The sequence below is a fragment of the Comamonas sp. HJ-2 genome (assembly GCF_053615495.1).
In genome coordinates this window covers 1-46,347 of record NZ_JBSIFD010000031.1, presented here as the reverse complement: position 1 = coordinate 46,347, position 46,347 = coordinate 1, and the positions used below count along the sequence as shown (strand labels likewise).

54 protein-coding genes, 1 tRNA gene and 1 pseudogene are annotated in these 46,347 nt (G+C 60.3%); 24 read left to right on the top strand and 32 right to left on the bottom strand.

Annotated features, from left to right (window positions below; translation table 11 throughout):
- Positions 1-69: 69 nt before the first annotated feature.
- A pseudogene (locus ACWGXF_RS21385) lies at positions 70-1,668 on the top strand (methyl-accepting chemotaxis protein); the annotation flags it as partial.
- Between the two features lie 59 nt (positions 1,669-1,727).
- Here the strand turns inward: ACWGXF_RS21385 and ACWGXF_RS21380 are convergent.
- On the bottom strand, positions 1,728-3,044 hold the full coding sequence (locus tag ACWGXF_RS21380) for a GNAT family N-acetyltransferase (RefSeq protein WP_256630130.1): 1,317 nt from the start codon (positions 3,042-3,044) through the stop codon (positions 1,728-1,730).
- On the opposite strand from ACWGXF_RS21380, the gene ACWGXF_RS21375 reads away from it, so the two are divergent.
- Together ACWGXF_RS21375 and ACWGXF_RS21370 are read left to right on the top strand one after the other, a co-directional pair.
- Positions 3,043-4,689 carry an NAD+ synthase gene (locus ACWGXF_RS21375; RefSeq protein WP_256630131.1) on the top strand — a complete coding sequence of 549 codons (1,647 nt, stop codon included), beginning with the start codon at positions 3,043-3,045 and terminating at the stop codon, positions 4,687-4,689. The two genes, ACWGXF_RS21380 and ACWGXF_RS21375, sit on opposite strands and share 2 nt — an antisense overlap.
- 51 nt (positions 4,690-4,740) lie before the next feature.
- Complete coding sequence (locus ACWGXF_RS21370) at positions 4,741-5,079, top strand: P-II family nitrogen regulator (RefSeq protein WP_003056652.1); 339 nt, start codon at positions 4,741-4,743, stop codon at positions 5,077-5,079.
- A 143-nt stretch (positions 5,080-5,222) separates the two neighbouring features.
- Here the strand turns inward: ACWGXF_RS21370 and ACWGXF_RS21365 are convergent, their stop codons facing one another.
- From ACWGXF_RS21365 to ACWGXF_RS21350, 4 genes are read right to left on the bottom strand one after another with little or no spacing between them, the layout of a single operon-like run.
- Positions 5,223-5,816 (bottom strand): LOG family protein, encoded by a 594-nt coding sequence (locus tag ACWGXF_RS21365; RefSeq protein ID WP_034356985.1) that lies wholly within the window; start codon positions 5,814-5,816, stop codon positions 5,223-5,225.
- Positions 5,813-6,211, bottom strand: coding sequence for a diacylglycerol kinase (locus ACWGXF_RS21360; RefSeq protein ID WP_034356988.1), 399 nt, complete (start codon positions 6,209-6,211; stop codon positions 5,813-5,815). The genes ACWGXF_RS21365 and ACWGXF_RS21360 overlap by 4 nt, the downstream gene beginning before the upstream one ends.
- 11 nt (positions 6,212-6,222) lie before the next feature.
- Positions 6,223-6,756, bottom strand: coding sequence for an RDD family protein (locus ACWGXF_RS21355; RefSeq protein ID WP_256630132.1), 534 nt, complete (start codon positions 6,754-6,756; stop codon positions 6,223-6,225).
- Positions 6,757-6,815: 59 nt separating this feature from the next.
- Complete coding sequence (locus tag ACWGXF_RS21350) at positions 6,816-7,469, bottom strand: DUF3106 domain-containing protein (protein WP_231905701.1); 654 nt, start codon at positions 7,467-7,469, stop codon at positions 6,816-6,818.
- Between ACWGXF_RS21350 and ACWGXF_RS21345 the strand changes: the two genes are divergently transcribed.
- Complete coding sequence (locus tag ACWGXF_RS21345) at positions 7,468-7,665, top strand: hypothetical protein (protein ID WP_012837807.1); 198 nt, start codon at positions 7,468-7,470, stop codon at positions 7,663-7,665. The genes ACWGXF_RS21350 and ACWGXF_RS21345 overlap by 2 nt on opposite strands.
- Here ACWGXF_RS21345 and ACWGXF_RS21340 read toward each other — a convergent pair.
- Positions 7,654-8,109 carry a DUF3619 family protein gene (locus ACWGXF_RS21340; RefSeq protein ID WP_087864541.1) on the bottom strand — a complete coding sequence of 152 codons (456 nt, stop codon included), beginning with the start codon at positions 8,107-8,109 and terminating at the stop codon, positions 7,654-7,656. The two genes, ACWGXF_RS21345 and ACWGXF_RS21340, sit on opposite strands and share 12 nt — an antisense overlap.
- The gene (locus ACWGXF_RS21335; protein ID WP_003066234.1) at positions 8,106-8,675 is read right to left on the bottom strand and encodes an RNA polymerase sigma factor; all 570 of its coding nucleotides are present in this window, start codon (positions 8,673-8,675) and stop codon (positions 8,106-8,108) included. The genes ACWGXF_RS21340 and ACWGXF_RS21335 overlap by 4 nt, the downstream gene beginning before the upstream one ends.
- A gap of 265 nt (positions 8,676-8,940) precedes the next feature.
- Here ACWGXF_RS21335 and ACWGXF_RS21330 point away from each other — a divergent pair, with 265 nt between their 5' ends.
- The 7 genes from ACWGXF_RS21330 (at position 8,941) to pbpG (ending at position 18,407) form a co-directional block, all read left to right on the top strand.
- Positions 8,941-10,728: an acetolactate synthase 3 catalytic subunit gene (locus tag ACWGXF_RS21330; protein WP_003066236.1), complete on the top strand. Its 1,788-nt coding sequence runs from the start codon at positions 8,941-8,943 to the stop codon at positions 10,726-10,728.
- Between the two features lie 154 nt (positions 10,729-10,882).
- Entirely contained in the window at positions 10,883-11,374 is a 492-nt protein-coding gene (gene ilvN, locus ACWGXF_RS21325; RefSeq protein ID WP_003056638.1) for an acetolactate synthase small subunit, read from the top strand.
- A gap of 73 nt (positions 11,375-11,447) precedes the next feature.
- Entirely contained in the window at positions 11,448-12,464 is a 1,017-nt protein-coding gene (gene ilvC / locus ACWGXF_RS21320) for a ketol-acid reductoisomerase (RefSeq protein ID WP_003056637.1), read from the top strand.
- Between the two features lie 199 nt (positions 12,465-12,663).
- Entirely contained in the window at positions 12,664-13,533 is an 870-nt protein-coding gene (gene pssA / locus ACWGXF_RS21315; protein WP_003056635.1) for a CDP-diacylglycerol--serine O-phosphatidyltransferase, read from the top strand.
- A gap of 231 nt (positions 13,534-13,764) precedes the next feature.
- Positions 13,765-15,438 carry a 2-isopropylmalate synthase gene (gene leuA, locus ACWGXF_RS21310; RefSeq protein WP_003066243.1) on the top strand — a complete coding sequence of 558 codons (1,674 nt, stop codon included), beginning with the start codon at positions 13,765-13,767 and terminating at the stop codon, positions 15,436-15,438.
- A 103-nt stretch (positions 15,439-15,541) separates the two neighbouring features.
- Positions 15,542-17,080: a 2-isopropylmalate synthase gene (locus ACWGXF_RS21305; protein WP_256630133.1), complete on the top strand. Its 1,539-nt coding sequence runs from the start codon at positions 15,542-15,544 to the stop codon at positions 17,078-17,080.
- Positions 17,081-17,192: 112 nt separating this feature from the next.
- Positions 17,193-18,407 (top strand): D-alanyl-D-alanine endopeptidase, encoded by a 1,215-nt coding sequence (gene pbpG / locus ACWGXF_RS21300; protein WP_256630134.1) that lies wholly within the window; start codon positions 17,193-17,195, stop codon positions 18,405-18,407.
- Between the two features lie 142 nt (positions 18,408-18,549).
- On the opposite strand, the gene ACWGXF_RS21295 is transcribed toward pbpG, so the two are convergent.
- From ACWGXF_RS21295 to ACWGXF_RS21270, 6 genes are all read right to left on the bottom strand, one after another.
- Entirely contained in the window at positions 18,550-19,383 is an 834-nt protein-coding gene (locus ACWGXF_RS21295; RefSeq protein WP_003066249.1) for an IclR family transcriptional regulator, read from the bottom strand.
- 98 nt (positions 19,384-19,481) lie between these two features.
- Positions 19,482-20,252, bottom strand: coding sequence for an arginyltransferase (locus ACWGXF_RS21290; protein WP_034393186.1), 771 nt, complete (start codon positions 20,250-20,252; stop codon positions 19,482-19,484).
- A 28-nt stretch (positions 20,253-20,280) separates the two neighbouring features.
- Positions 20,281-21,030 (bottom strand): leucyl/phenylalanyl-tRNA--protein transferase, encoded by a 750-nt coding sequence (gene aat, locus ACWGXF_RS21285; RefSeq protein WP_012837812.1) that lies wholly within the window; start codon positions 21,028-21,030, stop codon positions 20,281-20,283.
- A 169-nt stretch (positions 21,031-21,199) separates the two neighbouring features.
- Positions 21,200-21,754: an elongation factor P gene (efp, locus tag ACWGXF_RS21280; RefSeq protein WP_003056627.1), complete on the bottom strand. Its 555-nt coding sequence runs from the start codon at positions 21,752-21,754 to the stop codon at positions 21,200-21,202.
- 194 nt (positions 21,755-21,948) lie between these two features.
- Complete coding sequence (earP, locus tag ACWGXF_RS21275; protein ID WP_452102470.1) at positions 21,949-23,070, bottom strand: elongation factor P maturation arginine rhamnosyltransferase EarP; 1,122 nt, start codon at positions 23,068-23,070, stop codon at positions 21,949-21,951.
- A 4-nt stretch (positions 23,071-23,074) separates the two neighbouring features.
- Positions 23,075-23,989: a LysR family transcriptional regulator gene (locus ACWGXF_RS21270; RefSeq protein WP_256630137.1), complete on the bottom strand. Its 915-nt coding sequence runs from the start codon at positions 23,987-23,989 to the stop codon at positions 23,075-23,077.
- 164 nt (positions 23,990-24,153) lie between these two features.
- Here ACWGXF_RS21270 and ACWGXF_RS21265 point away from each other — a divergent pair, with 164 nt between their 5' ends.
- The 8 genes from ACWGXF_RS21265 (at position 24,154) to ACWGXF_RS21230 (ending at position 32,278) form a co-directional block, all read left to right on the top strand.
- Positions 24,154-25,386, top strand: a complete 1,233-nt coding sequence (locus ACWGXF_RS21265; RefSeq protein WP_452102469.1) for a CaiB/BaiF CoA transferase family protein — start codon at positions 24,154-24,156, stop codon at positions 25,384-25,386.
- Entirely contained in the window at positions 25,383-26,375 is a 993-nt protein-coding gene (locus tag ACWGXF_RS21260) for a hydroxymethylglutaryl-CoA lyase (RefSeq protein ID WP_452102468.1), read from the top strand. The genes ACWGXF_RS21265 and ACWGXF_RS21260 overlap by 4 nt, the downstream gene beginning before the upstream one ends.
- A 79-nt stretch (positions 26,376-26,454) precedes the next feature.
- A complete protein-coding gene (locus tag ACWGXF_RS21255) occupies positions 26,455-27,441 on the top strand; it encodes a Bug family tripartite tricarboxylate transporter substrate binding protein (protein WP_452102467.1) in 987 nt (328 codons plus the stop codon).
- Positions 27,442-27,647: 206 nt separating this feature from the next.
- Positions 27,648-29,600, top strand: a complete 1,953-nt coding sequence (uvrC, locus tag ACWGXF_RS21250; protein ID WP_452102466.1) for an excinuclease ABC subunit UvrC — start codon at positions 27,648-27,650, stop codon at positions 29,598-29,600.
- Positions 29,601-29,660: 60 nt separating this feature from the next.
- A complete protein-coding gene (gene pgsA, locus ACWGXF_RS21245; protein ID WP_003066269.1) occupies positions 29,661-30,224 on the top strand; it encodes a CDP-diacylglycerol--glycerol-3-phosphate 3-phosphatidyltransferase in 564 nt (187 codons plus the stop codon).
- A gap of 406 nt (positions 30,225-30,630) precedes the next feature.
- Positions 30,631-30,903, top strand: a complete 273-nt coding sequence (locus ACWGXF_RS21240; protein WP_003056615.1) for an HU family DNA-binding protein — start codon at positions 30,631-30,633, stop codon at positions 30,901-30,903.
- 14 nt (positions 30,904-30,917) lie between these two features.
- A tRNA-Val gene (locus tag ACWGXF_RS21235) sits at positions 30,918-30,993 on the top strand.
- A 160-nt stretch (positions 30,994-31,153) separates the two neighbouring features.
- A complete protein-coding gene (locus tag ACWGXF_RS21230; protein ID WP_452102465.1) occupies positions 31,154-32,278 on the top strand; it encodes a site-specific integrase in 1,125 nt (374 codons plus the stop codon).
- Here ACWGXF_RS21230 and ACWGXF_RS21225 read toward each other — a convergent pair.
- The 10 genes from ACWGXF_RS21225 to ACWGXF_RS21180 all read right to left on the bottom strand — a co-directional run bounded on the left by ACWGXF_RS21225 (position 32,226) and on the right by ACWGXF_RS21180 (position 39,196).
- Entirely contained in the window at positions 32,226-32,477 is a 252-nt protein-coding gene (locus ACWGXF_RS21225; RefSeq protein ID WP_045839636.1) for a helix-turn-helix domain-containing protein, read from the bottom strand. The genes ACWGXF_RS21230 and ACWGXF_RS21225 overlap by 53 nt on opposite strands.
- Before the next feature lie 234 nt (positions 32,478-32,711).
- Complete coding sequence (locus tag ACWGXF_RS21220; protein WP_041743989.1) at positions 32,712-33,107, bottom strand: hypothetical protein; 396 nt, start codon at positions 33,105-33,107, stop codon at positions 32,712-32,714.
- A gap of 105 nt (positions 33,108-33,212) precedes the next feature.
- Entirely contained in the window at positions 33,213-33,455 is a 243-nt protein-coding gene (locus ACWGXF_RS21215) for a hypothetical protein (RefSeq protein ID WP_452102464.1), read from the bottom strand.
- Positions 33,456-33,585: 130 nt separating this feature from the next.
- The gene (locus ACWGXF_RS21210; protein WP_452102463.1) at positions 33,586-33,867 is read right to left on the bottom strand and encodes a hypothetical protein; all 282 of its coding nucleotides are present in this window, start codon (positions 33,865-33,867) and stop codon (positions 33,586-33,588) included.
- A complete protein-coding gene (locus ACWGXF_RS21205; protein WP_452102462.1) occupies positions 33,864-34,610 on the bottom strand; it encodes a hypothetical protein in 747 nt (248 codons plus the stop codon). The genes ACWGXF_RS21210 and ACWGXF_RS21205 overlap by 4 nt, the downstream gene beginning before the upstream one ends.
- Positions 34,611-34,613: 3 nt before the next feature.
- Positions 34,614-35,864, bottom strand: coding sequence for a hypothetical protein (locus ACWGXF_RS21200; RefSeq protein WP_452102461.1), 1,251 nt, complete (start codon positions 35,862-35,864; stop codon positions 34,614-34,616).
- Between the two features lie 52 nt (positions 35,865-35,916).
- On the bottom strand, positions 35,917-36,609 hold the full coding sequence (locus tag ACWGXF_RS21195) for a hypothetical protein (RefSeq protein WP_452102460.1): 693 nt from the start codon (positions 36,607-36,609) through the stop codon (positions 35,917-35,919).
- Positions 36,610-36,661: 52 nt separating this feature from the next.
- Positions 36,662-38,455: a DNA cytosine methyltransferase gene (locus ACWGXF_RS21190; RefSeq protein ID WP_452102459.1), complete on the bottom strand. Its 1,794-nt coding sequence runs from the start codon at positions 38,453-38,455 to the stop codon at positions 36,662-36,664.
- A 55-nt stretch (positions 38,456-38,510) separates the two neighbouring features.
- Entirely contained in the window at positions 38,511-38,744 is a 234-nt protein-coding gene (locus ACWGXF_RS21185; RefSeq protein WP_054074941.1) for a hypothetical protein, read from the bottom strand.
- A 53-nt stretch (positions 38,745-38,797) separates the two neighbouring features.
- Positions 38,798-39,196, bottom strand: coding sequence for a hypothetical protein (locus tag ACWGXF_RS21180; RefSeq protein WP_452102458.1), 399 nt, complete (start codon positions 39,194-39,196; stop codon positions 38,798-38,800).
- 125 nt (positions 39,197-39,321) lie between these two features.
- On the opposite strand from ACWGXF_RS21180, the gene ACWGXF_RS21175 reads away from it, so the two are divergent.
- Positions 39,322-39,564 carry a hypothetical protein gene (locus tag ACWGXF_RS21175; protein WP_054074942.1) on the top strand — a complete coding sequence of 81 codons (243 nt, stop codon included), beginning with the start codon at positions 39,322-39,324 and terminating at the stop codon, positions 39,562-39,564.
- A 3-nt stretch (positions 39,565-39,567) separates the two neighbouring features.
- On the opposite strand, the gene ACWGXF_RS21170 is transcribed toward ACWGXF_RS21175, so the two are convergent.
- From ACWGXF_RS21170 to ACWGXF_RS21155, 4 genes are all read right to left on the bottom strand, one after another.
- Positions 39,568-40,503: a recombination-associated protein RdgC gene (locus ACWGXF_RS21170; RefSeq protein ID WP_452102457.1), complete on the bottom strand. Its 936-nt coding sequence runs from the start codon at positions 40,501-40,503 to the stop codon at positions 39,568-39,570.
- 411 nt (positions 40,504-40,914) lie between these two features.
- On the bottom strand, positions 40,915-41,115 hold the full coding sequence (locus tag ACWGXF_RS21165; protein WP_012838677.1) for a hypothetical protein: 201 nt from the start codon (positions 41,113-41,115) through the stop codon (positions 40,915-40,917).
- Between the two features lie 33 nt (positions 41,116-41,148).
- Positions 41,149-41,286 carry a hypothetical protein gene (locus tag ACWGXF_RS21160; protein ID WP_165572379.1) on the bottom strand — a complete coding sequence of 46 codons (138 nt, stop codon included), beginning with the start codon at positions 41,284-41,286 and terminating at the stop codon, positions 41,149-41,151.
- A 407-nt stretch (positions 41,287-41,693) separates the two neighbouring features.
- Positions 41,694-42,008 (bottom strand): hypothetical protein, encoded by a 315-nt coding sequence (locus tag ACWGXF_RS21155; RefSeq protein ID WP_452102456.1) that lies wholly within the window; start codon positions 42,006-42,008, stop codon positions 41,694-41,696.
- 503 nt (positions 42,009-42,511) lie between these two features.
- Here ACWGXF_RS21155 and ACWGXF_RS21150 point away from each other — a divergent pair.
- The gene (locus ACWGXF_RS21150) at positions 42,512-42,874 is read left to right on the top strand and encodes a hypothetical protein (RefSeq protein WP_041744174.1); all 363 of its coding nucleotides are present in this window, start codon (positions 42,512-42,514) and stop codon (positions 42,872-42,874) included.
- Here the strand turns inward: ACWGXF_RS21150 and ACWGXF_RS21145 are convergent.
- The 4 genes from ACWGXF_RS21145 to ACWGXF_RS21130 form a co-directional block, all read right to left on the bottom strand.
- Positions 42,852-43,139, bottom strand: coding sequence for a DUF3892 domain-containing protein (locus ACWGXF_RS21145; RefSeq protein ID WP_452102455.1), 288 nt, complete (start codon positions 43,137-43,139; stop codon positions 42,852-42,854). The two genes, ACWGXF_RS21150 and ACWGXF_RS21145, sit on opposite strands and share 23 nt — an antisense overlap.
- 78 nt (positions 43,140-43,217) lie before the next feature.
- On the bottom strand, positions 43,218-43,406 hold the full coding sequence (locus tag ACWGXF_RS21140; protein ID WP_012838676.1) for a hypothetical protein: 189 nt from the start codon (positions 43,404-43,406) through the stop codon (positions 43,218-43,220).
- The gene (locus tag ACWGXF_RS21135; protein WP_080692949.1) at positions 43,407-43,775 is read right to left on the bottom strand and encodes a hypothetical protein; all 369 of its coding nucleotides are present in this window, start codon (positions 43,773-43,775) and stop codon (positions 43,407-43,409) included. It lies immediately after the preceding gene.
- A gap of 73 nt (positions 43,776-43,848) precedes the next feature.
- Positions 43,849-44,607 carry a LexA family protein gene (locus ACWGXF_RS21130; RefSeq protein ID WP_229228405.1) on the bottom strand — a complete coding sequence of 253 codons (759 nt, stop codon included), beginning with the start codon at positions 44,605-44,607 and terminating at the stop codon, positions 43,849-43,851.
- Positions 44,608-44,631: 24 nt separating this feature from the next.
- Between ACWGXF_RS21130 and ACWGXF_RS21125 the strand changes: the two genes are divergently transcribed.
- A complete protein-coding gene (locus tag ACWGXF_RS21125; protein WP_080692948.1) occupies positions 44,632-44,889 on the top strand; it encodes a transcriptional regulator in 258 nt (85 codons plus the stop codon).
- A 128-nt stretch (positions 44,890-45,017) separates the two neighbouring features.
- On the opposite strand, the gene ACWGXF_RS21120 is transcribed toward ACWGXF_RS21125, so the two are convergent.
- A complete protein-coding gene (locus ACWGXF_RS21120; protein ID WP_012838674.1) occupies positions 45,018-45,332 on the bottom strand; it encodes a hypothetical protein in 315 nt (104 codons plus the stop codon).
- Between the two features lie 338 nt (positions 45,333-45,670).
- On the opposite strand from ACWGXF_RS21120, the gene ACWGXF_RS21115 reads away from it, so the two are divergent.
- Together ACWGXF_RS21115 and ACWGXF_RS21110 are read left to right on the top strand one after the other, a co-directional pair.
- Complete coding sequence (locus ACWGXF_RS21115) at positions 45,671-45,994, top strand: hypothetical protein (protein ID WP_452102454.1); 324 nt, start codon at positions 45,671-45,673, stop codon at positions 45,992-45,994.
- Positions 45,991-46,278 (top strand): Rha family transcriptional regulator, encoded by a 288-nt coding sequence (locus ACWGXF_RS21110; RefSeq protein WP_452102453.1) that lies wholly within the window; start codon positions 45,991-45,993, stop codon positions 46,276-46,278. The genes ACWGXF_RS21115 and ACWGXF_RS21110 overlap by 4 nt, the downstream gene beginning before the upstream one ends.
- Positions 46,279-46,347: the final 69 nt, after the last annotated feature.

The window sequence follows — 46,347 nt, the reverse complement described above, 5'->3', positions numbered from 1 at the left end:
ACTTAACCCGACCCCAGCTCGTCTCTCTCATCTCCCGAGCCTACCTCAGCTGCGACCGGCATTTGTGCAACAACGCCGGCGCGTACCCGCTTGCTCGAGTTGCGGCATGTCAATAATGAGGAGCCCGGCTATATGGCTCAGGTGGAAGCTCAATTCGAGCAATTGCAGAAACACCTGGCGGAGGCAAAAAAGCTCTATGAACCTTTGATTGTCACTGCCGAGGAGCGCGAGCTCTACACGCAGTTCCTGCGCGAACGGGAGCGCTACGTCGAGTTGAACAAGCAACTGTTCGAAATTTCGCGTCGAGGCGATAAAGAGCAGGCCAAACAATTGCTGGGAGGCGAATCTCTCAAGCTCTATGACCAGTCTTCGGCGACTCTGCAAAAGCTGATCAAGTTCAACGGCGATGTGGCAAGGGGCGAGACTCTGGCTTCGGAGAAGGTTTACGACCGGGCTGTGAGCATGCTTGCCTTGGCTGCCTTGATTGCGGTGCTGGTGGCTGCAGGGGCAGGCATCTGGCTGGTGCGTTCCATCCGTGCGCCGCTGGAGCAGGCGGTGCAGGCCGCGGACCGTGTGGCCAATGGGGATCTGAGCGGCGTCATCCGCGTGGAGCGAGAGGACGAAACAGGCCGCTTGCTCGGTGCCCTGGAGCGTATGCAAAGCAGTCTGGTGCAGACCGTGCGCTCGGTACGCCAGAACGCGGAAGGCGTGGCCTCGGCCAGTTCGCAGATTGCCTCGGGAAATGCTGATCTCTCCGGTCGCACCGAGGAGCAGGCCAGTGCGCTGGAGGAAACCGCGGCCTCCATGGAGCAACTGGGCTCTACCGTGCGCCAGAACGCCGACAACGCCCGTGCCGCCAATCAAATGGCGATGAATGCCTCCCAGGTGGCAGCGCAGGGCGGTGCCGTGGTGGCCGAAGTGGTGGAAACCATGAAGGGCATCAACAACAGCAGCCAGCAGATTGCCGACATCATCACTGTCATCGACTCCATCGCCTTCCAGACCAATATCCTGGCGCTGAATGCGGCCGTGGAAGCAGCGCGCGCCGGTGAGCAGGGCCGTGGTTTTGCTGTGGTGGCGGGCGAGGTGCGTACCCTGGCCCAGCGCAGTGCCGAGGCAGCCAAGGAAATCAAGGCCTTGATCAGCACCAGCGTGCAGCGGGTGGAGCAGGGCACGCAACTGGTGGACAAGGCCGGTGCCACCATGGCCGACATCGTGTCGGCGATCAGCCGGGTGACGGATTTGATGGCCGAGATCAGTGCCGCCAGCCAGGAGCAGAGCCAGGGTGTGGCCCAGGTTGGCGAGGCGGTGACGCAGATGGATCAGACGACGCAGCAAAACGCGGCGCTGGTGGAGGAAAGTGCTGCTGCCGCCGGTGCGCTGCGCAAGCAGGCGCAGGATCTGGTTCAGGCTGTGGCGGTCTTCCAGTTGCCTGCCAGTGCGCTTTATGACCAGGCACCCAAGGCTGCAGCCCGTGCTGCGGCGCCGGCCGTGGTCGCCGCTGCCGCCCCGGCGCGTCAGGCACCTGTCCGTCGTGTGGCTGCCCGTCCTGCCCCCATGCCGGCAGCCCCGCGCTCTTTGATGGGGGGCGCGGTTGCTGGCGAATCCGCTACTGCCCGTAATGTGCAAAAGTCCTCGCTGGATGAGGATGACTGGGAAACCTTCTGAATGTCTCCTGGAGACTGAGCTTCAAGGCCGCTGCAAAGCGGCCTTTTTTGTCTCAGCCTTCAGGCCTTGCGCAGCGGACTATGGGATTGCAGCTCTTCCACATATTGAGCCATGCCTTCGCTCTCGCGCAGCAGGAAGCGCTCGATGGCATCGGCAAAAGCGGGATGGGCCACCCAGTGGGCGCTCGGTGTTTCCACGGGCAGCAGCGCGCGGGCCATCTTGTGCTCGCCCTGGGCACCGCCTTCGAAGCGGGTAAAGCCGTTGGCGATGCACCATTCGATGGGCTGGTAGTAGCAGGCTTCGAAATGCAGGCTGTCGACCCGTTCCAGAGCGCCCCAGTAGCGACCATAGGCCGCCTTGTTATTAATAGCTGCTTGCGCTTGTTCATCCTCAAAAAACAAAGGTTTTGATGCTGAAGTCATTGACTGCAAAGCGGTAATAGCTATCAAACTTGAGGCGACAGGCTGTCCGTTGCGCTCGGCGATGAACATCACCCAGTTCTCGGGCATGGCCGAGGCCATGGAGGCAAAGAACTCCGGTTTCAGATACGGCGGGTTGCCATGCTCCAGGTAGGTGCGCTCATAGCAGCGGTAGAAGAAGGACCAGTCCTGCGCACCGATGTCGCTACCCTGCATGGCTTTGAAGCTCACGCCGGCTTCGCGTATCTTGCGTCGCTCCTGGCGGATTTTTTTGCGCTTTTCCTGGTTCAGCGAGCCCAGAAAGTCGTCGAAGTCCTTCCAGCGGGACGGTGCTGTCGCAGTGCCGGCGCAGGTCTGCATGCTGGCGGGCGGCGTGTTCGTCCAGTGAAACTGCACTGTGCTGCGCTGCATCCAGCCGGCTGCGGCGCAGGCAGCAAGATCGTCGGCATCGCCAAACAGCAGGTGCAGCGATGACAGCTGCTGCTCGGCTGCCCAGGCCTGGACGGCATGCACCAGCGCCACGCGCAGCGCCTGGCTGCGTGCCAGCAGGCGGGAGCCTGGCACGGGCGTGAAGGGGACGGCCAGCAATCCCTTGGGGTAGTAAGGCAGGCCATGCTGCTGATAGGCGCGCGCCCAGGCCCAGTCAAACACATATTCGCCGTAGGAGTGGGTCTTGATATAGAGGGGGCAGGCCGCCAGCAACTCATCGCCGTCCCAGACGGTGATGACCCGGGCGATCCAGCCGGTATCGGGCGTGGCGCTGCCGCTTTGTTCCATGGCTGCCAGGTATTCGTGGCGCATGAAGGGCGTGGGCGTGGATTGAGAGGCCAGCAGCACATTCCAGGTTTGTGCGTCCAGCTGCTGCACGCTGGCAAGCACGCGAGTGATAATCTTGTTTTCGGCCATGCCCTGATTGTCGCGGGGGCTGGTGGCCTCACCGCCTAGCTTGCTTTTCATGACGCTTTCCATTTGCTGTGCCCAACGCAATTTTGTTGTGGGAGACCTCTCTGGCAATGTCCAGAAAATCATCGCCGCTGCTGCTGAAGCTTATGCCAACGGTGCCCGCCTGCTGCTCACGCCCGAGCTTGCCCTGTGTGGCTACGCGGCTGAGGACCTGTATCTGCGTCCGGCATTTTTGGAAGCCTGCGATGCGGCCCTGCAGCAGTTGCAGCAAGCCAGTACCCAATGGCCGGGGCTGGCGCTGGTCATCGGTCACCCGCAGCGCGATGAGCAAGGTGAGAAACTGTTCAACGCTGCCAGCGTGCTGCGCGATGGTCAGCAGATTGCGCGCTATTTCAAGCAACTGCTGCCCAACTTTGGCGTGTTCGACGAACAGCGCTACTTTGCGGCCGGTGAGGAAAGCTGTGTCTTCGAGCTGGACGGCATCCGGATCGGACTGCTGATTTGCGAAGACGCCTGGCATGCTGGCCCTGCGCGGGCGGCCGTGGCCGCAGGCGCCCAGTTGCTGGCCGTCATCAATGCCTCGCCGTTCCATAGCGACAAACCCTCCGAGCGCGAGGCGGTGATTGCGCAGCGCGCCATGGAAAATGCGGTTCCCCTGGTCTATGCCCATCTGGTGGGCGGCCAGGACGAGGTCGTGTTCGACGGCTGCTCGTTTGCGGTGGACGCCAGCGGTCAGGTGTCGGCGCGTGCGGCGGCCTTCGAGGAAGAGCTGCCCATGATGGCTGCGCAGCTGGTGGATGGGCGCGTGACGCTGATGGGGCAAGTCAAGCCCCAGCTGAACCACCATCATGCGCTTTGGTCGGCGCTGGTGCTGTCCGTGCGCGACTATGTGGGCAAGAACCGTTTTCCGGGTGCGCTCATCGGCCTGTCGGGCGGCATGGATTCGGCCTTGGTGCTGGCCATCGCCGTGGACGCACTGGGTGCGGACAAGGTGCGCACGGTCATGATGCCTTCGCCCTATACAGCCGATATCAGCTGGCTGGATGCGCGCGAAATGTCCGAGCGCGTGGGCGTGCAGCACGAAGAGATCGATATCGCGCCGCAGTTCGAAGCCTTCAAGGCAGCGCTGGCTGGCACTTTTGCCGGACGCGCCGAAGACACGACCGAGGAAAACCTGCAGGCCCGTATTCGCGGCACCCTGCTGATGGCCATGAGCAACAAGTTTGGCTCCATCGTGCTGACCACGGGCAACAAGAGCGAGATGTCCACCGGCTACTGCACGCTGTACGGCGACATGGCCGGCGGTTTTGCCGTCATCAAGGATGTGTTCAAGACCGAGGTGTTTGCGCTGGCACGCTGGCGCAATGCCAACGATCCCTTCGGCACGGGGCTCGACCCCATTCCCGAGCGCATCATCACGCGTCCGCCCAGCGCCGAGCTGCGCCCCGATCAGAAGGATCAGGACAGCCTGCCGGACTACGAGGTGCTGGATGCCATCGTGTCCCGTTACATGGAAAACAACGAGAGCATAAGCTCCATCGTCGCTGAGGGTTTTGCGCCTGCGGATGTGGAGCGGGTCACGCGTCTGATACAAATCAACGAGTACAAGCGTCGCCAGGCGCCGGTCGGTCCACGTCTGACAATGCGCAGCTTTGGCAAGGACTGGCGCTACCCCATCATCAACAAATTTCGCGCCTGAGGTTCTGCCTCCGGTGTTTTGCCGATTTCAATCCATTGAGGAACCAGCCCCATGAAAATGATTACCGCCGTCATCAAGCCCTTCAAGCTCGAGGAAGTGCGCGAGGCCCTGGCCGAGTGTGGGGTGAATGGTCTGACCGTGACCGAAGTCAAGGGTTTTGGCCGCCAGAAAGGCCATACCGAGCTCTATCGTGGCGCGGAGTATGTGGTGGATTTTCTGCCCAAGGTGAAGATCGAAGTCGTGGTGCGAGATGAAGACGTGGACCGCTGCGTGGATGCCGTCGTCAACGTCGCGCGCACCGGCAAGATTGGTGACGGCAAGATCTTCATCACCCCCGTGGAGCGCGTGGTGCGCATCCGTACGGGTGAGCTTGACGACACTGCTGTCTAAGTCGCCATGTCGCGCCCCAGTCATGCGCCCTATGAAAAAAGCCAGACCTTGAGTCTGGCTTTTTTCATGGTCCGGAGCTGGGTGTGTGCACTGCAGGCAGCGCTACGGGTCGGCGGATGCCTCCCTGCAGTGTTTTTCAGGGCTCAGATTACCGAGCGCAGAGGCGGTGTATCCAGCTGGCTGCCGGCATTCTGGACGAGATTTTGCAGCAGGGCCGAGGTGTCGCTGCTGCTTTCGACCAGGCCCATCTGCCACTCGCCCATGAAGCCGTTGCCCACACAGGACTGAAGAAACTGCAGCATGGCGTCGTAATAGCCATCCACATTGAGAATGCCGACGGGCTTGTCGTGGTAGCCCAGCTGGCGCCAGGTCCAGACTTCGAACAGCTCTTCAAAAGTACCGATGCCGCCGGGCAGGGCCACGAAGGCATCACTGCGCTCGGCCATCATGGCCTTGCGTTCGTGCATGTTCTTGACGATGTGCAGTTCGTCGCAGGCCTGGTTGGCCAGCTCCTTGTCGACCAGTGCCTGAGGGATGATGCCGACGACACGGCCGCCAGCTTGTTGCGTGGCTTCGGCCACCACGCCCATCAGGCCGCTGCGTCCACCGCCATAGACCAGCTGGCCGCCGCGCGAGCCTATCCATTGGCCCACGGCCTTGGCGACTTCGGTGAATTGAGGGTTGGTGCCGGGGCGTGAGCCGCAGTACACGCAAATGGAAAAAGCGGGTTGAGTCATACGATGAAACGGTGATAAAGAGCGGCAGCCCAGACGGCTCCGCAAAGGCACAGGGCCAGAAATACAGCAGCGCTGCCCATGTCCTTGGCTTTCTTGGACAGTTCGTGCCATTCGGGCCCAATACGGTCTATGGCTGCCTCTATGCCGGTATTGAGCAATTCCACAATGAGCACCAGGATGACGGTGCCGGCCAGCAGCGCTGTCTGCTCCCAGCTCTGGCCCAGCCAGAGCGCCAGAGGAATCATGACGGCAGCACAGATTGCTTCTTGCTGGAATGCTTTTTCATGCCAGCCGGCCTTGAGGCCAGCCAGTGAGTAGCCGCCGGCATGCAGCACCCGGGACAGTCCGGTACGGCTTTTTTGCGGGTTGACGGGGTCGGGTGAGGAGGTGCTCATGGAGGGGCGGGTCAGCGGATGCGTTTGGGAGTGGGGGCCTGATGCACCAGCTGGGTGCCGGCCCAGGCGTCGTGCCAGAACTGCTTTCTGGGGTGAAAGCGGCTCAGCAGCGCCCAGATCAGAATCCAGCCCATGAGCAGCACCAGAACCTCCAGTGGCGGCAGGCCCAGCGGGTAGAGCAGGGCCAGCGGTGGCAGCCACCACATCCAGCTGGCTGCGTAACGCAGCAGGGCGCGGGTTTGCGTCAGGGGGCGGCCTTGGGTATCGACCACGCGGATATGCCAGGTCTTCATGGCCAGCGTCTGGCCCTTGCTCCAGAACCAGACAAAGTAGATCCCCAGCACCACCAGCATGAAGGCCTGCAGCAGATGCCGATTGTCGAGTGCATTGCGCGTCTGCGACAGCGTTCCGAACAAATAGCCGGCGATGAACACCACGCCAAACAAAAGCATGCCTTCATAAAGCCAGCAAGCCATGCGGCGACGCAGGCTTGGTGCTATGAAGTCAGGAGTCGATGGGGCTGCCGGCCGGGTGTTTTGCTGCATGAAGGCATTGTAGGGCTCAGCTCAGCCGGCCAGGGTTTGGGCCTGCAGCATCGGCTCTGTCATTGATGCGCGTCTTGACCTGGCGCATCCAGCGGCGGCAGCGTGATGGGCGTGGCGCGAGGAATGTCCACGGGAGCCGTCTCCACAATCACCGAGGGCGTACGGATGGGGTGCGTCTCCACCATGGCTGGTGTTGCGGGCACGGGCGGTGGTGGGTGATGAATGGTTGCGGGTGGAATCTTGGGCAGATTGGGGACCGTATTGGGGGAGGCCGTGGCAGCAGGAATGCGCGCCAGCTTCTTGGAAGGCACGGGCTTGATGGCCGGTGCGGCGCTTACCACCTTGGGAGTGGCGCGGGCCGCCAGCAGTCGCTTTTCTTCATCGCTCAGAGCCTGGTAGGCCTCCCACTGGGCCTGCTTGTCAGTCGCGAGCTTGTTGGTAATGGCGAAATTCAGCCGGGCCTGATTGCGCTGGGCAGCACTCAGGCCGGACCAGGCTTCCATGCGGTCATGAAGCTTTTGCTGTTCGCGCTCGCTGAGTTTGTCAAAACCATCCGCCAGGGCAATCCAGCGGCGCTTCTGCACCGAGCCGATCATGGCCCAGCGCTCTTGCAGCGGCTGCAGAATCTCGCGCTGGTGGCTGCTGAGTTCGCCCCAGCGTGGACCCGAGGCCTGCGCCGAGGCTCTCTGGCGCGTGGACGGGTCTGCATGCATGGATCTGGATGCAGCTACCGTGGCGGGGGGGACGGAGCTGGGCGCCAGCCTGACTTGCTGTACGACATTCCATCCTGTCCAGCTCAAGGCCACCAACAACAGCGCCGCCATGATGGCGGCGGTGTTGTCGGGTTTCAGGAGGGAGCGCTTCTCAGTGGGCATCAAGGCAGAGGTGGCAGGCTGTTTAGTGTTCTGATGGGGTGGCTGCCGAGGTCTTGAGGTACTGGATGAAACCAGGGTCAGAGTAGGCAGCAGGGGGCAGATCATCGGTCAGCAAGGCGGTATCGACCTCGGTGACTTCGCTTAGCATACTTTGTTCGGTGTCGGAGTTGTAGATTACCAGGCCCGCAATGAGTGCAAAAACGGGGATGGCCGAGACCAGAGTGCGCCACCAGCCGCTACCCTCGTCGGGGCTGCCCAGTGTCAGGGTGCTGCCCTGGGCGGATGTTGCAGTACTGGTCTGAACGCGCAGCACAGACGCTTCGCGGCGACGTACAGACACGGCTTGCTCGCGGGAGGCGCGCAGGCGCTCGGTGATTTCGTAAGGGAGCAAGGCTTCGCCCTCGCTCAGTCGGGCAGTGATTTGACGGGCGATGCGGTCGGCGGTCTGTTCTTGCCGGAGGGTGGGCGCGGATTTCATAACTCGATTCCTTTGGCCTTGAGTGCCTTGCTCAATGTTTGAATGGCGCGGAAGCAATGGGTTTTGACACTGCCTTCAGAGCAACCCATGGCGGCAGCAGTCTCTGCGACATCCATCTCTTCCCAGTAACGCATGAGAAAGGCCTCGCGTTGACGCGCAGGCAGCTCCTGTATCTCTTTTTCTATGCTTTGCAGCGTCTGCTTGCGTTCGGTCAGGCTTTCGGCGTTGCTGGCGGCGGATTCGTCGCTGTTGGTGGCATAGGTTTCCAGCCAGTCGAAGTCGCTGTCCCCGTCTACGGAAGACTCCAGGTCGCTGAAGTGAGTGAAAACGGCTTTCTGGGTCTTCTGGCGGCGAAACCAGTCCAGCGTGCTGTTCGACAGAATGCGCTGGAACAGCATGGGCAGTTCATTGACCGGTTTGTCCCCATAGTGCTGGGCCAGTTTGAGCATGCTGTCCTGCACGATATCCAGGGCGGCCTCCTCGTCGCGGACATGGAAAACGCTGCGTTTGAAGGCGCGCTTTTCAACGTCTTTGAGGAATGCAGACAGTTCTTGTTCTGTGGCCAAGAGAGAGTAACCCTGGAGAAAGCGGGAGTTAGGTAGTGGCGAAAGCGGCAGATTATCGCATCCGATGATGTTTTTTTGTGTACTGCATTTGAAGGTCTTGTTGCAGTGCGATAATGATCTTCAACTTAAAGAAGCAAACGGATCACGGTCCGGCGTACACACAAACGTCCATGGCATGTGGTCTTAAGTCCTAAACCGGCCTCACAAGGGCTTCAGGCTAAGGGCACCGAAGGTTTTTCGTTAGAGAAATTCACAAAGGTTGATCATGGAAATCTCCAAAGCCGAGCTGGCCTCTGCAGCCGCCGCATCGTCCCCCAAGGGCGCCCAGGAACTGATGGGCTCCGAAATCCTCATCAAGTCTCTTCAGGCTGAAGGTGTCAAGCACCTGTGGGGTTACCCTGGCGGGGCAGTTCTCTATATTTACGACGCGCTCTACAAGCAGGACAGCATTCAGCATGTGCTGGTGCGCCACGAGCAGGCGGCCGTGCATGCAGCCGACGGTTTTGCGCGTGCCACCGGTGAAGTGGGCGTGGCGCTGGTGACATCCGGCCCCGGTCTGACCAATGCGGTGACGGGCATTGCCACCGCCTATACCGACTCCATCCCCATGGTGGTGATCGCGGGACAGACATCGACCAATTACATCGGTACCGACGCATTTCAAGAGTGCGATACCGTGGGCATCACTCGTCCCATCGTCAAGCACAACTTCCTGGTCAAGGATGTGCGCGAGCTGGCCGAGACCATGAAAAAGGCTTTCCACATCGCCCGCACCGGCCGTCCCGGCCCCGTGGTGGTGGATATTCCCAAGGACGTGTCCTTCAAGAAGGCGCTGTACACGGGCTATCCTGAAAAAGTGGAAATGCGCTCGTACAACCCCGTCAAAAAGGGACATGCGGGCCAGATCCGCAAGGCTCTGCAGTTGCTGCTGACGGCCAAGCGCCCCTACATCTATACCGGCGGCGGCGTGCTGCTGGGCAATGCCTGCAACGAACTGCGCCAGCTGGTGGACATGCTGGGCTACCCGGTCACGAATACGCTGATGGGCCTGGGCGCCTACCCGGCCAGTGACAAGAAGTTCCTGGGCATGCTGGGCATGCACGGCACCATCGAAGCCAACAATGCCATGCAGAACTGCGATGTGCTGCTGGCCGTGGGTGCGCGCTTTGACGATCGCGTGATCGGCAATCCCAAGCATTTCATGTCGGTGGAGCGCAAGATCATCCATATCGATATCGATCCTTCCTCCATCTCCAAGCGCGTGAAGGTGGATGTGCCCATCGTGGGCGATGTCAAGGACGTGCTCAATGAGCTGATCGCCATGCTGCGCGAGTCGGCACAGCGCCCTGATGAGGCGGCTTTGGGCCAATGGTGGAACACCATCGAAGGCTGGCGCAGCCGCGACTGCCTGAGCTACGACAAGTCCAACACCGAAGTCATCAAGCCCCAGTACGTGGTCGACACACTGTGGAACATGACCAAGGATGCCGACGCCTACATCACCTCCGATGTGGGTCAGCACCAGATGTGGGCTGCCCAGTATTACCGCTTTGATGAACCCCGTCGCTGGATCAACTCCGGCGGTCTGGGCACCATGGGGGTGGGCCTGCCTTACGCCATGGGCATCAAGCTGGCCAAGCCGGACTCCGAAGTCTTCTGCATCACGGGCGAAGGCTCGATCCAGATGAATATCCAGGAACTGGCCACCTGCAAGCAGTACAACACCCCGGTGGTCATCTGTGCGCTGAACAACCGCTTCCTGGGCATGGTGCGCCAGTGGCAGGAAATTGAATACTCGGGTCGCTACTCGAGCAGCTACATGGATTCGCTGCCCGACTTCGTGAAGCTGGCAGAGGCCTTTGGCCATCGTGGCCTGCTGATCGAAAAGCCTGCCGATGTCGAGGCTGCGCTGCGCGAGGCGCGCCGTATCGTGCGCGAGGAAAGCAAGACGGTTTTCCTGGACTTCCGCACCGATCCGACCGAGAACGTGTTCCCCATGGTGCAAGCCGGCCGTGGCATCACGGAAATGCTGCTGGGTGCCGACGATCTGTGATGCCGGGTAGCCGGTTTTGAAAGAAATCGGCTTCAAGCACTTACATATCAAGCACAAGCAGCTATATTTTAAATAGCGTTTTGACGAATCTATTGTCCGTCGAGCCTGGCACTTACCGGTGTCAGGGGAGGGCGGCGAAAAGAGGAATCTCCCAATGAAACACATTATTGCCGTGCTGCTCGAGAACGAGCCTGGAGCACTGTCGCGCGTCGTGGGCCTATTTTCCGCCCGTGGCTACAACATCGAATCCCTGACTGTCGCACCGACCGAGGATCCCTCGCTGTCGCGCATGACCATCCTGACCACGGGCTCGGACGATGTGATTGAGCAAATCACAAAGCACCTGAACCGACTGATTGAAGTGGTTAAAGTGGTGGACCTGACCGAAGGTGCCTACACCGAGCGCGAGCTGATGATGGTCAAGGTGCGTGCCGTGGGCAAGGAACGCGAGGAAATGAAGCGCATGGCGGACATCTTCCGCGGCCGCATCATCGACGTGACCGAGAAGAGCTACACCGTGGAGCTGACCGGCGACCAGTCCAAGAACGACGCCTTCCTGCAAGCCATTGATCGCACTGCCATCCTTGAGACCGTTCGCACAGGCGCCTCGGGTATTGGTCGTGGCGAACGCATTCTGCGTGTCTAATGGCTGCGTTGCACCACTTTTGAATCTGAACAAACCTTTTTAACCCCCTCAAGATAAGAGACCTGGAGCCATCATGAAAGTTTTCTACGACAAGGACTGTGACCTGAGCCTGATCAAGGGCAAGACTGTTGCCATCATCGGCTACGGCAGCCAAGGCCACGCACATGCTCAAAACCTGAACGACAGCGGCGTGAAGGTTGTGGTCGGTCTGCGCAAGGGCGGCTCTTCCTGGGACAAGGTCGGCAAGGCCGGTCTGACCGTGATGGAAGTGAACGACGCGGTGAAGGCTGCCGACGTGGTCATGATCCTGCTGCCCGACGAGAACATCCCCGAGGTGTACAAGAACAACGTCGAGCCCAACATCAAGTCCGGCGCTACCCTGGCTTTCGCTCACGGCTTCAACGTGCACTACAACCAGGTCGTGCCCCGCGCCGATCTGGACGTGATCATGGTCGCCCCCAAGGGCCCCGGCCATACCGTGCGCTCCGAATACCTGAAGGGCGGCGGCGTGCCTTCCCTGATCGCCATCTACCAGGACAAGTCCGGCAAGGCCCGTGACGTGGCCCTGTCCTATGCTTCCGCCAACGGCGGCGGCAAGGGCGGCATCATCGAAACCAACTTCAAGGAAGAAACCGAGACCGACCTGTTCGGCGAGCAGGCCGTGCTGTGCGGCGGTGCCGTGGAACTGGTGAAGATGGGCTTCGAGACGCTGACCGAAGCTGGCTACGCTCCCGAAATGGCTTACTTCGAGTGCCTGCACGAGCTCAAGCTGATCGTTGACCTGATGTATGAAGGCGGCATCGCCAACATGAACTACTCCATCTCCAACAACGCGGAGTATGGCGAGTACGTGACCGGCCCCGAAGTCATCAACGAAGAATCCCGCAAGGCCATGCGCAACGCCCTCAAGCGCATCCAGAGCGGTGAGTACGCCAAGATGTTCATCAGCGAAGGCCGTCTGAACTATCCTTCGATGACTGCCCGTCGTCGCCAGAACGCCGACCATGCCATCGAGCAAGTGGGCGGCCAGCTGCGCTCCATGATGCCCTGGATCTCCAAGAACAAGCTGGTCGACCAGACCCGCAACTGATGCAGGCAAGTCATTCGGCGCGAGCCGGATGACTGCGCTTGGGCAAGAGGCCACCTTCGAGGTGGCCTTTTTTCATTCCGGAGGCGATCTGTGTGGCGGGTACACTGGTGGCAGGGACATGGTCATGATGGCCGTGCTTGAAATACTATCGTTTTAATAGCTGCATGCATTTGACATGCAAGCACTGGAGGTCTGTTTGATGCAAAACAGCAATGATTCTGCCGATCTGAGTGGAATGCCGCGCAAGCCGCGCAAAGGCATTTATGTGCTGCCCAATCTGTTCACGCTGGCAGCGCTGTTTGGCGGTTTCTACGCCATCGTCATGGCCATGAACAACAAGTTCGAGCTGGCGGCCGTGGGCGTTTTCTGCGCCATGGTGCTCGACAGTCTGGACGGTCGCGTGGCGCGCATGACGCACACGCAAAGCGCGTTCGGCGAGCAGATGGATTCGCTCTCCGACATGGTGTCCTTTGGTGCCGCGCCTGCGCTGATTGCCTATGAATGGGCCTTGCGTCCCCTGGGTCGCTGGGGCTGGATTGCCGCCTTTGTGTATTGCGCCTGCGCAGCGCTGCGCCTGGCGCGCTTCAACGTGAATACGGCCGTGGTGGACAAGCGCTATTTCCAGGGCATGCCTTCGCCTGCGGCTGCGGCCCTGGTGGCGGGCTTTATCTGGCTGACCAGTGCCCTGATGGTTTCCCACCGCGATGTGCCCATCTTCGGCGATGTGATTTCCTGGTTCGGCGGCTATCCCACGGACAGAGCCGATCTGTCCTGGATCATGTTCGCCATCACGCTGTTCGCGGGCCTGACCATGGTCACCAATATTCCCTATTACAGCTTCAAGGACATCGGCGGTGCCAAGAGCATGCCGTTCGTCTCGCTGGTGGTGGTGGCCCTGCTGATGGCCGTGGTCAGCATCGAGCCTGCAACCATGCTCTTCTTGGTGTTTGTCGGCTACTCGGTCTCGGGCTATGTGATCTATGTCTGGCGCCGTGCCAAGGGCGAGCAGGTCAGCATTGTGGCGACCTCCAAGGACGAGCCCGATGAGCGTGGTCTGCACGACGATTGAAGTTCGGTTCCAAAAAATCCTGGCCCTGTCAACTTTTCTTGTGTTAAAGTGAGCCGCATGCAAAACCTGTCGCTAGCTCTACTACTAATGTCCAACGGGCAGAGAAAGTAGCGCGCGCGTACAAACACACCCTACTTGGCGGCCCGTAGCATCAGCGACGGGCCGTTTTTGCTTTTGGGCGTCGCTGGAGCTGGGTTCAATTTCCTCTAATTTCGACTAAAGAGACTCACCATGTTGCAAAACCCTTCCACCAAATACCGCGCTTTCGCCCCCGTGCGTCTGACCGATCGCACCTGGCCCGACGCGGTCATCACCAAGCCTCCGGTCTGGTGCAGCGTGGATCTGCGTGACGGCAACCAGGCCCTGATCGAGCCCATGGATATCGAGCGCAAGGTGCGCATGTTCGAGCAACTGGTGAAGATCGGTTTCAAGGAAATCGAAGTCGGCTTTCCTTCGGCCTCGCAGATCGAGTTTGACTTCATGCGCAAGCTCATCGAGGAAAACCGCATTCCCGACGACGTGACCGTGCAGGTGCTGACCCAGGCGCGTGAGCATCTGATTCGCCGCACCTTCGAAGCGCTCGAAGGCGTGCCCCGCGCCATCGTCCATCTCTACAACGCCACGGCTCCCGTGATGCGCCGTGTGGTGCTGAATATGAGTGAAGACGAGATCGTTGAGCTGGCGGTGACCAATGCCCAGATGTTCAAGGACATCGCGGCCCAGCACCCCAACACCAAATGGACCTTCCAGTACTCGCCCGAAATGTATTCGGACACCGAGCTGGAGTTCTCCAAGCGCGTGATAGATGCCGTCACCGACGTCTGGCAGCCCACGCCCGAGAACAAGTGCATCATCAACCTGCCCACCACCGTGGAGCATTCCACGCCCAATATCTTTGCCGACATGGTGGAGTGGACGCATCGCAACATCAAGCGCCGTGACAGCGTGGTGATCTCGGTCCACCCTCATAACGACCGCGGCACGGGGACGGCAGCAGCGGAGTTGTCCCTGATGGCTGGCGCGGACCGCCTGGAAGGCTGTCTGTTCGGCAACGGCGAGCGCACCGGCAATCTGGACGTGGTGAATGTGGCGCTCAATATGTATATCCAGGGCGTGAACCCCGGTCTGGATTTCTCCGACATCGACGATATCCGCGCAACGGTTGAGCATTGCAACCAGTTGCCCGTGCATCCTCGTCATCCTTACGTGGGTGACTTGGTCTACACCTCCTTCTCCGGCTCCCACCAGGATGCCATCAAGAAGGCTTTCGCCGCCCACAAGGAAGGCGATATCTGGGATATGCCTTATCTGCCCATCGATCCCAAGGACCTGGGTCGCAGCTATGAGGCCGTGATTCGCGTGAACAGCCAGTCGGGCAAGGGTGGTATTGCCTATCTGCTCGAGAGCGAGTATGGGCTTCAGCTGCCTCGTCGCCTGCAGATCGAGTTCAGTCAGGTCGTGCAGCGCGAGATGGATGCCAGCGGCAAGGAATTGTCGGCTGCGGATCTGTGGGAGCTGTTCCAGCGCGAATATGGGGTCAACACTGTCAAGCCGCCTCAATATCGTCTGAGCGAGGCAGATGGCGTGGTCAATATGACTTCCCACATCGAGATCGCCGGAGAAAAGTATTTTTTGGAAGGCGAAGGTACGGGCCCCATTGATGCCTTCGTGCAGGCGCTGTCGGCTAACGTCGGTCGCAATGTGCGCGTGCTCAACTATGCCGAGCATGCGATTGGCGAGGGAGCGAATGCCAAGGCGATTGCCTATGTGGAACTGCGCGTGGATGACGCTCAGGTCTGCTATGGCGTCGGGGTCGATGCCAATATCGTTTCTGCCTCGTTGCGCGCCATCATCTCGGGAGTGCAGCGCGTCCCTGCTGTCGCCGAAGAGGCGGTAGCCGCATAAAAGGTTCAAAGCCGGTGTCGCCAAAAGCGCACCGGCTTTTTTGTCGGCAATCCTCCAGTCAAAACAGGCGTCTACCGGCGCCATTACATAGAGAGTCCCCACCATGTCCGATCAGCTCATTATTTTTGATACCACCTTGCGTGACGGCGAGCAGTCGCCCGGCGCCTCCATGACGCGCGATGAAAAGCTGCGCATTGCACGCCAGCTGGAGCGCCTCAAGGTCGATGTGATCGAGGCAGGGTTTGCCGCAGCATCCAATGGTGACTTCGAGTCCATCCAGACCATTGCGCGTGCCATCAAGGATTCCACGATCTGCTCGCTCTCCCGCGCCAACGACCGCGACATCGCGCGTGCGGCCGAGTCCTTGAAGGGGGCCAACCGCGCTCGCATTCACACTTTCATCGCCACCAGTCCGCTGCACATGGAGAAAAAGCTGCGCATGACACCCGAGCAGGTGCTGGAGCAGGCCAAGCAGGCGGTGCGCTTCGGGCGCAATCTCATTGAAGACATCGAATTCAGCGCGGAGGACGGTTATCGCAGCGAACCCGATTTTCTGGCGCGCGTGATCGAGGCCGTCATCAAGGAAGGTGCAACCACCATCAACGTGCCCGACACTGTGGGTTATGCGATTCCCGAGCTCTATGGCGAGTTCATTCGCAACTTGCGCGAGCGCGTTCCCAACAGCGACAAGGCCGTCTGGTCCGTGCATTGCCACAACGACCTGGGCATGGCGGTTGCCAATTCGCTGGCGGGCGTGAAGATCGGCGGCGCGCGCCAGATCGAATGCACCATCAACGGGCTGGGCGAGCGTGCAGGTAACTGCTCACTTGAAGAAGTGGTCATGGCCATCAAGACGCGCAAGGACTACTTTGGTCTCGACGTGAATATCGATACCCAGCATATCGTGGCCGCCAGCCGCCTGGTCAGTCAGACCACGGGCTTTGTGGTGCAGCCCAACAAGGCGGTGGTGGGAGCCAATGCCTTTGCCCATGCCTCCGGCATTCATCAGGATGGCGTGCTCAAGGCGCGTGACACCTACGAAATCATGCGTGCCGAGGATGTGGGCTGGGCGGCCAACAAGATTGTGCTGGGCAAGCTCAGTGGTCGCAACGCCTTCAAGCAGCGTCTGCAGGAGCTGGGGGTGGAACTGGACAGTGAAGCTGCCATCAACCAAGCCTTCACGCGCTTCAAGGAACTCGCGGATCGCAAGAGCGAGATCTTTGATGAGGACATTCTGGCGCTGGTGAATGCCGAAGGCGCGGAGCACCAGGACAATCAGTTCCAGTTCATTTCGCTGGCCCAGCAGAGTGAAACAGGTGAGCGCCCGCATGCAAGCGTGGTCTTCAGCAATGCAGGCCGGGAAATCAAGGCCAGCTCTGAGGGCAATGGTCCGGTCGATGCCTCGTTCAAGGCCATCGAGTCCGAAGTCAAGAGCGGTGCCGAGATGGTGCTGTATTCCGTCAATGCCATCAGCGGCTCAACTGAGAGTCAGGGCGAGGTGACGGTGCGCCTGCAGCGCAGTGGTCGCATCGTCAACGGAGTGGGTGCTGACCCCGATATTGTGGTCGCATCGGCCAAGGCATATCTGAGCGCTTTGAACAAATTGCATAGCAATCAGGAAGTTGTTGCAGCACAAGGTTGACTGCTGGATTTATAATTTCACTCAGATTATCGAGAAGGTTGTGTAAGTGCTTGTCGCTGCACAACTTTTTTGATTGAATTAAATCCTTACACCTTGTTGTCTGGAGTATCGCATGCAGCTGCTGCGTCCATTTCGCCTTGCAAAACTCACCCAGGTGGTGTCTTTGGCTCTGTTGAGCTGCGCTCTGGCTGCTCCGGCAGCGCATGCGGCGACGCCAAAAAAAGACTCCAAAAAGCCCGTGGTTGCTGCGGCTTCGGCTAAGAAAGCGGCCAAGGAGCCGGCTGGCAAGGTTCGTGCCGCAGCGCAGCCCAAAAGCGCAAAGGTCGCCAAAGGCAAGCCGGAAAAGGCAGACGCCAAGCTTGCAAGCAAGAAGGGCGGAAAGACTTCTCTAGCAGCCAAGGCCGAAAGAGACGAGAAGACCGGCGGCAAAAAGCGTCTGGCCAGAGCAGGAGCCACCGGTGCTGCGGTTGTGGCAGCAGCTGCTGCCACGGCAGTCGAGCCCGCACGCCTGTCCTACGGGCAGATGGCGGGTCTTCACTCCGTCTCGGATCCCCTGGATCTGCAAAGCAGCGTGGCTTATGTGATTGACCAGGACACACATGAGGTGCTGCTGAGCAAGAACGATCAGGCAGTGCTGCCGATTGCCTCGCTGACCAAGCTGATGACCGGTCTGCTGATCTCTCAGGCCCGCCTGCCCATGGATGAGATGATCACCATCACGCAGGACGATGTGGATACCGAAAAGCACAGCAGCTCCCGCCTGCGTGTCGGTACCACCTTGACGCGTGCCGAGATGATGCATCTGGCGCTGATGTCCAGCGAGAACCGTGCTGCCCATGCCCTGGGACGCACTTATCCCGGCGGTCTGGCGCAGTTTGTGCAACTGATGAACTCCAAGGCGCTGCAACTGGGCATGAAGGACACGCGCTATGTGGAGCCCACCGGCCTGTCCAGCAGCAACCAGTCCAGCGCACGCGATCTGGCGCGCCTGGTGGCGGTGGCTCATGCCGATCCGCTGATGCGCGAGTACTCCACATCGCCCGGCTATGAAGTGGCCGTCGGTCGCCGCACGCTGCAGTTCAACAACACCAACCGTCTGGTCAAGAGCGACAACTGGGATATCGGCCTGCAAAAGACCGGCTATATCTCCGAAGCCGGACGCTGCCTTGTGATGCAGGCCCATGTGGCCGGGCGCAAGCTGATCATGGTGTTCCTGGATTCCGCAGGCAAGTTCAGCCGCCTGGCAGATGCCGAGCGAGTGCGCCATTGGATGGAAAGCAAGGGCCCCACGGCCAGCAACACGATTGCCAGCCGTATCCGCGGTTGAGCCTGGCGAGAGGGCCAGGCCCGTCAGCAAAAAAAGCGCTACCTCGGTAGCGCTTTTTTATTGGATCAATACCTGAAATGGCCTTCCCAGCCCTTTTGCGGATTGCGAGATGAGCTCGCTCCTGTCATTGGAGCGAAGAGATTCAGCCGTGCTGGCTGCGGCTATAGGGGTTGGCCGGTGCTTGAGCCGGCGCAGGGCGTGTGCCGCTGAAACCCAGCGCCACGGAAATTTCCTGCACCGTGGCCTGCAATCTGGGGGCCCAGCTCTCGTCAAGGCGGTCTGCTGGGGCAGAGATGGACAGGCCCGCAATCAGCTTGCTCTGGTCGTCGTAAATGCCGGCTGCCATGCAACGCACGCCCAATTCCAGCTCTTCGTTGTCGCGGGCAATGCCGTATTGGCGTACCTTGGCCAGCTCATGTTCGAGGTCGCCCAGCTGGGTGATGCTGAAATGGGTCTTGCCGGGCAGGCCAGTGCGCATGGCGTAGGCGCGCACCTGCTGGGAATCGTCAGCTGCCAGAAACAGCTTGCCGTTGGAGGTCAAGTGCAAAGGCGCGTGGCCGCCAATGGCGCGTACCACCTGCATGCCCGAGCGCTCGCTGTAGGCGCGTTCCACATAGACAATCTCGTCGCCCTGGCGCACGGACAGGCTGATGGGTTGCTGAATCTGCTTGTAAAGCTGACGCATGGGGGTCAGCGCCACTTCACGTACGTTCAGCCGGGCCTTGACCAGGTTGCCCAGTTCCAGAAAGCGCATGCCCAGGCGGTAGCTGCCCGATTCGGGGCGATCCACAAAGCGGCCCAGTGCAAGGTCATTGAGTATGCGGTGCGTGGTCGATGGATGCAGGCCCGTGCGTTCGCTGATCTCCTTCAAAGAAACCGCTTCCTCACGCGATGCCAGCACGTCGATCAACGTGAACATGCGTTCCAGAACCTGGACGCTGGGCTTTGCGGAGGCCGATAGGTCGTCTTTTTTCATGCGTTGGAGATACTTTGCGGGATGAGGGCATTCTAGCGGTGCTGCAGCCGTGCAGCCATGTCATCCGCTCATATATCCATGTGCTGTTTTTTGCAGCGTCACTCTTCAATTTGCGAGCGCACAATGCTTTGCCTGTCTACGCGCTGCCATAGCTCGCCCTGGCGGATCTCATGTGGCAAAAAGCTGGCCTTGTAGCGCATCTTCTGGCTCTCGGAGATCCAGTAGCCAAGATAGACATAAGGCAGGTTCATGGCTTTGGCTTGCTGAATTTGCCACAGCACATTGAAGGTTCCATAGCTGGCGTGGTCCTCCGGATCGTAGAAGGTGTAGACCGCCGACAGCCCGTCCTCCAGTACGTCCAGAATGGAGAGCATTTTGAGTGTGCCGGGCTGACCGCCTGCGCCCGGCTCGCGGAACTCGACCAATCGGGAGTTGACCCGGCTTTGCAGCAGAAACTGCGTGTACTGGTCCACGCTGTCGTTGTCCATGCCGCCACCGCTATGGCGGTGCTGCTGGTAGCGTAGGTAGAGCTGGTAGTGCTCGTCGGAGTAGTGCAGGCGCTGAATGGAGGCGACAAGTTGCCCATGCTGTTTTGCAGCGCGCCGCTGGCTGCGGCTGGGGCGAAACTCCTGGGCCAGAATTCGCAGGGGAACGCAGGCCTTGCAGCCATCGCAATAGGGGCGATAGGTGAACATGCCGCTGCGCCTGAAGCCCAGCGTGACCAGTTCCGAATAGGTGGTGTTCTGAATCAGGTGACTGGGTGTGGCGACCTGAGAACGTGCCAGCCGGCCCGGCAGATAGCTGCAGGGATAGGCTGCCGTGGCATAAAACTGCAGGGCATGTAGCGGGAGGTCGTTCGGGTGCGTCATGATCGGACTCGGCTGCAGATGCGGTGCGTCAAGCCTCAGTATGGCTTAGCAACTGTTCCCAGTATATGGGGCTGAATTGCCACTGCATATCGGGCAGCCGGGCCTGGGCTTGAACGGTCCGGGCGAACTGCGCTCTTGTGACTTCTCGAGCGCCCATGAAAGACAGATGTGCTGTGGCCTGCTGGCAGTCGATCTGCGGCACCTGATGAGCCCTGCACAGGGCCACCAGTGCCGACAGTGCAATCTTGGAGGCATCGGTCTGCAGTGCGAACATGGATTCGCCAAACACGGCCCTGCCCAGTGCCACGCAGTAAAGCCCGCCGACCAGCTGGCCGTCGATCCAGGTTTCCACGCTGTGTGCAGCGCCCTGCTGATGCAGCTCGGTATAGGCATCGACGATGCTTTGCACAATCCACGTACCGTTCTGTCCATCGCGCGGGGTCTGGGCGCAATGCTGCATCACCGTGGCAAAAGCACTGTCGATGCGAATTTCACAGCGCGGATCATTGCGAAACTTCTGCAGTCTTTTGCGCAGGCTGCGGTGCAGGCGGAATTCCTCGGGATGCAGGGCCATGCGCGGGTTGGGGGACCACCAGAGAACCGGCTGTCCCTCGCTGAACCACGGGAAAATGCCTTGGCTGTAAGCAGTGCGAAGACGTGCTGCATCCAGCGTATTGCCGGCGGCCAGCAGCCCGGGAATGGGGTCCCGCTCGCCCCAGGTCTGATCGATGGGGGGAAATTCTTGTTCGGGCTGCAGCCAGGGCAGGGAGTGCGTCATTGGCAGTGGGAGTGGATGGACTGCCCTTAGTCTTGCACAGACTGAAGCGGTTTTGAGTGTCGCGGCAGACGAAGGGGCTGGCGTAATCCCGCTGTCGGAGGCGGAAATGAAAAAAGGCTTCCTGAAGGAAGCCTTTTGCCGGGGAGCAGCTGCGACAGCTGCCGCCACATTACACGCGCTTGCGGTATTCGCCGGTGCGGGTGTCGATTTCGATCTTGTCTTCTTGAGACACGAACAGGGGCACGGCCACTTCGAAGCCGGTAGCGATCTTGGCGGGCTTCAGAACCTTGCCGGAGGTATCGCCCTTGACGGCGGGCTCGGTCCAGGTGATTTCGCGCACGATGGTGGTGGGCAGTTCGACGGAGATGGCCTTGCCGTCGTAGAACACCACTTCGGCAGTCATGCCGTCTTCCAGGTAGTTCAGTGCGTCAGCCATGTTTTCAGCTTCGACTTCGTACTGGTTGAACTCTTCGTCCATCCACACGTACATGGGGTCGGCGAAGTAGGAGTAGGTGCAATCCTTCTTGTCCAGGATCACGTTGTCGATCTTGTCGTCGGCCTTGAACACGTTTTCCGTGCCGAAGTTGCCGATCAGGCTCTTGAGCTTCATGCGCACGGTAGCAGCGCCACGGCCGCCACGAGCGTATTCGGTCTTCAGAACGATCATGGGGTCCTTGCCGAACATGATCACATTGCCTGCGCGGATTTCTTGAGCGATTTTCATGGCTTGCTTGCGTTTGAAAGGTTGGAGCCGCTCTACACGGCAGGCAAGCTGTTCGCAATGGTCGCTGGAGAAAGCAACGCATCAAAGGTGCGGCGGCGGGGCCTGCCGCATGTACCGCGGCGGGGCGCGACCCCGAAAGCAAGATCGCTCGGCATACCGGCTGCGACTGCCCTCAGAGAGGCAAAACGTGGATTTTAGCTTTTTTCGGCGACAAAAGCTTGAAGCTGCGCAATCAGCTCGGTTTGTTCCATCAATCTGGCTCGCGCAGCCCTGATGCAACAGGCCCATTCATCAAGCATTTCGCGTGTGAGAAAAGGCAATGTTTGCGGTGCGGTCATGCCGTTCCAGGTGTGGTGAAAGCGCCTGAGGCTGTCCGGGGCCTGGAGCCAGTCGAGAAAGGCATTCAGCTTGTCGTGGTGGGCGTTGTCATGCTGAGGGTAGATCTGCCAGACCATGGGCTGGCCGGCCCAGAGCGCACGTACCAGGGAATCCTCGCCACGCACCAGATTCAGGTCGCAGGCCCAGAGCATTTCGTCGAACCGGGCCTGAGGGCGGGCTGGCAGATAGACCGGCTGCATCTGCTGCGCTTGGGGCAGCGCCTGCACGGCCGTCGTGGCGCGTCCCGGGGTCACCAGCAGCCTGGCATTGAGCGCCTGCTTGTCCGAGAGCTGGGCGAGCAACTGGGGCAGGGCGGCAGGCTCGTAGCAAAACAGCGAGACGGCACATTCGTCATGCTGAATGCCTTCTGCGCGGCGCCATGATTCGCGCTGCGCCATGAAGGTCTGCTGGCGCTGTGCCAGGTTCTGCTCGCGCACCAGCGAGCCGGTGGTTGCCGTAAAGCCGGGGTAGAAGAACCAGCGTGTCAGCCCTGAGGCGGGGCCGCTCATGATGCGTGAGGGCAGGCGATGGCAGCGCTCCACATAGTCTTCGGCCGAGAGATATTCGAGATTGATCCAGACCGCAGGCTTGCTCTTCGACGCCTTGTCTGCAATGGCGCTCACGAATGCCGCGGGAATCTCGCAGCCGAAGGCCTCGATGACCACATCGCCAATCGACGCCGGAACGTCTGCGGCTTGCGCGGGCCAGGCATGCACGCTCAGGCCGGGCGGCCAGGGCTGCGGGGCCATCCATTGCAGGGCGCTGGCATCGTCCATCCACAGGCGTACCTGCTGGCCGCGGGCGGCCAGCTCTGCGGCCGTGCGCCAGCACACGCCCACGTCGCCAAAATTGTCAATCACCTGGCAGAAGATGTCCCAGCACAGCGATGGATGGGGCGCCCCGGGGGCGGGCAGAGGCATGGGTGAAAAATCAGGCATGGATTCAGTTTTTATCGGTTGAGGCGCTCTGGCACAGGTGCTCGACCAGCAGTTGCGCGACGGGCGAGAGTGCGTCCTGGGAGCGTACGCAGAGCATGAGCTGGCGCTCGGCCCAGACTTCGTCCAGGCGGATGCAGCGCAAGGGCAGGGCGCCCATGTAGATATGGGCGCTGCCCTCGGGGAGAATGCCAACGCCCAGACCGGCGGCCACCATCAGGCACAGGGCGTCATAGCCGGTGACCTTCATGCGCAGGCGCGGCTGCAGGCCCTGGTCGGCGGCAGAGCGGGTGATGAGATGGTTGAGCGCGCTGTCGGCATGCATGCCGATCAGATCATGCTCGATGACCTGCTCCAGGCGCAGCCTGTGCTCGCCGGCCAGCGGATGGGATTGGGGCATGACCACGGCCAGCCGATCCCGGCGATAGGGGCGCAGGCTGATCTTGCTGCCGTAGCTGCCGTTGTTGAGCAGGCCGATGTCGGCCTCGTTGTCGGCTACGGCACGTGCGATATCGGTGCTCACGCGCTCCTGCAGCCGTACATCCACCAGCGGGTGCCGGCTCAGAAAGCTTTGCAGCTGGGCCGGCAGAAACTGGGTGATGCTGGAAATATTCGCCATTACCCGCACATGGCCGCGCAGGCCTTGCTCGCCGCCCTGGGCATAGTCCTTCATCTGCGTGGCGATGCCGTCCAACTCGTTGAGCACGCCGCGCGCCATGTTCAGCAGTGCGTAAGCGGCGGCCGTGGGCTGGCTGCCCCGGTTGCTGCGTGTGAACAGCTCAAGCTGCAGCTGGCCCTCCAGCTCGGCCAGGCGGCGGCTGGCGGCCGAGGGCGCAATGTGCTCGCGTGCCGCGGCACGCGCGATGGCGTTCTCTTCCATCACGGCCACAAACAGACGCAGGGTGATCGGGTCCAGTTTCATGAGGACTGCATTATCCGACCTGGCTATGCCCAAATGCGATGGCAGCTTCGCATTTCAGCGTTTTGCAGGACTGATCTTCAAGGGCAAGATGATTGAAAAGCTGTTTCGCCTGGTGTTGGTCAACGCAAAGCGGCACAGCAAGACAACCATCAAGAGACAAACGGATGATGACGATGAATATCCAAGACCCCGCAACGCAGACCGCCACGCCGCGCGCGCTGGAAGGGGTGAAAGTGGTGGAAATGGGCCAGCTGATTGCCGGTCCCTTCTGTGGCAAGACCCTGGGCGAGTTTGGTGCCGATGTCATCAAGATCGAGGCGCCGGGTGCGGGCGATCCGCTGCGCAATTGGCGCCTGATCAAGGAAGGCACCTCCGTCTGGTGGCAGGTGCAGTCGCGCAACAAGCGCTCGGTCGCGCTCGATCTGCGCCAGCAGGAGGCGCAGGCCGTGGCGCGTCAGCTCATTGCCGAAGCCGACGTGCTGGTCGAGAACTTCCGTCCCGGCACGCTGGAGGGCTGGGGCATGTCGCCCGAGGAGCTGCACGCCATCAACCCCGGCCTGGTGATCCTGCGCATCTCTGGCTACGGCCAGACCGGCCCCTATCGCGACCTGCCGGGCTTTGGCGTGATCGGCGAAGCCATGGGCGGGCTGCGCCATCTGACGGCCGAGCCGGGCCGGGTGCCGGTGCGCGTGGGCGTGTCGATAGGCGATACGCTGGCGGCCCTGCACGGCGTGATCGGCGTGATGATGGCTCTGTACCACCGCAAGGTGAATGGCGGCCCGGGCCAGGTGATCGACGTGGCCCTGCATGAGGCCGTGTTCAACATCATGGAAAGTCTGATCCCCGAGTACAGCGCTTTTGGCGCCGTGCGCGAGGCCGCCGGCAGCGCGCTGCCGGGTATTGCGCCCTCGAATGCCTACCCCTGCCAAGATGGCTGGGTGCTGGTGGCGGGCAATGGCGACTCCATCTTCAAGCGACTCATGACGGCCATCGGCCGCCAGGATCTGGCCGATGCGCCCGATCTGGCCGACAACGCGGGCCGTGTCCAGCGCGTGGCCGAGATCGATGCCGCGATTGGCACCTGGACGCAGGCACGCAGCGTGCAGACGGTGATGAACGAGCTGGGCGCGGCACGCGTGCCGGCCGGCAAGGTCTACACGGCCAAGGATATTGCCGAAGATCCGCATTACCGGGCGCGCGAGATGATTCTGACCCAGCGCACCCGCGATGGTTTCGAGCTTCAGGTGCCTGGCGTGGTGCCCAAGCTTTCGCTGACGCCGGGCACGGTGCGCAGCAGCGCCCCCCATGTGGGCGACGACACCGATGCCGTGCTGGCCGAGATCGGCCTGAGCGCCGAGCAGATCGCGCAGCTGCGCGCCAAGGGGATTGTCCAATGATGGCCGCCGACCTGAATACGAAGGTGTGGACCGGTGCGGGTCGCCGCATCCATATGAACGAAGTCGGCACGCGCGACGGTCTGCAGATGGAGCAGGCCTTCGTGCCCACCGAGGACAAGATCGCGCTGGTCAATGCGCTGTCCGAGGCGGGCCTGTCCAAGATCGAAGTCACGGCCTTTGTCTCGCCCAAGGCCATACCGGCCCTGCGCGACGGCGAGATCGTGATGCGCGAGATCGCGCGCCGGCCGGGCACGGTCTATACGGCGCTGGTGCCCAATGTGCGCGGCGCGGAGCGTGCGATCGATGCGCAGACCGATGAGCTCAATCTGGTGATGTCGGTCAGCGAGACCCACAACCTCTGCAATCTGCGCATGCAGCGCAGCCAGTCCTTCGAGGCGCTCAGGCAGGTGATCGCCACGGCGCAGCAGGCGGCAACGCCCGTCAACGTGTCGCTCTCCTGCTGCTTCGGCTGCCCCATGGAGGGCGATGTGGCCGAGGCCGAAGTGCTGGACTGGGTGCAGCGCTTTGCCGATCTGGGCGTGCAGGGCATCACGCTGTGCGATACCACGGGCATGGCCTATCCCAGCCAGGTGCATTCCATGGTCCTGGCCTTCAAGGCGCGCTGGCCGCAGCTGGGCCTGACCCTGCATTTCCACAATACGCGCGGCATGGCGCTGGCCAATGTGCTGGCCTCCATCGCTGCGGGTGCGGATCGCTTCGACGCCTCGATTGGCGGTCTGGGCGGCTGTCCTTATGCGCCGGGCGCATCGGGCAATGCCTGCACCGAAGAGATCGTGCATGCGCTGCAGCTCATGGGCTATGACACGGGCACGGACCTGGACCGCATCGTCGCGGCCGCGCGCAGCCTGCCGGCGCTGATAGGCCACGAGACGCCCAGCCAGATCGTCAAGGCCGGTGCGCGCTGGGATCTGCACCGGCCGCCAGCGGATTTTGCCGAGATCAAGGAACGCGCCCAGGCCAGGGCCTGAGACGGTTTTCGCCCCTGCTGCAGCGGCTCTTTCGGGGGAAGGAGCTGGCGCAGTTCAACATTCCAACAAGGAGACAAACATGACTGTTCAACGTCAACGCCTTTATTTCATGCTGGCTGCGGCTGCTGCCACCGCCGGTCTGGTCAGCGCCCCGGCCATGGCCCAGGGTAGCTATCCCAGCAAAACCGTGCTGATGATCGTGCCCGCCGCCGCAGGCGGTACCACCGATCTGGCCGGCCGCATGGCCGCACAGGCGCTGGCGCCGGTGATCGGGCAATCGGTGGTGGTGGACAACAAGGGCGGCGGCAACGGCGCCATCGCTGCCAATCTGGTCAAGCGTGCGGATGCCGACGGCTATACGCTGCTGATGCAGTACTCGGGCTACCACGTCATCTCCCCGCACCTGACCAAGGCCAGAAGCTGGGAGCAAAGCGACTTTGCCCCCGTCGCCAATGTGCTGTCGGCACCGCAGATCATCGTTGTGCGCTCCGATCTGCCGGTGAAGACGCTGGCCGAACTGGTGAGCTACACCAAGGCCAATCCCGGCAAGCTCAACTACGCCTCGTCGGGCAACGGCTCGCTGCAGCATGTGACGGGCGCCATGCTGGAGCAGCAGGCCGGCGTGAAGATGGTGCACGTGCCCTACAAGGGCACGGGCCCGGCGCTGCAGGACTTGCTGGGCGGCCAGGTGGACCTGACCTTCGGCACCGCGCCTCCCTTCATGCCCCATGTGCAAAGCGGCAAGCTGCGCGTGCTGGCCGTGACGGGCAAGCAGCGCCTGCCCAGCCTGCCCAATGTGCCCACCACGGCGGAAGCCGGCTACCCGGGCGTGAACGCCACTTCCTGGTTTGCCGTGTTTGCGCCCAAGGCCACGCCACAGCCCGTGATCGACAAGCTGGCTGCCGATATCAAGAAGGTGGTGGAGGACCCCGCCTTCAGGAAAAAGGCCGAAGAGCAGGGAGCCACGGCAGACTATATGAACCCGCAGCAACTGGCGGCCCTGGTCAAGACCGAATACGGCAACTGGGCGCAGGTGGTGAAGTCGTCCAGAATCGAAGCCGAGTAAGCTGCAGGGCGCAGGGATTGCCCCGAATCCCTTGGGTCTAAAAAAGGAGCTGCTATCGCTTGACAGATAAGGATCTCAGATTGAAAAGTATCTGAAATTCAATCTCATCAAGCGCTTGCAGCTCCTTTTATTGATATGCAGAACGCTACCCGGTCGTTTGAGTCGCTTGCTGCCGGATTCGTCCACATGCGCAGACAATAGCGCCCATGTCTTCCACGCATTCCGCCGAACTGCTGGCCCAGGTGGCCGCGCTGCCGCCATTGCCGGGCGTCTATCGCTATTTCGATGCTGCCGGAGTCCTGCTCTACGTGGGCAAGGCCATCAACCTCAAGCGTCGCGTTTCCAGCTATTTCCAGAAGGAGCATGGCGGCACGCGCATAGGCCATATGGTCAGCAAGATCGCGAGGCTGGAGACCACGGTGGTGCGCTCAGAAGCCGAGGCGCTGCTGCTGGAAAACAACCTCATCAAGACGCTGTACCCCAAGTACAACATCCTGTTCAGGGACGACAAAAGCTATCCCTATCTCAAGATCACCGGTGTGGCGCATCGTGACGGCAAGGAGGGCGAACCTGCGTTTCAGGAGTTCCCACGCATCGCCTACTACCGCGGCGCCGTGGACAAGAAGCACCGCTACTTCGGCCCCTATCCCAGTGCCTGGGCGGTCAAGGAAAGCATTCAGCTGCTGCAGAAAGTCTTTCGGCTGCGCACCTGTGAAGACACGGTGTTTGCCAACCGCAGCCGCCCCTGTCTGCTCTATCAGATCAAGCGCTGCACCGGCCCCTGCGTGGATCTGATCTCGCCCGAGGCCTATGCGCTGGATGTGCGCAATGCCGAAGCCATGCTGCGCGGCGAAACCAGCGAGTTGTTGCAGCAGCTTGAAGCGCGCATGATGGCGCATTCCGACAAGCTGGAGTTCGAGCAGGCGGCCGAGGTGCGCAACCAGCTCACGGCCCTGTCGCGCGTGCTGCACCAGCAGGCGATCGAAACCACGGACGACAAGGACGTGGACATCCTGGCCGTGCGCGTGCAGGGCGGCCGCGCCTGCGTCAACCTGGCCATGGTGCGCGGCGGCCGCCACCTGGGCGACAGGCCTTACTTTCCGGCGAATCTGGGCGATGCCGCATCGGTCTACTCCAGCGAGGAAGAGGTGGACGCCGCAGCCGGGGCACGGCCCGTGGAGGAGCTGGTGCTGGAGGCCTTCATTGCCCAGCACTATGTCGGCGTGGCCGTGCCGCCCACGCTTGTCGTCAGCCATCCCGTGGAGAAGCGGCTGGTGGAACTGCTGACCGAGCAGACCGGCGTGCGCATCACCGTGGTCCAGCAGCCGCGCGAGCAGCGCCGCATCTGGCTGGAGATGGCACAGAAAAATGCCGACATCCAGCTGGCCCGCCTGCTGGCCGAAGAAGGCTCGCAACAGGCGCGCACGCGCGCCCTGGCCGAGGCGCTGGATCTGCCGGTCGAGAATCTCGACGAGCTGACTATCGAATGCTTCGATATCTCGCACACCAGCGGCGAAAGCACCAAGGCGTCCTGCGTGGTGTTCCATCACCACAAGATGCAGAGCAGCGATTACCGCCGTTTCAATATCGAAGGCATCACCGGCGGCGACGACTATGCGGCCATGCGCCAGGTGCTCACTCGTCGCTACAAGCCCGTGGCCGAGGCGCAGCGCGAGGCGGGCGGCGCCGAGCTGACCGGCAAGCAGCCGCATCTGCCGGATCTGGTGCTGGTCGACGGCGGCAAGGGCCAGGTCAGCATGGCGCGCGAGGTCTTCACGGAACTGGGCCTTGATCTGTCGCGCATCGTGGGCGTGGAAAAAGGCGAGGGCCGCAAGGTCGGCCTCGAAGAGCTGGTGTTTGCCGATGGGCGCGACAAGGTCTACCTGGGTCATGACTCGGCGGCGCTGATGCTGGTGGCGCAGATTCGCGACGAGGCGCACCGCTTCGCCATCACCGGCATGCGCGCGGCTCGCGCCAAGGTGCGCACAGGCAGCAGCAGTCTGGAAGATATTGCCGGCGTGGGGCCCAAGAAACGGGCGCGATTGCTGCAGCGCTTTGGCGGCGTGCGCGGCGTGGCCGATGCCAGTGTGGACGACCTGATGACGGTGGAAGGCATTTCCGCAACGCTGGCCGAAGAAATCTACAAGGCACTGCATTGATGCAGGCTGCGCGAGCGCGAATCCGCGCTGGCGCTGCGTGCTCGTGACACAATGACACCCATGTTCTTCACCATCCCTACTGTGCTGACCCTTACGCGGATCGTGGCGATTCCGCTCATCGTGGGGGTGTTTTACGCGCCGCTGGATCAGGCGACCCGCAATCTCATCGCCACCGTGATGTTCATCGTGTTTGCCGCCACCGACTGGTTCGATGGTTATCTTGCGCGCAAGCTCAATCAGACATCGGCATTCGGTGCTTTTCTAGATCCCGTTGCCGACAAATTTCTGGTCTGTGCATCGCTGCTGGTACTGGTTCATCTGCAACGCGCCGATGTGTTCGTGGCGCTGATCATCATCGGACGCGAGATCGCAATCTCGGCGCTGCGTGAATGGATGGCTCAGATCGGTGCCAGCAAGAGCGTGGCCGTGCACATGATCGGCAAGGCCAAGACCATGGCCCAGATGGTGGCCATCCCCTTTCTGCTCTATGACGGAGTGGCGTTCGGAGTGATCGATACCGGCGTCTGGGGGCAGTGGCTGATCTGGATTGCAGCGGTGCTGACCGTCTGGTCCATGGTCTACTACCTGCAAAAGGCATTGCCCGAAATTCGTGCCAGGCTCTGAAGTCCGAAGTGGACCTCTCTGAAAGCGCTTGTTCATCAAGCGCTTTTTGCTATCTGGCGGGCTGCTTTCGGAGCGGCAAAAGACTTTGCGGCGGCGCATCGCATGACTTGATCGGACTGCAGATTTTGTCAATTGTTGTCAATCGGTGAAGCCGACACGGAAGAAGCTTGAAAAAAGCCGCTGTGGATGGCCGAACCCGCTCAAAAACCGCATAGAATCTGGTTCTGTCGCTGGAATGCGCAGCGCGAGTTGGCGTCAAAAATGTCAGCGGCTTCAGGTAAAAATGGGCTTGCCCATACGCAAAAACTGATAGGCTGGCTTCCGTCTTTATCGCGACTGGTTTCTTGTTACGCAAGACTTGCGTTTGCAGAGACATTCCATTCACTTATTTCTCGAGAGGCATCTTGTGAATAAAACCGAACTGATTGAGCACATCGCTAACAACGCCGATATTTCCAAGGCCGCAGCTGCGCGTGCACTGGACTCCACGATCGACGCAGTGAAGAAAACACTGAAAAAAGGTGGTACAGTATCGCTTGTTGGTTTTGGCACATTTGCTGTTGGCAAGCGTGCAGCTCGCACCGGTCGTAATCCTCGCACCGGCGATTCCATCAAGATCAAAGCGGCCAAGGTGCCTAAATTCCGTCCGGGCAAAGCATTGAAAGATGCTCTGAACTGACACCCAGTTTTAGTGGGTCCTTAGCTCAGTTGGTAGAGCGGCTCCTTTACACGGAGTAGGTCGGCGGTTCGAGACCGTCAGGACCCACCACTAAAAAACTAAAGAAATCAAGGGCTTAGAGCGATCTAAGCCCTTTTTCTTTGCCCTCTCTACCAACCCGAATAGCCGTCACAAGCCGCCTCTACCAACTGAAAATCGTTGTCTACCAACTCTGCAGGGATTAGTATGGCGCTCCTTTTTGGGAGGCTAGATGGCAGGCAAGAAACAGTTCGCAAATGGATCGTGGCAGTACATCTTCAAAAGGAAGGGTGTGCTGGACAAGCCGTTGTATCTCACGTTTTCCACAGAGGCGGAAGGCGATGCATATGCGGCCAAGTTGGAGGCGTTGCTGGCGCGCGGCATCGTTCCTCTTGAGCACCAACAGACAGAACAGGTTTTGACCATCGCTGACCTCGTTGGCGATTATGAGCGCGAGGCCCATCCCTCGCCCAAAGATGTAGCGTCGCTGAAAACCATCCTGCCGGTCCTCGGCACTGTGCGCTTGACTGAAATCAATGCCGCTTGGGTGGATCAATGGATCGCCAAGATGAAACGTATTGATAAGGTAGCGCCCACTACGATTCATGCGAAGGTCGGCGCACTCGCCCGCGCCACGGACTGGGGAATGCGCAAAGGCTTCCTCACAATGCCTGACCATGCGCTTCGCTCGCTGCCAAGCGGCTACGCTCAATACACCAAGGCTGACGCGGCCGTGGCTGGAGTGCAGCGAAAAGACAACGAACGGGACCGGCGCCTTGAGCCCGGCGAGTGGGAAAAAATCTTGGAAGTGATCGCCACGGGTGTGCTGCCCCGCACTCAGCGGCCCCTGGTGCTTGAGGGGCGGCGGGACAAAGTGGCGTTGAAGTGCATCACAGTGCTGGCTGTAGAGACTGCGATGCGGATGCGTGAAATGTACACACTGCGCTGGAGCCAGGTGGATCTGCCACAAAAGACAGTTTTCCTGGACAAGACCAAAAACGGAGACAAGCGGCAAGTTCCGCTATCGTCGGTGGCACTGGCGGAACTGCGCGCGTTCAAGCCAAGTGATGCCGACCCTGCTGATTTAGTGTTCCCCTTCCTGCAGGGGGAAGAGTCACCGAAAGTGCTGAATGACACGACTGATTTCTTGTCGCGGCTGTTCGTGGATATTTTTGAGCGCGCCGGCGCAAAGGGGCTGCTGTTCCATGATCTGCGCCACGAGGCGACGAGTCGCTTGTTTGAGCGCACCAAACTCAGCGAGACGCAGATCATGAAAATTACCGGCCACAAGAGCCACCGAATGCTCATGCGATACGCAAACTTGCGCGGATCGACCTTGGCCGATGACCTTTGGTAAGCCGCTCGGCGGTCTGGTCAAGGATGACTTTTTCTGCATATCTGTGCACATCACTGGTTCGCATCACGTAGGCGCGACCAATGCGGCCAGCCGGCAGCTCACCGCCGGCAATGAGCTTTTCAACGGTGGAACTATGCACCTGAAGAATCTCGGCCGCTTCTGTGACGGAGCAGGTGAAATTGTTTGTGGCTTTGGTCATAGTGCTATCAATAGTTAAGCCCCTCTCGGGGCTTTCTGTTTTTCAGGGGAAGCGAAATAGGGTTCAGGGCTAGGAATGCCTGCAGATACAGATCCCATAGGCGCTGGCCATCGAGACAGCGCGCCTGCTTTCCCGGCGTGGCGCCGGCAGCTATGCAGGTCGGGCATTTGAAATGGTGGGCTATGTAGGCCGCGTCTTCTGGCAGGCCCACGGTGCTGGCGCTGGTCTGCACGGTCATTCCTGAACGTAGATGCCTGAAAGGTCGTCATCCGGCCAGGCCTCCTGCATTTCCGCGATCAAGGCATCCACGACTGCGGGCTTGATGGGGTGATAAGCCTTACCTTCGTGAAAGACGGGTTGTGCATCAATGACCACGATCACCTTGCCTTCGCGCAGCTGATCCATTTCGAAAAACAAGGTCTGGGCCAGCAACTCGCGCAGCTCCTCGGGTCGGCAGGGCGTGCAAGCTGCCGGAGCCAGCTTCCCGTCATACGTCACGACGATGACTGTGAAGCCGTCTTTCAGAAACGCGGATGCCAGGGCCTGGGCTGCCCCGGGGGCCGATGCCTGTGTCGTTTTGAAGCGCCCGACATATGGGACAGGCTCTGCAGCCTTCGTAGCTTCTTCCATTGGGTGCTCCCTAAAAGCAGAACCCCGCTCAGTGGCGGGGCTCTGGGTGGTTGATGGGTTCGCGCCATCTGTCGCGCTTGTCGCCGCGGTCGCGGGCTCGCTTGCTCATCCCTGCGCTCCTTCCTTGGCTTGGTACATGAACACTGGAAATCCATCTGGTCGCATCAGATAGCTCAATTCGATGCCACGCGGTTTGCACTTCCACTCGACCATGCTGGCGTGCAGGTACTTGCCCATGAGCTTGCGCCAGTCGTCTGGGATCAGGGCCATGACGCCATCGCTGGATAGTTGGTTCCCACCCTGCGTTTTGATGACAGCGGCAAGCATGTCGGCATATTCATCGCTCATAGCCATTCCGGCCTGGGCACACTCGCGAGGAGTGCCCCCAGGGAAGGGCCAGGCCTGATAGCGCGCAATGTCTAGCACCGGCGCTGGCGGCACTTGAATCGTGCAAGCAAGGCTTGCGGCTGAAAACAGCTCAGTTTGCATGCTCACCCCCTTGCGCTGCCTGGGCGGCGCGCTGTGCCAGGACAGTTTCAATCTCGACTCCGTGATGCATGGCTCGCAGGGTCAGAGTGCCGCCAAACCGCGCATGCAGATCAGCAGCAATGTCTTCTTGGTAGCCTTCGCGGTGCAGAGCGCAAGCTGTCTTGATGTGCTCCACCAGCACCTTGTCTTGGTGCTGCAGTTCCAGGCTGTAGACGATCTGCTCGCTGTTGGCCGGGCAAGCGGCCACGAATGTGTAGCGGTAGGTGTTCAAAGCAGCATTCCTTGTTCAACTTCCGGCTCTGCCGGCAAGGGAGTCCAGATTGCAGGAGCGTTCTGGGATTCGATGCGCGCACGCATGACAGCGGCGCGGGCCTCTTTGGTAGGCGGGGTGTATGTGCCGCGCCATGCCTGATTGATGCCGATATTTCGGCCGATGTTTGTGCTGTCTGCGCTGGCGAACGGCAAGCGTCTGAACACCTCGGGATTAAGCATCCGCAGCCCGTGCAGGCGCACGCCAGGGCGCCCCTGGTCGTCGCAGACCACGGCCATGGCCTGGCCAATTCGGTCCCACCATGCAGCGCTGCCCACAGTGGCGAACTCGCCAGAGCTTCCGATGCACAGGCGCGGCCAGTCGCTGGCCATGCGCTCCAGCCGTTCTAGGCTCTCATGCATGTGCCAGACCGGTGCACCAAAGAACCGGCCAAGCGGCCACTCAGTCAGCAGCGCATCGTTGTCGGCTTCGGTGCCGTCGATAACGTCAGGCACCACCGCGAAGTCGCAAGCGGGCACCATCTGCGCGTCGGCTGCCCAGGCATAGAAGTCGCTCCAATCGGTGACCGGCTTGCCTTGCTTCCAAGCTGTGAATGCTCCGTTATCAATAGCAAAAGACTGACATACGGAAATGGCAAGGGCTAGATTTCGCGGCTCGGAAAAGCTCACGAAACCATGCCCTGCTTGCAATACCTGGGCTGCCGCTGTCTCTGGGGTAATTGGCAGGCCGTGGTAATGGATCACGGGTCACTCCCCCTTTGCTGCCGCGATAGCGGCGCGGTCGATGCGTTCCATATCAGCCAAGAGCAGTGCACAGGCTTTTTCGAGGTTCCGGCGTCGGTCAGAGGGCTTGAACCAGCCAGCGCCCCAGCCAACCCACGCCGCTAGGTAGCTGGGACTGAGCGCGCCAGGTCGAGCGCCTGACAGATTCGCTAGCGCGTAACAGGCTGCAGCGATGCTCAGGCTGCCATCGCTGTGCTCGTCATCGTGGTCTGGGTCGTAGCCTTCGGTGCTGACCTGCCGCGCACGCTCGGCCAGCACATCGCGCGCTGCTGGCGTCAGCGCATCCCGCGCGTCTGCCTGCGCCTGGGGTGCTGCAGTGGTGCGAATCGACACCGGCTCAACTTCGTAGTCGTCGCTGGTTTCGTCTGGCACTTTTGTGACTCGGAAAACCTCTTTCCAAGCGCGTATGGACGCCTGCAGCTCGAATTCCTCGCCCAGCGCGCGGCCATCAACAAAGTCGCAGTCGTCGGGGCAATCACTCCATGTGTCGCCTTCATCATTGGAATAGCAGTTCGCTACGGGCACCGCCTGCGCGGGAAGTCCGGTAGCAGTAGCCAGCAGGGCGCGCAGCTTGGATTCGATGGCTTTCCATGCGGCGCGCTCTTTCGAGGCCCTGTCTTTTGCGCAATCAATTTCCTCTTGAGTTGCTTCAGAGTGTTGAGCGTCTAGCTCTGCCTCTCCGCGCAAATGGGATTCCATGCCCCATTCATCCACTAGCCCCATCAGTTCGCTGATGACTGCATCAGGCTCAGGCAGCACCACTGGCGCGGCTGCTGCCCGCTGCCCATCCATGGCGGTGCAACGCTGCACGCTGCGGCAGTAGTTGGGCGTGTCACATGCCGGGGTGGCGGCAAGCGCGGTGGCTGCGGCGAGCATTGCCCGGTATCGCTCTTGAAAATCCGCGCACTGAATAGTTGTCATATAAAACAATGCAGGCGTGGATTCAGCTCGGAATGCTCTCGCCATTTCCTCAGTGCTGTTCACTGGCACCAGCTTCCAGCCATCAGGCACTGCCACGGCTGCGGGCGCTGCCTGTGCCCGGCCTTCGTCCAGACCTGCATGCCATGCGGCTTGTTCTGCTGCGGCTGGCTCCTGAATCTGGTGCAGGCAGGTGCTGCGCGCTGCGAGTGCCGCTTGATAGCCCAGCACCCACATAGCCTTGTCATTGGTGTTCAAGCAGTCAGGTGCATCTGCGATCGTGATCTTGTCTTGCATATAGGTGGCTCCCAGAATGAGAAAAGCCCGCGGCGGCGGGCTGGGGTGTTGGTTAGGTGGCGGATGCCTGTTGCTTCGCGTTGTCGTAGGCCTTGATCCCCCAGGCGATGGCATAGCAGTTCCAGAGGAAATGGAATTTGAATTCCTTGCAGTTCCACTCCCAGCAGTCTTCCATCTGAAAGCCAGGCACGTCATCACATCGAAAGTCGCGGGCAGCGTCGTAGGCTCGCACTTCGCCATCATCGGCAGTCGATAGAACTTCATCGTTCAGAGCACTCCAAAGCGCGGCCTTGTCGTCGCTGAATTTGTCGCGCTCCGCCTGGGTGCTGTATTCAGCATCGGGTTCGCTGCACTCCGCCCAGCTATCAAATGCCTCTTTGACATGCTGCCGAAAACTATCGGCACTAAATTCCATGACATCCCTTGGCGCCGGCGCGAGCAGCTTCTCGTCCCAGTAGCCAGGGTTGATTGCCAGTCGATCGGCGCGTCCTGTTTTGTTGAAATGCTCTTGATCAGTGCGAAAGAACTCGAACATGTCCTGCAAGCGTCGGAATACGAAAGTTCCCATATCACCATCGATGCACAGCGTGCCTGGCCAAGTGATGATGTCGAACCAGTAGGCGCGGCTGTTCGGATCTTTGAACCGCAAATGACGGTTCACACCGTCGTCGCGCACGACTTCCATCTGGTGTGCTTGCGCATCCTTGAGGAAACGATCCTCGGTGCATGCAATTTCTCGGGGCATTCGTGTCTCCAGAAATAAAAGCCCGCTCAGTGGCGGGATGGGGTGTTGGTGGTCAGGCGACTTTTCGGAGCTGTCCTGCTTCGCTGTAGTTCGCGGCCACGATGGCGCGAGAGAGGGGAGGGCATACGCTGTTGCCGCACATACGGACCTGGGCGGTCTTTGTGATGGCCTCACCGGCTGCGCCGCGGTCGATGATGTAGCTCTCAGGGAAGCCCTGTGCGCGGTACAACTCGCGCGGCGTGAGCATGCGCAGACCGATGTCCACAATGGCATAGGGCTCGCCGTGAACCATGACCAGACCCATGCGGTCCTTCGTGGGGATGGTGTGCATGGGATCTGCGCAGCTCGCGTCCTGGCCGCCCTCGCTGTAGTACTTCACCAGAAAGGCCCGGACTTCGCCCGCATGGCCGCCGCCCGCCGTCAGCGTCGGAAATGGCTCGTCGTGCGACTGGCCGAACTGGTTATTGCGCAGCTTGACCATGTGACTGGTGACCAGGCCTGCGGTCGCGCCTTGGGCGGTGACGGTATTGAGCGGCGCGGCCACATCGCGGATGCCATGGCTGAATCGCTTTGTCCCATCCTTGCCCTCGCCGTGGCCCAGATGCACCAGGTTGGCAGTGACCAGGCCCATGGTGTTGCCCGTGCTCGGCCGGGCGGGCGTGCCGCCGGCGGTCACGGTATGCAGGGGCTCGTCTGCTGCTGAGCCGACACTGCCCGCGCGGAACTTGGTCATGTGAGCAGTCACAAGGCTGTGATGGTCCACGCTGGTGACTGTTCCTATGGGATCCTGCAGGTCACTGCCGACCACGCCCGTGTAGTGCTTGGCCAGGAAGGCCTGCACCAGGGCATGCTTGGGGCTGCCCACCACGGTGCCGAGTGGCTTGTCCAGCCCGGGCACGCGCGGCGCTTGGCCGGCGCGCTCTCCATATCCCGTTTGCACCAGCGTCGGCACGGCAAGAGCTTTCTCGCCCCGATTTGCTCCGGTGATCGTCTTGAATGGCTCGCCCAGCGATTCGGTGCGGTCGCCGCCCTGGTGTGTCAGAGACACGATGAAAGGCTTGGCAGTCTTCACCACATAGCGATCGATGCCCTTCGCAATGCGCCTGCATGTGGCATCCGCGAGGGGGCGCTCGCGCTCGAAGATGGACGGCGCGGCAATGCTCCAGTCGATGCACTCGGCTGCAGTGCGCCAGGGCTTGAATCCCTTGGAGACCTTGCCGCTCTCGTCGGGCTGGGCATGGGTAGGCTGCGGCCAGTTGATGGGCAGGCCATCGCGTCGAGCCACCAGAAACAGACGCTTGCGGATGGTCGGCGCTCCGAAGTCGCAGGCGCGCAGTTCCTTCCATTCGACCTTGTAGCCCAGGTTGCGTAGCTGGCTTACCCAGCGCTGGAAGGTCTGGCCCTTGCGCTCAGGGCATGGCCGCGAGTCCACGCCAAGAGGGCCCCAGGTCTGGAATTCCTCGACGTTCTCCAGGCAAATGACGCGAGGGCTGGTCAGCTTGGCCCACTTGATCACCACCCAGGCCAGGCCGCGAATCTTCTTGCTGACCGGCTTGCCGCCCTTGGCTTTGCTGAAGTGCTTGCAATCCGGGCTGGCCCAGAGCAGGCCGACCGGCTGTCCGTCTGTGACTGCCAGCGGGTCCACCTCAAACACATCGCTGCAGAAGTGGCGCGTTTGCGGATGGTTGGCAGTGTGCAGGCTGACTGCTTCGGGGTCGTGGTTGACGGCAATATCGACATGGCGGCCAATGGCCTGTTCGATACCGGTGGAGGCTCCACCGCCGCCAGCAAACAGATCCACGACCAGCTCAGTGTGGACGGGCAGCATAAATTGAGGGGTAAGCATAGGGCTCCAGAAAGCAAAAAGCCCGCTCAGTGGCGGGCTGTGATTGGTGGCGTGGTCAGTGACCGCAGGGCAGACTGCCGTCGGGCAGCGGGTGGTTGCGAGCGCCGCAGCTGATGCAGAGCGGCGGTGCTGCAGCTGGCGCGCTGTGGCCGGTGCACCTCACTGCAGTGATGCCGTCGGGGTAACGCTGGATCGGCTGCATGCGTGCAAACTGCAGATCCGCGCAGGCCTTGGAGCCATTGGCGCAGGTCGTGCACATGCCGCCTTTGGGAATGTGTGTGTTTGTCATGAGGTGTGCGCTGCCCAGCTATGGGCAGTGGAATACTGAGGGGCGGCTGATGCTTAAGAAACGGTCTTCTTGATTTCTTGGAGTTGCACATCAAGCCATCCCGCCTTGACGGCCAGCTCCTTGCATTGTTGAGCTGCCTCCTGAAGGATGTAGGGCTTGCTACGCACTGCAGTGCGCTTGGCTGTGCGCAGCCACGCAGTTTGATCAAAGGGCTCTGGCGGCTTCCCGCCTGCCTTCTGCGCCATCTGGCATAGCCGCTCGTGCGCCTGCTTTGCCTCATCCAGCAGACCAGGCGCGATACCTGAGACGCGCCAGCCCTTGTGTACGGACACAGGACCCGCCTTGGCAGCCAGACGCCGCTGGCGCTCGAGCTCCATTCCTTGAGCTCGCATGGCGGCCATGCGGGAATCGGTGATGGGGTCGCCGTTGTGATTCACGAAAGTCAGACTCATGGGAGCCTCCGAAGAAAAAGCCCACTCATTGGTGGGCACCTGGCTATTAGAAAAATCAATCCCAAGCCAATAAACATATAGTTACATTCAGCGCTTTGATTTGTTCACCTGAGTACGAACCACGTATGGCACTTGATGATCGAACGCGCAGATTGCTTGAGGAGTGGGAGGTCAAGCACGGTCTGTCAGTCATCCAAAAGAGGCTTGATATGGGCTTGTTTGAGTTCGACCGTGAAAAGCAAAAGAATTGCTATTTATGGCTTAAGGCACGACAAGTCACTCTCTGGACTTCTATTGCTGGCCGACTTGCTTTAGGAAGTGCCGCAGTGGCTGCGTTAGTCGTTGCTTTCACATCTGCGCTGAGGTGATGGTTACCAGCTTGCGCTGGCAGCCCGCGTGGCGGGCAGGTCACCCAGGCCGTTGCGGCCTTCGCCGCCAAGGGCTTCGATCAGGTCGGGAATCAGACGCGACAGCTCGCCCGTGGCAATCGCCACATCGGTATCGAAACCGCCATCGTCCTGGCTGTTGCCATCCATGACCGCATCGAGCAGCACGATGTTCTTGATCTGCAGGCCTTCGGTGAGCACAAAGCTCACGCGGTCATCCCAGGTCATGGCCAGCTTGGTGGGCAGCTTGCCGTGCTCGATGTGCTTGCGGACCTCATCAATGTCCAGCGGGTGGCGCGCGTAGCGCACGACAGCCTTGGACTCGTCCGTGGCCTTCAGCTCTGTCTCGCGGTCTGCGGTGAAGCCGGCGGGCGGCTCCTGTGTCATCAGCCAATGCGCCATGGCGGCCTGTGGGCTGGTCTGGGTGTCCAGCAGTGCCAGGGCAAAGCCGGGCAGGCCTTCGACCAGCAGCGTGACCACTTCATCGGCGCGGCCCTGCGCGCTGGTATCCAGCACCAGGGTATGGGCCTGCGGGTCGATCCAGACCCACATGCTTGCCTGCTGAGTGAAGGCCATTGGCAGTAGATCCAGCTTGGCCTCGTCCTTGAGCTCGCGGCGCTCCTTCTTGCCTGGCTTGCGGCCCTCGGTCTTTTCGATGTGCTCGGCCTTTTCGTTGACCTTGCGATTGAGCACGCTGGCCGGCAGCACCTTGGCCTCGGTCATGAAGCGCATGACCCACTGACCAGCCACGGATTCGACCAGAGGACTGTGCTGCTCGCCGCGCGGCGGCACCCAGCCCACGGAGCGCTCCTGCGTGGCGCCGCACTCCTCAAAGACGGTTTTTTGCAGGGCATCCGCCAGGACCTGCAGATTGCCTTGCCAGCTCTTGGCAATGCGGTAAATGATCATGCTCTTGAACATTGGGACTCCAGAAATAGAAAAAGCCCGCGGGGGGCGGGCTTGGTGCGAGTGAATAGAAGGGTCCCAGGAGATGGGGAGCCGGGAAGGTGCTATTTGGGGCTAAGCGGCGTGGCGCAATGGGCAGAGGGCTTTTCAGCGCAGAGCGTTCTTGGTGAGCAATGCGTGCGCCCATCACATCGCTGTTTGGGTGCTTTGATCGTGGTGTTTGTCAACACTTCGACTGCCCGTGCACGTTGATGCTCATTGAAAGGGCTTGCGGCAGACCGCAGCTGCAGCGGGTAGTACGCGGTGCAGGTTTTCCACGCAATCAATGGGATCAGCGAGTACACAAGGAGTCGAAACAAGGTATCCCTGCCGTTTGGATTGTTCAGGAATGTTAACTTATGTGACGGCTTAATCATCCCTAAATAATCACATTGGCTTTTCCTTCAAGCACTGCACAGTCTTATCGTCCAGCCACTCGGCATGCATGCCCGGACAGGCGAACTCGTCGCGCAGGCTCTGTGTGATGCTTTGGGGTTCGTCGGCTTGGGCATCGGGCGCGGACAGCCAGGCTGCGAGAAGTAGGGCGCCAACGATGACCAGCAGAGAGTCAACAATCGTCTTCAGCATGAGGATCTCCTTTTAGCTATCAAAGCTGAATGCTCAGAGGGGCCAGGCTTCTGGCGTGAGTGCGATCACCACGGCCGCACCGACCAGGCAGAAGAGGCCGAAGCCGGTGAGCGCCCATTGCGCCGCGAGTAGCAGCTTTGTGGTTGGGGCGGTGGCGGGAGAGGAATGCATAGAGTCTCCTGTAGGCAAAGAAAAAGCCCGCGAGCGGTTGCTGCGGGCTTGAATAAAGAGCCGGTGACCCTTTCGGGCCATGCCTGGGGAAGAGGTCAGAAAGGGAGGGAGGAGTTAACCCCAGACCCGGCGTAACAGGTAGATGGCGTCGAATTGTGCATGACGCGTTTAGGGTGATCAATAGGAGTTTGGCTTGCATCAAAGGGGGTAGAGTCATCTGGTGTGACCACTGTCGCCACGACGCAAAGCGCCGAGTTCTCAATTGCCAGCGGCCCAGGCCCATTCCTGAGCTGCCGTACCTGCTCGAGTGGTCACACCGGATGGCCCCGCTAAAGCCCTGCGGGGGAAGGCACATGCATGCCGCATGCTGGCTAAACGCTCACATTTCAATCTCCAATCGGCCTTGCTCAGATGGCCAAGCGGCGCTCAATCTCCTGCAGGTCAAAAGCGGCCGAACGCAGGAAATGGGTCAGGTTGTCGACCTTTGACACCAGTGGAGCTGTAAGCGGTTGCGATTCCTCGCTGCCAGTGCTTGCAGGGGTAGGGGCGGCAGGGGTGAGGACGGGTTCCAGGCGGAAGAAGACGCGATCCAAAACGTCGCGCAGTGCTACGACCTGCTTTTCCAAGCGATCCAGCGATTCGGGAACTGGCTGGGCTATTGGCTCCGTGGGTCGCTTCTGTTCAGCTGCCATTGACATGTTTAAGGAGTTGAGGTGGCTCATGGGCTTTCTGATGGTTGGTGGTCAAACCGCAGCGCCCTGTCTCAAGGCGCTCTGGTTTCCCTCCTGATGACGCTCAGGAGGCCGCGCCGATTACTCGGTGGGCTTTTCTGTTCTTGGTATCCCTGAATACCTCAACAGGTTTCTTTTCTTGGCATCCCGTCTACCTCACCCCGTACCGTCCCAGGGGCTGGACTCTCAGCGTCGGCACCTTCTTCTGCTGGTGCCACATCTCGTTCGCGTTGCCTGATCCCATCCGGGGGCAGAGCGCTACTGGCCTTGTGTGAGCGATCCTTTCACCCCCTTGCACTTGCGTGTCTCTTGGAAGTGCGGCCGATCTCGCCGCTTGCCGATTGGTGACCCGGCTCGACTGCCGGAAGAACAAACGGTGCTGGCTCGATCACTTGGCACCCATCGCTACTGTTTGGTGCAGCGATGGATAAACTTTAGCCTAGAGCTAATAAATTGGTCAATAGCTCTAGGCTAAATTTATACTTAAAATTTCCATGAGCACACACCACGCAGACGTAAAAAAGCCCGCTCGGGGCGGGCAGGAAGGAACGGAGATGTTGCAGATACTCCCCAGGATGGATGCGGCGCAAGGCGTCGTGATCAATGGCTACTTGGTGCCGCGCTTGGAGACTCGCGAGGACCCGGCAAGCGGTCAATGGAATGTGATTTATGACGGGCGCTTTGGAATTACCGCCACCCTAGAAGAGATGCAGCGTTGGCTCTGGCTACTTGCACAGGTACAAGCCGTGGGAGAGGGGTACTCGTGCCACGGCGCAAACTCTGTCTACAGACCCAATCCACATCAACAGAAGGTGATGAGCATTGGATCGGTGATCAAGGACACTCAGGAAGGCTGAGCAGGTTGTTTGGCTGCTCGCCGTCGTTCTGTGTCTTTAGATATTTATTGCCAGCAGCGCTGACTGCAACGACGACCCATACGGAGACACCATTAACGCTTGCATAAAACCGCCATTCCCCGCGCTCTATGCCGGCAATGGCTTGATCCAGGGGCAAGTTCCAGCGCGTGCCATTGGCGTTAACTCCTCCAACGCGCGAGATGCGCTCGTGCGCGCTTTGACGATCCGACTTGGTGATGCATTGGATCTGAACATTCGTAGTCATAAGCTCCTCAGTCAAAACCCACGATCCGCGTGGGCGCGGTTGTTTGCTCGGCGTTAATAGATACGACTTTCAACAGCGTTAGCCGCGCCATTTCTTCCAGATTAGATACCCAACACCAATGATCAGCGCGCCCCAGAACATATCGCTGAGGGTGGCGTCGCTTTCCCCCATGGCTTCATCAATGCCGTAGCGGTCGGCATGGGCGCGCATGCTGATAAGCAGGGCTGCGCCAGCGGCACAGAGTTGTTTGATGGGTATTTGCAGCAATCAATCGTCCTCTTCATAGCCGTAGCTACCGCTGGGTGTGTAGCTGCTGCCTGAGTATGGGTTGCCGTGGCTGTCAATGCCGCTGCTATAGGTGGAGTTGCCGATGCGCTGAGTGGTGCCTGACCAGCTATTGCCGTTGGCTGCTGTTCCATTGTGATAAGTAGTATTCCCAATGGTTTGGCTTGTTTGGCTCCATGTATCTCCGCGGCTATTGCTACCCTGTACGTAGGTTTGGTTGCCAATTCGTTGGACGTTGTAGCTATTGCCCGAGTTATCGGTGCAGTAGCTAAATGCCCCTGAGCCAGTGCATGCGGCATGGGTGAACCCGGAGGTCAAGGCCAAAGTAATGGCAAAAAACGTTGGTTTCATATCACTCCCTCTCTAGAAATCAGGGTATTCATAAAAGCTCGCTATTGCGGGCTGTGCTTTTTAGGAGACGGTTCTATTTGAAAAAGCGGCGGTGTTCCACCATTGTTCCAATGATCTCAATGGGCTGTTCGTCGGAGCGCATGGTGGGGTAGTCCTCGTTCAGAGGGACAAGCTCAAAAACTTCATTTCCGAGTACATCGATAGAGCGGGGGCGGTACTTCTTAAAAGTTGCCTCCTCCCTCCCGTTCTTCGCTGCAACAAACGAACCGGGGCGCGGCTTTACAGAGGGGTCAATGATGACTGCGTCGCCCTCCTTGAAGTCAGGCTCCATCGAGTTGCCGCGAATGGTTAGAACAAAGGTTTCCTTTGAGTGCTTGTCACTGGTAATGAGCCAGTCGTGAGCATCGCTGGGCTGAAATACGCTAACGATTTCAGTCCAAAGCCCGGCCTGCACGTATGAGATGACCGGGACGCGGCGAACGCCCTCCAACTTGGTGAATTCAGCGTTGGAACCACCTGTGGTGCTTAGCTCTTCGCGGAGTGCAGGTTGGTCCATCCAGCCTTCGGGCTTGTTCGTCTTAGTCTCAATCTCTCTTGCAATTGCATTGCTCATCACCCGGGGCTTGCCTGTCTTGGAGTTGAGCGAGGCATTAAGCCACTGGCTGATTTGGGCGGGAGCTTTGCCAATTACTTCGGAGAGCGCGGCTTGACTGCCGGCTTCTTTGATGAGCCGGCCGAGGTTCTCACGGCGCGTAACGTCAATGGGTTGCATGTTTTGAGTATTTAGCAAATGGCTAATTGCGGCAATGAGCCTTGAGCTATTGACTTGCATTAGCCTTAGGCTAAAATTTGATGCATGAAGCTATCGGAATACCTCAAGACTTTAGAGCGAGGCGGAAAGTCTTCGTTTGCCCGAAAGATCGGTGCACACGCCTCCGATCTCTCGGATTGGTGCAGTGGTGAGCGGCCGATACCGGCACGCTACTGCGCAGCAATAGAGCGCGAAACCAATGGGGTGGTGACTCGCGCCGAGTGCAGGCCTGACGACTGGCAGGTCTATTGGCCTGAGCTCTCTCAGCCATCCACCCCAGAAAAGGAGGTGGGCCATGACTGACACCACCAAGCGCATTGCGCAACGCCGGCAGCTCAAACGTGCCCGCGCCGCATATCGACGCTCCGTGCAGAGCGCGGCTGTTGTGAAGGCACTGCACCGGGCGATGCATGCCCCTGAGGTGATGGCGGTTAGCCCTGTTGATGGTTTGCGGCTGTCATCCAGTCCAGGTGCGACTTCATCTTTTGAAAAGTGCTTTTCCCACCATGAAGAAGTACGCCTGGCTGCACCTGCATCAGCGCCGCGAGGCGTTCTGCCGTTGCCGCGATCTGGTCGCTCTCTGATGAGTTTTGAACTGTCGAGCGGAGCAAAAGCATGAGCGCCATTCTTTGCGCAGCGCTTTCCTCCAGTTGTTCCTCCAAGAGTTCGATGCGCTTGGAGAGCATCTGCACGATATGTAAATTTTGCTGGAGCGCTTCGGTCAGCGCTTCGATGTCGTTGTTCATGTCCGCCCCTCGCGGGAATGGTTGTGTAGGAGCTTCCATTCTGCCCCGGGAGGCGGTGGGCACCCAGGCGCAGCACGCCGCGCAAAACCGAATCTCCTTGGCTTTGGCCAATCGCTACCCGGCGGGCTCCCCGCTGTGGCACCTGTTCAACAACTTCTATCGCCATACCGTGCACAAAGCGGATTGCGCGGAAAACCTGCACGAGGAGGTTATGCATGACTAACTCCACCAAGCGCATCGCGCCACTCTTCGCTCACCTGTACAAGGCTCAGAACACTGCGCTTGCGGCTGTAGTAGATGCGCTCAAGGGTCTGCCGCCCGAAGACGCTTAAGAGGTCTTGGATCACGCCATTGCCCATCTGGCTGGTGACGAGTTCACGCCCATGTTTGCCCGCGGCATTGCCGGCCCGTTTGGCAAGCTGGACACCCCGGCCAAAACTTGGCTTGACTCGCGTACCGACGAGCTTTTCCGCCGGAAGGCCGCCGAGCGCAACCAGGACGGATCCAGCGCTCAGCGCGACTGCATGTACGCATGGGTGTATGGCAAGACATACACGCTGATGGTTGCTGAAAAAGCTTTGCATGACGCCAATGCTATGGACATCCGCGCACAAATGGCAGTGCCATTTGAGGGCCGCGAATTCGGAGGGCATGGCCGATGAGTCTGAATTCGACACTTTCCCCAGCGGCCGTGCCGCTGACGATGAGCAGCCGCGAGATTGCTTGGTATGTCGGCACCCAGCACGACAGCGTGCTCAAAACCATCCGCCAGTTGATCGAGAGGGGTGTCGTTTTTGGAAACGAGACCCTCTACACGCACTCCCAGAACCAGCAGGCCTACCCGGAGTTCCTGCTGGACTACCGCAACACCATGGTGGTTGTGTCCGGCTACAGCGCGGAGGTGCGGGCCAAGATCATCGACCGCTGGCAAGCGCTGGAGTGTTAATTTCCACGCAAAACTGACCCGCCATTTCCATCTCAAACTGACCCACCCTTTGGCTTGAGCCGTAAGGCT

Coding starts and splice junctions, on each gene's coding strand:
- ACWGXF_RS21215 (WP_452102464.1), bottom strand. CDS start 33,455: ATGAGCGATGAATATGCCGACATGCTTGCCGCTGTCATCAAAACGCAG.
- ACWGXF_RS21175 (WP_054074942.1), top strand. CDS start 39,322: ATGGCACTTGATGATCGAACGCGCAGATTGCTTGAGGAGTGGGAGGTC.
- ACWGXF_RS21195 (WP_452102460.1), bottom strand. CDS start 36,609: ATGCCCCGAGAAATTGCATGCACCGAGGATCGTTTCCTCAAGGATGCG.
- ilvN (WP_003056638.1), top strand. CDS start 10,883: ATGAAACACATTATTGCCGTGCTGCTCGAGAACGAGCCTGGAGCACTG.
- ACWGXF_RS21165 (WP_012838677.1), bottom strand. CDS start 41,115: ATGCTGAAGACGATTGTTGACTCTCTGCTGGTCATCGTTGGCGCCCTA.
- ACWGXF_RS21220 (WP_041743989.1), bottom strand. CDS start 33,107: ATGGAAGAAGCTACGAAGGCTGCAGAGCCTGTCCCATATGTCGGGCGC.
- ACWGXF_RS21375 (WP_256630131.1), top strand. CDS start 3,043: ATGACGCTTTCCATTTGCTGTGCCCAACGCAATTTTGTTGTGGGAGAC.
- ACWGXF_RS21370 (WP_003056652.1), top strand. CDS start 4,741: ATGAAAATGATTACCGCCGTCATCAAGCCCTTCAAGCTCGAGGAAGTG.
- ACWGXF_RS21155 (WP_452102456.1), bottom strand. CDS start 42,008: ATGAGCCACCTCAACTCCTTAAACATGTCAATGGCAGCTGAACAGAAG.
- ACWGXF_RS21150 (WP_041744174.1), top strand. CDS start 42,512: ATGAGCACACACCACGCAGACGTAAAAAAGCCCGCTCGGGGCGGGCAG.
- ACWGXF_RS21145 (WP_452102455.1), bottom strand. CDS start 43,139: ATGACTACGAATGTTCAGATCCAATGCATCACCAAGTCGGATCGTCAA.
- ACWGXF_RS21345 (WP_012837807.1), top strand. CDS start 7,468: ATGGATCTGGATGCAGCTACCGTGGCGGGGGGGACGGAGCTGGGCGCC.
- ACWGXF_RS21360 (WP_034356988.1), bottom strand. CDS start 6,211: ATGAGCACCTCCTCACCCGACCCCGTCAACCCGCAAAAAAGCCGTACC.
- ACWGXF_RS21225 (WP_045839636.1), bottom strand. CDS start 32,477: ATGACCAAAGCCACAAACAATTTCACCTGCTCCGTCACAGAAGCGGCC.
- ACWGXF_RS21255 (WP_452102467.1), top strand. CDS start 26,455: ATGACTGTTCAACGTCAACGCCTTTATTTCATGCTGGCTGCGGCTGCT.
- ACWGXF_RS21380 (WP_256630130.1), bottom strand. CDS start 3,044: ATGAAAAGCAAGCTAGGCGGTGAGGCCACCAGCCCCCGCGACAATCAG.
- ACWGXF_RS21120 (WP_012838674.1), bottom strand. CDS start 45,332: ATGAACAACGACATCGAAGCGCTGACCGAAGCGCTCCAGCAAAATTTA.
- pbpG (WP_256630134.1), top strand. CDS start 17,193: ATGCAGCTGCTGCGTCCATTTCGCCTTGCAAAACTCACCCAGGTGGTG.
- ACWGXF_RS21290 (WP_034393186.1), bottom strand. CDS start 20,252: ATGACGCACCCGAACGACCTCCCGCTACATGCCCTGCAGTTTTATGCC.
- ilvC (WP_003056637.1), top strand. CDS start 11,448: ATGAAAGTTTTCTACGACAAGGACTGTGACCTGAGCCTGATCAAGGGC.
- aat (WP_012837812.1), bottom strand. CDS start 21,030: ATGACGCACTCCCTGCCCTGGCTGCAGCCCGAACAAGAATTTCCCCCC.
- earP (WP_452102470.1), bottom strand. CDS start 23,070: ATGCCTGATTTTTCACCCATGCCTCTGCCCGCCCCCGGGGCGCCCCAT.
- ACWGXF_RS21110 (WP_452102453.1), top strand. CDS start 45,991: ATGAGTCTGAATTCGACACTTTCCCCAGCGGCCGTGCCGCTGACGATG.
- ACWGXF_RS21170 (WP_452102457.1), bottom strand. CDS start 40,503: ATGTTCAAGAGCATGATCATTTACCGCATTGCCAAGAGCTGGCAAGGC.
- ACWGXF_RS21160 (WP_165572379.1), bottom strand. CDS start 41,286: ATGCATTCCTCTCCCGCCACCGCCCCAACCACAAAGCTGCTACTCGCG.
- ACWGXF_RS21330 (WP_003066236.1), top strand. CDS start 8,941: ATGGAAATCTCCAAAGCCGAGCTGGCCTCTGCAGCCGCCGCATCGTCC.
- leuA (WP_003066243.1), top strand. CDS start 13,765: ATGTTGCAAAACCCTTCCACCAAATACCGCGCTTTCGCCCCCGTGCGT.
- ACWGXF_RS21185 (WP_054074941.1), bottom strand. CDS start 38,744: ATGACAAACACACACATTCCCAAAGGCGGCATGTGCACGACCTGCGCC.
- ACWGXF_RS21180 (WP_452102458.1), bottom strand. CDS start 39,196: ATGAGTCTGACTTTCGTGAATCACAACGGCGACCCCATCACCGATTCC.
- ACWGXF_RS21305 (WP_256630133.1), top strand. CDS start 15,542: ATGTCCGATCAGCTCATTATTTTTGATACCACCTTGCGTGACGGCGAG.
- ACWGXF_RS21135 (WP_080692949.1), bottom strand. CDS start 43,775: ATGAAACCAACGTTTTTTGCCATTACTTTGGCCTTGACCTCCGGGTTC.
- pgsA (WP_003066269.1), top strand. CDS start 29,661: ATGTTCTTCACCATCCCTACTGTGCTGACCCTTACGCGGATCGTGGCG.
- ACWGXF_RS21200 (WP_452102461.1), bottom strand. CDS start 35,864: ATGCAAGACAAGATCACGATCGCAGATGCACCTGACTGCTTGAACACC.
- pssA (WP_003056635.1), top strand. CDS start 12,664: ATGCAAAACAGCAATGATTCTGCCGATCTGAGTGGAATGCCGCGCAAG.
- ACWGXF_RS21190 (WP_452102459.1), bottom strand. CDS start 38,455: ATGCTTACCCCTCAATTTATGCTGCCCGTCCACACTGAGCTGGTCGTG.
- efp (WP_003056627.1), bottom strand. CDS start 21,754: ATGAAAATCGCTCAAGAAATCCGCGCAGGCAATGTGATCATGTTCGGC.
- ACWGXF_RS21295 (WP_003066249.1), bottom strand. CDS start 19,383: ATGAAAAAAGACGACCTATCGGCCTCCGCAAAGCCCAGCGTCCAGGTT.
- ACWGXF_RS21230 (WP_452102465.1), top strand. CDS start 31,154: ATGGCAGGCAAGAAACAGTTCGCAAATGGATCGTGGCAGTACATCTTC.
- ACWGXF_RS21355 (WP_256630132.1), bottom strand. CDS start 6,756: ATGCAGCAAAACACCCGGCCGGCAGCCCCATCGACTCCTGACTTCATA.
- ACWGXF_RS21265 (WP_452102469.1), top strand. CDS start 24,154: ATGATGACGATGAATATCCAAGACCCCGCAACGCAGACCGCCACGCCG.
- ACWGXF_RS21270 (WP_256630137.1), bottom strand. CDS start 23,989: ATGAAACTGGACCCGATCACCCTGCGTCTGTTTGTGGCCGTGATGGAA.
- ACWGXF_RS21365 (WP_034356985.1), bottom strand. CDS start 5,816: ATGACTCAACCCGCTTTTTCCATTTGCGTGTACTGCGGCTCACGCCCC.
- uvrC (WP_452102466.1), top strand. CDS start 27,648: ATGTCTTCCACGCATTCCGCCGAACTGCTGGCCCAGGTGGCCGCGCTG.
- ACWGXF_RS21350 (WP_231905701.1), bottom strand. CDS start 7,469: ATGCATGCAGACCCGTCCACGCGCCAGAGAGCCTCGGCGCAGGCCTCG.
- ACWGXF_RS21125 (WP_080692948.1), top strand. CDS start 44,632: ATGAAGCTATCGGAATACCTCAAGACTTTAGAGCGAGGCGGAAAGTCT.
- ACWGXF_RS21130 (WP_229228405.1), bottom strand. CDS start 44,607: ATGCAAGTCAATAGCTCAAGGCTCATTGCCGCAATTAGCCATTTGCTA.
- ACWGXF_RS21260 (WP_452102468.1), top strand. CDS start 25,383: ATGATGGCCGCCGACCTGAATACGAAGGTGTGGACCGGTGCGGGTCGC.
- ACWGXF_RS21340 (WP_087864541.1), bottom strand. CDS start 8,109: ATGAAATCCGCGCCCACCCTCCGGCAAGAACAGACCGCCGACCGCATC.